Source organism: Streptomyces piniterrae, assembly GCF_005048155.1.
Taxonomy (GTDB): Bacteria; Actinomycetota; Actinomycetes; order Streptomycetales; family Streptomycetaceae; genus Streptomyces; species Streptomyces piniterrae.
On the sequence record NZ_SUMB01000002.1, the window covers coordinates 344,885 to 402,555 of the forward strand.

46 protein-coding genes and 2 pseudogenes (1 of these 48 cut by a window edge) are annotated in these 57,671 nt (G+C 69.6%); 26 read left to right on the forward strand and 22 right to left on the reverse strand.

What is annotated here, in order from left to right; genetic code table 11:
* Positions 1–121 precede the first annotated feature (121 nt).
* Positions 122–1,897: a choice-of-anchor C family protein gene (locus FCH28_RS05865; RefSeq protein ID WP_169314060.1), complete on the forward strand. Its 1,776-nt coding sequence runs from the start codon at positions 122–124 to the stop codon at positions 1,895–1,897.
* 150 nt (positions 1,898–2,047) lie between these two features.
* Here the strand turns inward: FCH28_RS05865 and FCH28_RS05870 are convergent, their stop codons facing one another.
* Complete coding sequence (locus FCH28_RS05870) at positions 2,048–3,466, reverse strand: AfsR/SARP family transcriptional regulator (protein ID WP_136738622.1); 1,419 nt, start codon at positions 3,464–3,466, stop codon at positions 2,048–2,050.
* A gap of 571 nt (positions 3,467–4,037) precedes the next feature.
* Between FCH28_RS05870 and FCH28_RS05875 the strand changes: the two genes are divergently transcribed.
* From FCH28_RS05875 to FCH28_RS05895, 5 genes are all read left to right on the forward strand, one after another.
* Positions 4,038–4,430 carry a hypothetical protein gene (locus FCH28_RS05875; protein WP_136738623.1) on the forward strand — a complete coding sequence of 131 codons (393 nt, stop codon included), beginning with the start codon at positions 4,038–4,040 and terminating at the stop codon, positions 4,428–4,430.
* Positions 4,431–4,560: 130 nt separating this feature from the next.
* Positions 4,561–6,093 carry a sodium/proline symporter PutP gene (gene putP, locus FCH28_RS05880; protein ID WP_246102444.1) on the forward strand — a complete coding sequence of 511 codons (1,533 nt, stop codon included), beginning with the start codon at positions 4,561–4,563 and terminating at the stop codon, positions 6,091–6,093.
* 102 nt (positions 6,094–6,195) lie between these two features.
* The gene (locus FCH28_RS05885) at positions 6,196–7,266 is read left to right on the forward strand and encodes an alpha-L-rhamnosidase-related protein (protein ID WP_136738624.1); all 1,071 of its coding nucleotides are present in this window, start codon (positions 6,196–6,198) and stop codon (positions 7,264–7,266) included.
* Between the two features lie 182 nt (positions 7,267–7,448).
* Complete coding sequence (locus FCH28_RS05890; RefSeq protein WP_136738625.1) at positions 7,449–8,090, forward strand: choice-of-anchor C family protein; 642 nt, start codon at positions 7,449–7,451, stop codon at positions 8,088–8,090.
* 127 nt (positions 8,091–8,217) lie between these two features.
* Entirely contained in the window at positions 8,218–8,862 is a 645-nt protein-coding gene (locus FCH28_RS05895) for a choice-of-anchor C family protein (protein WP_136738626.1), read from the forward strand.
* A 159-nt stretch (positions 8,863–9,021) separates the two neighbouring features.
* Here FCH28_RS05895 and FCH28_RS05900 read toward each other — a convergent pair whose 3' ends face one another.
* Together FCH28_RS05900 and FCH28_RS05905 are read right to left on the reverse strand one after the other, a co-directional pair.
* Positions 9,022–9,786, reverse strand: a complete 765-nt coding sequence (locus tag FCH28_RS05900) for a crotonase/enoyl-CoA hydratase family protein (RefSeq protein WP_136738627.1) — start codon at positions 9,784–9,786, stop codon at positions 9,022–9,024.
* Positions 9,786–11,456 carry an acyl-CoA dehydrogenase family protein gene (locus tag FCH28_RS05905; RefSeq protein ID WP_136738628.1) on the reverse strand — a complete coding sequence of 557 codons (1,671 nt, stop codon included), beginning with the start codon at positions 11,454–11,456 and terminating at the stop codon, positions 9,786–9,788. The genes FCH28_RS05900 and FCH28_RS05905 overlap by 1 nt, the downstream gene beginning before the upstream one ends.
* Positions 11,457–11,539: 83 nt before the next feature.
* On the opposite strand from FCH28_RS05905, the gene FCH28_RS05910 reads away from it, so the two are divergent.
* The gene (locus FCH28_RS05910) at positions 11,540–12,289 is read left to right on the forward strand and encodes a PaaX family transcriptional regulator C-terminal domain-containing protein (protein WP_136738629.1); all 750 of its coding nucleotides are present in this window, start codon (positions 11,540–11,542) and stop codon (positions 12,287–12,289) included.
* A 1,113-nt stretch (positions 12,290–13,402) separates the two neighbouring features.
* Complete coding sequence (locus FCH28_RS05915) at positions 13,403–14,092, forward strand: LysM peptidoglycan-binding domain-containing protein (RefSeq protein WP_136738630.1); 690 nt, start codon at positions 13,403–13,405, stop codon at positions 14,090–14,092.
* 592 nt (positions 14,093–14,684) lie between these two features.
* Here FCH28_RS05915 and FCH28_RS05920 read toward each other — a convergent pair.
* Both FCH28_RS05920 and FCH28_RS05925 read right to left on the reverse strand, forming a co-directional pair.
* On the reverse strand, positions 14,685–15,926 hold the full coding sequence (locus FCH28_RS05920; protein WP_187363764.1) for a lactonase family protein: 1,242 nt from the start codon (positions 15,924–15,926) through the stop codon (positions 14,685–14,687).
* A gap of 269 nt (positions 15,927–16,195) precedes the next feature.
* The gene (locus tag FCH28_RS05925) at positions 16,196–17,143 is read right to left on the reverse strand and encodes a GntR family transcriptional regulator (protein ID WP_136738631.1); all 948 of its coding nucleotides are present in this window, start codon (positions 17,141–17,143) and stop codon (positions 16,196–16,198) included.
* Positions 17,144–17,664: 521 nt separating this feature from the next.
* Here FCH28_RS05925 and FCH28_RS05930 point away from each other — a divergent pair.
* A pseudogene (locus tag FCH28_RS05930) lies at positions 17,665–18,495 on the forward strand (glycoside hydrolase family 16 protein); the annotation flags it as partial.
* Between the two features lie 148 nt (positions 18,496–18,643).
* Positions 18,644–19,732, forward strand: a complete 1,089-nt coding sequence (locus FCH28_RS05935) for a tetratricopeptide repeat protein (protein ID WP_136738633.1) — start codon at positions 18,644–18,646, stop codon at positions 19,730–19,732.
* Here FCH28_RS05935 and FCH28_RS05940 read toward each other — a convergent pair.
* On the reverse strand, positions 19,626–21,047 hold the full coding sequence (locus FCH28_RS05940; RefSeq protein WP_136738634.1) for a lipase maturation factor family protein: 1,422 nt from the start codon (positions 21,045–21,047) through the stop codon (positions 19,626–19,628). The two genes, FCH28_RS05935 and FCH28_RS05940, sit on opposite strands and share 107 nt — an antisense overlap.
* A gap of 339 nt (positions 21,048–21,386) precedes the next feature.
* Between FCH28_RS05940 and FCH28_RS37925 the strand changes: the two genes are divergently transcribed.
* The gene (locus FCH28_RS37925) at positions 21,387–21,557 is read left to right on the forward strand and encodes a hypothetical protein (protein WP_169314048.1); all 171 of its coding nucleotides are present in this window, start codon (positions 21,387–21,389) and stop codon (positions 21,555–21,557) included.
* A 29-nt stretch (positions 21,558–21,586) separates the two neighbouring features.
* On the opposite strand, the gene FCH28_RS05945 is transcribed toward FCH28_RS37925, so the two are convergent.
* Both FCH28_RS05945 and FCH28_RS05950 read right to left on the reverse strand, forming a co-directional pair.
* Positions 21,587–22,162, reverse strand: coding sequence for a TIGR03086 family metal-binding protein (locus tag FCH28_RS05945; protein ID WP_136738635.1), 576 nt, complete (start codon positions 22,160–22,162; stop codon positions 21,587–21,589).
* A gap of 255 nt (positions 22,163–22,417) precedes the next feature.
* Positions 22,418–24,247 (reverse strand): alpha-L-fucosidase, encoded by a 1,830-nt coding sequence (locus FCH28_RS05950; protein WP_136738636.1) that lies wholly within the window; start codon positions 24,245–24,247, stop codon positions 22,418–22,420.
* 330 nt (positions 24,248–24,577) lie between these two features.
* Between FCH28_RS05950 and FCH28_RS05955 the strand changes: the two genes are divergently transcribed.
* From FCH28_RS05955 to FCH28_RS05970, 4 genes are all read left to right on the forward strand, one after another.
* Entirely contained in the window at positions 24,578–25,741 is a 1,164-nt protein-coding gene (locus FCH28_RS05955; protein ID WP_136738637.1) for a glycoside hydrolase family 88 protein, read from the forward strand.
* A gap of 295 nt (positions 25,742–26,036) precedes the next feature.
* Positions 26,037–28,112, forward strand: a complete 2,076-nt coding sequence (locus tag FCH28_RS05960; protein WP_136738638.1) for a restriction endonuclease — start codon at positions 26,037–26,039, stop codon at positions 28,110–28,112.
* A gap of 197 nt (positions 28,113–28,309) precedes the next feature.
* Entirely contained in the window at positions 28,310–29,299 is a 990-nt protein-coding gene (locus tag FCH28_RS05965) for a GNAT family N-acetyltransferase (RefSeq protein ID WP_136738639.1), read from the forward strand.
* A gap of 166 nt (positions 29,300–29,465) precedes the next feature.
* Positions 29,466–29,723, forward strand: a complete 258-nt coding sequence (locus tag FCH28_RS05970; protein WP_136738640.1) for a hypothetical protein — start codon at positions 29,466–29,468, stop codon at positions 29,721–29,723.
* Positions 29,724–29,830: 107 nt separating this feature from the next.
* Here the strand turns inward: FCH28_RS05970 and FCH28_RS05975 are convergent, their stop codons facing one another.
* The 3 genes from FCH28_RS05975 to FCH28_RS05985 form a co-directional block, all read right to left on the reverse strand.
* Positions 29,831–31,555, reverse strand: a complete 1,725-nt coding sequence (locus tag FCH28_RS05975; protein ID WP_136738641.1) for an acyl-CoA dehydrogenase family protein — start codon at positions 31,553–31,555, stop codon at positions 29,831–29,833.
* 68 nt (positions 31,556–31,623) lie between these two features.
* Complete coding sequence (locus FCH28_RS05980) at positions 31,624–32,181, reverse strand: PadR family transcriptional regulator (protein WP_136738642.1); 558 nt, start codon at positions 32,179–32,181, stop codon at positions 31,624–31,626.
* Positions 32,182–32,291: 110 nt separating this feature from the next.
* Positions 32,292–33,284 (reverse strand): aminoglycoside phosphotransferase family protein, encoded by a 993-nt coding sequence (locus FCH28_RS05985; protein ID WP_187363765.1) that lies wholly within the window; start codon positions 33,282–33,284, stop codon positions 32,292–32,294.
* 234 nt (positions 33,285–33,518) lie between these two features.
* Between FCH28_RS05985 and FCH28_RS05990 the strand changes: the two genes are divergently transcribed.
* From FCH28_RS05990 to FCH28_RS06010, 5 genes are all read left to right on the forward strand, one after another.
* Complete coding sequence (locus tag FCH28_RS05990) at positions 33,519–34,709, forward strand: CapA family protein (RefSeq protein ID WP_136738643.1); 1,191 nt, start codon at positions 33,519–33,521, stop codon at positions 34,707–34,709.
* Positions 34,710–34,861: 152 nt separating this feature from the next.
* On the forward strand, positions 34,862–35,482 hold the full coding sequence (locus FCH28_RS05995) for a TetR/AcrR family transcriptional regulator (RefSeq protein ID WP_136738644.1): 621 nt from the start codon (positions 34,862–34,864) through the stop codon (positions 35,480–35,482).
* A 219-nt stretch (positions 35,483–35,701) separates the two neighbouring features.
* Positions 35,702–36,940 (forward strand): cytochrome P450, encoded by a 1,239-nt coding sequence (locus FCH28_RS06000; RefSeq protein ID WP_187363766.1) that lies wholly within the window; start codon positions 35,702–35,704, stop codon positions 36,938–36,940.
* Between the two features lie 68 nt (positions 36,941–37,008).
* Positions 37,009–37,203: a ferredoxin gene (locus tag FCH28_RS06005; protein ID WP_136738646.1), complete on the forward strand. Its 195-nt coding sequence runs from the start codon at positions 37,009–37,011 to the stop codon at positions 37,201–37,203.
* Positions 37,200–38,615 (forward strand): NAD(P)/FAD-dependent oxidoreductase, encoded by a 1,416-nt coding sequence (locus FCH28_RS06010; RefSeq protein WP_136738647.1) that lies wholly within the window; start codon positions 37,200–37,202, stop codon positions 38,613–38,615. The genes FCH28_RS06005 and FCH28_RS06010 overlap by 4 nt, the downstream gene beginning before the upstream one ends.
* A gap of 298 nt (positions 38,616–38,913) precedes the next feature.
* Here FCH28_RS06010 and FCH28_RS06020 read toward each other — a convergent pair whose 3' ends face one another.
* From FCH28_RS06020 to FCH28_RS06040, 3 genes and pseudogenes are all read right to left on the reverse strand, one after another.
* On the reverse strand, positions 38,914–39,204 hold the full coding sequence (locus FCH28_RS06020) for a hypothetical protein (RefSeq protein WP_136738649.1): 291 nt from the start codon (positions 39,202–39,204) through the stop codon (positions 38,914–38,916).
* A gap of 1,352 nt (positions 39,205–40,556) precedes the next feature.
* A pseudogene (locus tag FCH28_RS06035) lies at positions 40,557–40,853 on the reverse strand (transposase); the annotation flags it as partial.
* A 103-nt stretch (positions 40,854–40,956) separates the two neighbouring features.
* Complete coding sequence (locus FCH28_RS06040) at positions 40,957–41,526, reverse strand: hypothetical protein (RefSeq protein WP_136738651.1); 570 nt, start codon at positions 41,524–41,526, stop codon at positions 40,957–40,959.
* A 312-nt stretch (positions 41,527–41,838) separates the two neighbouring features.
* On the opposite strand from FCH28_RS06040, the gene FCH28_RS06045 reads away from it, so the two are divergent.
* Positions 41,839–42,039, forward strand: coding sequence for a hypothetical protein (locus tag FCH28_RS06045; protein ID WP_136738652.1), 201 nt, complete (start codon positions 41,839–41,841; stop codon positions 42,037–42,039).
* A gap of 116 nt (positions 42,040–42,155) precedes the next feature.
* On the opposite strand, the gene FCH28_RS37930 is transcribed toward FCH28_RS06045, so the two are convergent.
* Together FCH28_RS37930 and FCH28_RS06050 are read right to left on the reverse strand one after the other, a co-directional pair.
* Entirely contained in the window at positions 42,156–42,332 is a 177-nt protein-coding gene (locus tag FCH28_RS37930) for a hypothetical protein (RefSeq protein WP_169314061.1), read from the reverse strand.
* Positions 42,333–42,602: 270 nt separating this feature from the next.
* Positions 42,603–42,842 carry a hypothetical protein gene (locus FCH28_RS06050; protein WP_136738653.1) on the reverse strand — a complete coding sequence of 80 codons (240 nt, stop codon included), beginning with the start codon at positions 42,840–42,842 and terminating at the stop codon, positions 42,603–42,605.
* Positions 42,843–43,047: 205 nt separating this feature from the next.
* On the opposite strand from FCH28_RS06050, the gene FCH28_RS06055 reads away from it, so the two are divergent.
* Together FCH28_RS06055 and FCH28_RS06060 are read left to right on the forward strand one after the other, a co-directional pair.
* Positions 43,048–45,669 (forward strand): excinuclease ABC subunit UvrA, encoded by a 2,622-nt coding sequence (locus FCH28_RS06055; RefSeq protein WP_136738654.1) that lies wholly within the window; start codon positions 43,048–43,050, stop codon positions 45,667–45,669.
* A 129-nt stretch (positions 45,670–45,798) separates the two neighbouring features.
* A complete protein-coding gene (locus FCH28_RS06060) occupies positions 45,799–46,011 on the forward strand; it encodes an EF-hand domain-containing protein (protein ID WP_136738655.1) in 213 nt (70 codons plus the stop codon).
* A gap of 146 nt (positions 46,012–46,157) precedes the next feature.
* Here FCH28_RS06060 and FCH28_RS06065 read toward each other — a convergent pair whose 3' ends face one another.
* Together FCH28_RS06065 and FCH28_RS06070 are read right to left on the reverse strand one after the other, a co-directional pair.
* A complete protein-coding gene (locus FCH28_RS06065; RefSeq protein ID WP_136738656.1) occupies positions 46,158–46,439 on the reverse strand; it encodes a hypothetical protein in 282 nt (93 codons plus the stop codon).
* A 248-nt stretch (positions 46,440–46,687) separates the two neighbouring features.
* Positions 46,688–49,093 carry a GH92 family glycosyl hydrolase gene (locus FCH28_RS06070; protein WP_136738657.1) on the reverse strand — a complete coding sequence of 802 codons (2,406 nt, stop codon included), beginning with the start codon at positions 49,091–49,093 and terminating at the stop codon, positions 46,688–46,690.
* Positions 49,094–49,263: 170 nt separating this feature from the next.
* On the opposite strand from FCH28_RS06070, the gene FCH28_RS06075 reads away from it, so the two are divergent.
* Positions 49,264–50,121, forward strand: a complete 858-nt coding sequence (locus tag FCH28_RS06075; protein ID WP_136738658.1) for a hypothetical protein — start codon at positions 49,264–49,266, stop codon at positions 50,119–50,121.
* Positions 50,122–50,227: 106 nt separating this feature from the next.
* Here FCH28_RS06075 and FCH28_RS06080 read toward each other — a convergent pair whose 3' ends face one another.
* A complete protein-coding gene (locus tag FCH28_RS06080) occupies positions 50,228–51,349 on the reverse strand; it encodes a bifunctional class I SAM-dependent methyltransferase/NUDIX hydrolase (RefSeq protein ID WP_136738659.1) in 1,122 nt (373 codons plus the stop codon).
* Positions 51,350–51,397: 48 nt separating this feature from the next.
* Positions 51,398–53,356 carry an ABC transporter ATP-binding protein gene (locus FCH28_RS06085; protein WP_136739132.1) on the reverse strand — a complete coding sequence of 653 codons (1,959 nt, stop codon included), beginning with the start codon at positions 53,354–53,356 and terminating at the stop codon, positions 51,398–51,400.
* A gap of 749 nt (positions 53,357–54,105) precedes the next feature.
* Between FCH28_RS06085 and tuf the strand changes: the two genes are divergently transcribed.
* Together tuf and FCH28_RS06095 are read left to right on the forward strand one after the other, a co-directional pair.
* Positions 54,106–55,290, forward strand: coding sequence for an elongation factor Tu (gene tuf / locus FCH28_RS06090; RefSeq protein WP_136738660.1), 1,185 nt, complete (start codon positions 54,106–54,108; stop codon positions 55,288–55,290).
* Between the two features lie 38 nt (positions 55,291–55,328).
* Entirely contained in the window at positions 55,329–56,108 is a 780-nt protein-coding gene (locus FCH28_RS06095; RefSeq protein WP_136738661.1) for a class I SAM-dependent methyltransferase, read from the forward strand.
* A 151-nt stretch (positions 56,109–56,259) separates the two neighbouring features.
* Here FCH28_RS06095 and FCH28_RS06100 read toward each other — a convergent pair whose 3' ends face one another.
* The gene (locus tag FCH28_RS06100) at positions 56,260–56,670 is read right to left on the reverse strand and encodes a DUF7878 domain-containing protein (protein WP_246102447.1); all 411 of its coding nucleotides are present in this window, start codon (positions 56,668–56,670) and stop codon (positions 56,260–56,262) included.
* A gap of 12 nt (positions 56,671–56,682) precedes the next feature.
* Positions 56,683–57,671, reverse strand: partial view of an ALF repeat-containing protein gene (locus FCH28_RS39665; protein WP_281289680.1) — the 3' portion only. It continues 2,494 nt past the right edge of the window; the window shows 989 of its 3,483 coding nt (coding positions 2,495–3,483); its start codon lies off the right edge, out of view; the stop codon is at positions 56,683–56,685.

Here is a 57,671-nt window from a genome sequence, read left to right on the forward strand (position 1 = left end):
GCGGAACACGGCGTCAGCCATGAACCACGCGACTAGGGTCTCTCGGACAACGCTGGGCTGCTGGGACCCGCGCGCCGAGCAGCCGGAAGGCGTGTCCGGCTGGGTGCAGAGGTTGGGTGGGATGGCGGGGAAGTCGAGCCAGGGGCGAGAGCCCGGGGAGTTCACGGAGACAGGGCCCGGCGCACAGGGCGAACAGTGCGACGCGGAACTCATAGTGCGCGCCCGGGCCGGGGACGACACCGCCTTCGGTGTCCTCTACACACGCCATGTGGAATCGGCTCATCGGCTGGCCCGCCTCTACACGTCCACTCCGGCCGATGCGGAAGACATCGCGTCCGAGGGTTTCACCCAAGTGCTCAGCGCGGTTCGCGCCGGTGGCGGCCCACGGGAGGCGTTTCGGCCCTACGTACTGACCACGGTGCGTCGGATCGCGGCCAGGAGAGCCGCGGGGGCGAAGCGGGATATGCCCACGCCGGAGCTGGAGAGCTACGCGCCCCTGATCCCCTTCGAGGACCCCGTCCTGGCCGATCTGGAAGCGTCGCTGGTCGCGCGCGCTTTCGTGGCGCTGCCCGAGCGCTGGCAGGCCGTCCTGTGGCACACCGCGGTGGAGGGGCAGAGCCCGGCTCAGGTGGCGGAACACCTCGGGTTATCGGCCAACGCAGTCGCCGCGCTGGCCGTCCGCGCCCGCGAGGGACTGCGCAAGGAGTATCTGCAGGCGCATCTGTCCGCGGAGAAGATGGAGCGGGAGTGCCGCAGTTGCGCCTCGAAGCTGGCCGCCTACGTACGCGGGTCGCTCAGCGCGCGGGCTCGACGCCGCGTCGAGGAGCACCTCACCGAGTGCGACCGCTGCGCTTTGCTGCTGCCGGAGCTTCGTGAGATCTCCGGCCGGTTGCGCGGCATCCTGGCCCCGCTGATCCTGGGCCCGGTCTTCGCCGGGTACTTCACCACACTGGCCGACGGATCACCGGGCGAGACGGCGGACGGTGACGAGGAGCCGGACGACGACACCGGACTTGGCGAGGCGATGGCAGGCGGCGGCGCTTCATCGGGAGCCGCGGGCGCCGTTACCGCGCTGGCAGCCATCGTCGTCGCTCTCGCGGTGGCCGGCACGCATCTCCTGCCCGAGGGCTCCGCCTCGCATCCCCGCACGGCAGGCACAGCCCCCGCCACCGGTCCCGGTCCCGGTCCCGACCCATGGCGCACGACCGCGCCCGCATCACCGGAGCCCGACCCGTCCCACCCGAAGCCGCCCGCACCGGCGGAATCCCGGCCGGGCCACCGCGGGGTCGAGCCAGGTACGAAGCCGGCCCCGAGCACCTCCCAGGACCACACCGACGCCCCGTCCGACTCCCTGTCCAGCACCCCGTCGAACGACCCCGGCCCCGCCCCCGACCCCCCGCTGAGCGACGGCGCCTTCGAGTCGCCCTCGGTCGGCGATTCCCCTCATATCCCTTACAGCAACGGCCAGTTCATCGGCGGATGGCGGGTCGAGAACTCCGTGAACCTGACCGGATCAAAGGCGTGGCAGCCGGAGAACGGCACGCAGTCACTCGATCTGAACGGCGATCCGCCCGGCGCCGCAAACGGAGCGATCAGCCAAAGCCTGGCCACCGAGCCGGGTCAGCGATACAAGGTGAGCTTCTACCTGGCCGGCAATCTCACCTGCGGGCCCGCCGTGAAATCCCTGACCGTCCAGGTCGCCGCCGTCTCGAAGAACTTCTCCTTCGACACCACCGGGCATTCGGCCTCCGCGATGGGGTGGCGGCAGACGACCGTGGGCTTCACCGCGGCCGGTGACAGGACCACGCTGCGCCTGGCCAGTACCACCGACCCGAACAGCGCCTGCGGGCCGGCCATCGACAACATCAAGGTCACTGCCCATAAGAAAGCACACTGAGCCGGCCGAGCCGTCCTGCGGGACAGGAAGGCCCCGTGACCGGTGAAGATGCGACACATCCAGCACCCGCACGGGGCCTTGCCGCGATCAGGACCAACGAGATTCCGATCAGGCCCACGACACTCCACAACACCGATACAACGCCGATGCTCAGGACACCCGGTGCGGTCGGCCGGCGTACTGCCGCTGCATCGGGGTTCCCCTCCGGGAGGTGGGGGACGAGGTGGCGGTGACGCCGACAGCCGGTTCGTCGGTATCGAGGCCGAGTGAGGCGAGCGTGGCGGCATACCGCCGTCGGGCCTGCTCGGCGGCGGCGGGTGCGCCGATGCGGTGGTAGGTCCTGAGCAGCAGGTGCCACCCCGTGTCGTGAAAACGGTCGATGGCGAGACATTTCTCGGCCGCTGCCACGGCTTCCTGCAGATTGCCGGCCTGGAGCTCGACGGCGGCGAGTTCCGCAGCGGCGTCGGCCGCCTGGCGCCGGTAGATCTCGCGGTCCTGCTGTAGCCACTCGGCGGGGCCGTCCTCGGGGAGCAGCTCACCGTGGTACTGGGCGAGGGCGTCCCGCAGGCCCTGAACCGCCGCGGCGGTGTCCCCGCTTGCCTTGGCCTGCCTGCCGCGGGTCAGCGCGGTCTGGAACGCGAGGGTGTCGAGGTAGGCGTCGGACGGCAGGTTGAGCAGGTAGGCGTCACCGACGCGGACCACCAGTCGTGGTTTGCCCCGATCCCTGTCGGGTTCCAGGACACCGCGCAGGCTGGAGACGGCCACTTGCAGATTGGCCGTGGCCGACTTGGGGTGCACGTCCGGCCAGAGCGCCTCGATGAGGGCCTCCCGGTGCATGGGCCGGCCCGCACGCATGGTGAGCAACCTCATCGCGGCGCGGGCGCGGGGGCGGACCTTCGTCCAGTCGATCACCAGGTCACCGACGGTCATCCGGAATCCGCCGAAGCACCTGATCGCTACCCGGGGATTCCGCTCGCCCGGGTACGCGGACACCGCCGGTGGATGCCATCGGCCGGACGGTCCGTCCGGGCCGCTCTGTACGGCGGCCGGTGATGCGCCGGCGGAGCCCGGCGCGGGAGTGCACCGCGGCTCCTCGTCGGCATCGAGCAGCGCGAGGAGTTCCCGGGCCCAGGACCGGATCAGGTGGGCATCCGTCGCGCGGCGGCATCCGGCCGCCGCGGTCAGATGTTGCCCGCAGCCTTCGCAGGAGGGGTCGGTCGGGGAAGCCCCGGAGCCGGCGGGCGCCGGTCCCGTGTGGTCGTCACGACAGCCGCACCCGGCGGTGGCCGAGACGGCGTCCGGCCTCTGGGCCGCGATGCGCCAGGCGCTGCGGACCGCTTGGCTGGACCGGGGCATGCCGGTCGAGTCCAGGCGACCGGCCACCTGCTTGAGCGTTCTCGTGCCCTCGTCGCCGCCGTCGGCATCCTGAATCAGGCGCAGGGCGACCCGCAGCAGTTGCAGTCCGACATCAGCCCCCGACAGGTCGGTCGGCTGTGTGCCGGTGGTGCAGTGGCCGCCCGCGTCATGGACGAGTCGGCTCCTGGGCAAGGGCGCGTCACGCTTCCGCACGTCGGCATCCTTCTCCCTCCCTGGCTGCGCATCACAGTTTGTGTCCACACCTACACAGAGACGTCCGGTGCCGCGCTATGACGGGAAAACACCGAGAAATTTCTGACCCGACGCGCCCGGCCGTGGCCGCCCTTTCGTGCGACTCGGCCACCCCGAAGACCGCCCCGAATGCGGCTGCGGAAGGCGACCCGGACGCCAACCATGTGACGGGCGGTCGATGGGCGGTGACCGCGCAGGAGAAGCGGACCGTGCGACAACGACGCCGGACGAGGGACACCCCCCGTGCCCTGTGACGTCGGCGGTCGCCGTACGCCTTCTCCTCGCGGCGCCGTCGCGCCGCCCTGGCCCGCTCGACGCGGCCGGTCACCTGATGTGTGGGCGGGAGGAGACCGGCCGGTCGGGCGGCGCCGGGCATCTGGTGGGAGATCTCGTGACCGTCCCCGCGCGGTGCGGAACCGGACGCGAACACGTCGGTTGTCCCGCCGCTGCCGCACCCCATCGGCTGTGCGAGAACGACGAGCCGGTCCGGACATCGGTCCTGCGCGACGGACACTGTGAGGAGCCGCTACCCATGCACACCAAGGCATACAGACCACCTGCGCTGCCCACCATCGGGGGCTGCGAGTTACGGGCCGCGGGCGTCGACTGGGACGCGGTCCGCGTGCCCCGCCGCATCGGCATACACGCCCTGGCGTTCCTGGGGAACCGCAGCGGTGCCGTGATCGAGGACCCGTGCGAGCCCGTTGTCTACTGGTTCGTCCGCGAGGGTTCGACAACCGGGTGGGACGTACCGGAAACCCGGCCGCTCGGCGTGACGCAGCACCTCGTGGTTCCGCCTCCGCATCGCGTCGAAGGGCCGGGGCCGCACTGGCGGATCCGGCCCGCCGACGGCCGGCTGATCACCGACGTCCGGGCACTGCGAACGGCTGTCGAGGCCGCGGTCGCACAGTTCGCCGGCCTCTGAGACGAGGCGGCGTGAGTGCCGCCCCGGACGCCGTCCTTTCCCGAAGGACGGAACGGCCCGCCCCTCACCGGCGGGCCACCGCGGCCGAAACCGGTCGTGGCCAACCGTGTGTGCGCCGAGGGAGAAACAGGTGGAGCTGCGGACCGCCGGACCGGCAATGATCGTATTCGGGATCTTCATCATCGTGGTGATCATCGTGGGGATCTGGGCCTACTGGGAGACCCCTACCTTCCCCGACTTCGCTCTCGGCGGCCGACGAATCAACGCCCTGGTCACCGCCCTGTCGGCCGAGGCCAGCGATATGTCGGGCTGGCTTTTCCTCAGCCTTCCGGGCGCCGTGTACGCGGCGGGAATCGGGGCCGCATGGATAGCCGTCGGCCTCATCATCGGTACGTATCTCAACTGGCGATGCGTCGCCCCGCGTCTGCGTACCTACACCGAAAAGGCCGACAACTCCCTGACCCTGTCCGCATATCTCGAAGAACGATTCGAGGACCGCAGCGGGAATCTTCGCACGGTCTCGGCGACCGTCACCGTCGTGTTCTTCACTCTCTACGTGGCGAGCGGATTCGTCGCGGGTGGCCTGCTGTTCCAGCAGATCTTCGGCGTCGACTTCGCATTCGGCCTCACCGTTGTCGCCGGAGTGATGGTCGTGTACTCCGTACTCGGCGGCTTCCGCGCCGTGAGCACGACTCATGTGGTGCAGGGCGCGCTGATGGTCTTCGCGGCCTGCGCTCTTCCCGTCATCGTCTTCGGGCACCTCGGGGACCTCTGCTCAGTGCACCGTGCGATCGCGGAAAAGAGCCCGGCACTGCTCGACATGAGTGCGAAGGCCTCCTTCGCCGACGGCCGTTGGGGGGCGGGCGAGCCGCTGGGTGTCATCGCGGTCGGCTCCCTGCTCGCATGGGGGCTCGGCTATTTCGGACAGCCGCACATCCTGGCCCGCTTCATGGCCATCCGCAGCACGAAGGACATCCCACTGGCCCGGCGTATCGGGGTGAGCTGGGTCGTCGCCTCGCTGACCGGCGCGAGCCTCGTGGGACTCCTCGGCATCGCCTCGCTCCACCAACCGGTCCGCGACCAGGAGATGGTCTTCATCGAACTGGTCAAGCAGTCGGTCAACCCATGGTTCGGCGGAGTGCTGTTCGTTGCGGTGCTGGCTGCGATCAAATCGACCGCGGACAGCCAGTTGCTGGTCGCGGCGACCTCCCTCACCGAGGACTTCTTCCGCGCGTTCCACAACCGGCGTGCCTCGGACGCGACATTGGTGACGGTGACGCATGCGGCGCTGCTCGGAGTCGCGGTGGTCGCCTACGGGATCGCCCTCAGCGGGGGCGCCGTGCTGAACATCGTCGCCCATGCCTGGGCGGGCTTCGGTGCGGCCTTCGGCCCGGTGCTCCTGCTGTCGCTCTACTGGCCGCGCATGACCAGGGCGGGCGCGTTGGCCGGCATCGTCACGGGTGCGCTCACGGTCGTCCTGTGGAAGCACATCGACCCGCTCCTCGGGCCGTTCCGGACCGGCGTCTACGAGATGGTGCCCGGCGTACTCGCGGCCACCGCCGCCGCCCTGCTCTTCGGATCCTTCGCCGGCCGCCCGCCACGGCGCTCATGGGCCGGGACGATGCAGGAAGCGGGCTCCGCCACGATGACCGGACCGCGCTGAATTCCTCGCGAGCCCGCACAGTCCACAGCCGCACTTCTCACCACAGGCAACCCCTACGGGGCAGCAACCGAACACGGGCACGGCAGACTGGAGTGACGCCAGGTGATCGTTCCCTTCACCCTCTGGCAGCGGTACGGCGACGTGAAGCTGGTGCGGGACCACTACGCCGCGATGGCCGCGTGGATCGACCGTCTGGAGTCGCACGGCAGCGGTCTGATCCAGCCGGCCGGCGGATACGGCGATTGGTTGGACATCGACGACGGCACACCGCTCGACCTCGTCGGCACCGCCTACTTCGCCGAGTCCACCGCGATGATGGCTCAGATGTCCCGCGCCCTGGGCAGGAGCTACGACGCCATGCGGTACCTGGCGCTGTGGTCGGACATCCGCGATGCCTTCCATACGAGGTTCGTCGGAGCGGACGGACAGGTCGGCAACGGCAGTCAGACGTCGTACGTGCTCGCTCTCGGCTTCCGTCTGGTTCCCGACGGGCTCGTCAAGGCCGCGGCCGACAAGCTGGTCGCCGTCATCAAGGCGCACGGCGGGCAGTTGACGACCGGCTTCCTCGGTACCGGGGGGCTGCTGCCGGTACCGACCGCCACCGGGTACTCCGACGTCGCGTACCAGCTGCTGGAACAGAAGACCGTTCCTCCATGGGGCTGCCAGATCGGCAACGGCGCGGCGACGGTCTGGATGCGCTGCGACGTCATCCCAACCGCCGGAATTCCGCACGCCCCGGTACCGAACTCGCTCAACCATTTCGGGCTCGGCGCGGTGGGCGACTGGATTCACCGCACGGTAGGCGGTATCGATCCCGACCCCGAACATCCCGGATACAAACACTTCTTCCTCCGCCCCGTCCCCGGCGTGGGGACGTCCGGCTCCGGCCCCGGGTGGGCAGACGAGAGATACCTCTCGCCGTATGGACAGGTCCGCAGCTGCTGGGAGCGGTCGGAGGGCGCATTCGCCCTGCGCGCGACCGTGCCGGGGAACTCCACGGCGACCGTGTTCGTGCCGGCGTCCTCCCGTAACGCGGTCAGCGCACCGCCGGGCGCGTGTTTCGTCCGCACAAGCGGTGGCGCGGTCGTCTACGAGGTCGGCTCCGGCACGTACACGTTTACCGCCCGCTGGTCCGGGGATTCCGCGGCGAAGGTTCAGGGACGCGCCCGGTAAACCGAATTCTGTTGCACGCATGGCGCCGCCCCATCGGGCGCCGGAGAGTTCCCCAACCGCCGCCCACTCGGCCTTACCGGCACCAGTGGCACGTCACCACAATTGTGTTGCCAAAGCCGCTCCGGCGAATCAACCCGAAGAGTCGACCAAATGAAGAGTCGACCAATCGAAGAAGAGGACTCATGAAACGTCGTAGCTTAACCGCGTCAGCATTAGCGGTCTCCTCGGCCATTGCTGCCACCGGAGCATTCGTCGGAATCCAGTTCGCCTCGGCGCCGGTGGCCTCTGCGGCCGGCAGCGCCGTCAGCCGCTTCGACGACGGCAGCTTCGAGACTCCCAAGGTCGCACCGAACACGTTCCAGACCTTTACCGCAGGGGAGTTCGTCGGCCCGTGGAAGGTCACCAGCGGATCGGTGGACGTCAAGGACGCCGGATACTGGCAGGCAGCCGAGGGAGACCAGTCCCTGGACCTCAACGGCACCGAAACGGGCGCTGTGTCCCAGACCTTCGCCACGAACCGCGGGTCCACGTACACCGTTACCTACTCGCTCGCCGGTAATTCCGACGGCCAGGCCCCGACCCCGAAGACCGGCAAGGTCCTCATCGACGGCCAGAACGTCCAGGACTTCTCCTTCGACGCCACCGGCAAAACGCACCAGAACATGGGCTACGTGACACGGGAGGTGGGCTTTGTGGCCACCGGCTCGTCCACCACCCTGACGTTCGCCAGTACCACCCCCCACAGCGCCGGCGGGCCGGTGATCGACGACGTCCAGGTCGAACGCTGCAAGTCCGTCTGCTGCCCGTCCGATTGCGGCGACTGACAACGAACCCGGGCACCCCACAGCCCTGACGCAGCGATCCGCTGCGCGAGCAATCAGCCGTCAGGCCGATTAATCCCAGGCCGATTACTTCGCACATCACTTCAAGGTGATAACCCGAGAGGATCTCATGCTGGTCTCACGCACTTCCCTCACCGCCCTCACCACGGCGGCCATCCTGCTCGCCGGTGCCGGCACCGCGCTTGCCTCCCCGGCAGACGGCAGCGGCCGGACGAGCCACCCGGCTGCGTCATCCACCGCCGCCGTGAGCCGCTTCGACGACGGCAGCTTCGAAACCCCCAAGGTGAACACGAACACCTTCGACGAATTCGCGGCAGGGCAGTCCTTCGGCCCCTGGAAAGTCGCCAGTGGAACCGTTGATCTGATAGGCGCCGGATACTGGCAGGCAGCCGAGGGCGATCAGTCCCTGGACCTCAACGGCATGGACGCGGGGGCCGCGTCCCAGACCTTCAGCACGAAGCCAGGGGCCAGGTACACGGTGACGTACTCGCTCGCCGGAAACCCCGAACTCGACCAGGTCCCGCCCGTGAAGACGGGCAAGGTCCTCATCGACGGCCAGAACGTCCAGGACTTCTCCTTCGACGTCACCGGCAAGACCAAGACGAACATGGGCTACGTGAGACGGCAGGTGACCTTCGTGGCCACCGGCCCGGCCACGACCCTGACGTTCGCCAGCACCACTCTCCACAGCGCGACCGGACCGGTCGTCGACGACGTCACGGTCGAACGCTGCAAGCCCGACTGCTGCGACTGACCCTCACCGATGGTGACAGTGGCCCCGGCGAAATCGGGGCCACTGTCTCGTGGACGGGTGGCCTCGACGAGCTGGCCCAGGCCGTTCGTCCGGACGAACCCCGCCGGTGAAATCCTCGACGAAGCCGGCCCCCTACCGCCACCGAATCTCTGACTCAGGTCACCGGCGATCCGCCTCCCCATGCTGCCCCGCCCCCGCCGCGAATCGCGCCGCGCCCGCCATCGCGTCCGGCAACACCGCCTGCCCGTAACGGAGTTCCGTAGCCATCGCGGACTGTTCGTCCCTGCCCTCCTGGTCGAGCAGGGACGCGCGGTCGCTGCGCAGACACGCCTGTGGGAGGCGGGCGAGCTCCGCCGCCAGCCGTTCCGCCGCCGTGCGTGCCGTCCCGGCCGGTACCACGCGGTGGGCCAGTCCGATGTCCAGCGCCTCCGCGGCCGCCACCGGACGGCCCGTCAGCACCAGGTCCATCGCGCGGCTCGCCCCGATCAGCCGGGGCAGCCGCACCGTGCCGCCGTCGATCAGCGGCACTCCCCAGCGCCGGCAGAACACCCCGAAGACCGCGGTCTCCTCCGCCACCCGCAGATCGCACCAGAGCGCCAGCTCCAACCCGCCGGCCACCGCATGCCCGGCGACCGCGGCGATCACCGGCTTGCTCAGCCGCATCCGGGTCGGCCCCATCGGCCCGTCGCCGTCCGGCGCGACGCGGTTGCCGTGCTCGGTGCCGACCGCCTTCAGATCGGCACCGGCGCAGAACGTCCCGCCCTCGCCCCACAACACCGCGACGCTCGCCTCGTTGTCCGCCTCGAACTCCCGGAAGGCATCCGCCAGTTGGGCCGCGGTGGCGCCGTCCACGGCATTACGGGCCGCCGGCCGGGACAGCACCACCGTCGTCACCGGGCCGGCACGCTCCACCCGTACGGCCATCAGGCCCCGCCCCGCGCCACGTCCGCACCGGATGCCCTCGGCCGGGCGCGCTCCAGGACCGGTGTCAGATCGGCGCCCGAGGGCAGTGTGCCGAAGGCGTGGCCCCACTGCCCGTCCAGCCGCGAGGCGCAGAACGCGTCGGCGACCGCCGGATGGCTGTACCGCACCAGCAGCGACCCCTGGAGCACCAGCGCCAGCCGCTCCGCCAGCGACCGCGCCATCAGCTGCGCCCGCTCCGGATCGGCCAGCGAGCCGAGCATCTTCCGTACCCCGGCCACCGCCGCGTCCAATCGCCGGTCGGCGCCCGCCGCGGTCTCCACCTCGGCGAAGAACGCGTCCAGCGCGGCCGGCTCCCTGCCCAGCGCCCGCAGGACGTCGAGCGCCGCGACATTCCCCGAGCCCTCCCAGATCGACAGCAGCGGCGCCTCCCGATAGAGCCGGGGCATGCCCGACTCCTCGACATAGCCGTTGCCGCCCAGGCACTCCAGGGCCTCCGCCGCATGGGTACTGCCGCGCTTGCACACCCAGTACTTGCCGGCCGCCAGCGCCAGCCGGCGCAGTGCCGCCTCCGCGGCGTCCCCGGCCTGCGACCGGTCCACCGCCGCCGCCAGCCGCATCCCCAGCAGCGTCGCCGCCTCGGACTCGATCGCGAGATCGGCGAGGACCGAGCGCATCAGGGGCTGCCGGTCCAGCTCCCGCCCGAACGCCTTCCGGTGCTCGGTGTGGTGCAGCGCCTGGCGCAGCCCGGCCCGCATGCCGGCCGCCGAGCCGAGCACACAGTCCAGCCGGGTCATGTTGACCATCTCGACGATGGTCCGCACCCCGCGGCCCGGCTCGCCGACCGGCCACGCCACCGCCTCGTCGTACTCGATCTCGGAGGACGCGTTCGAGCGGTTGCCCAGCTTGTCCTTGAGACGCATCAGATGCATGCCGTTGCGGCTGCCGTCCGGCAGTACGCGCGGCACCAGGAAACAGCTCAGCCCCTCCTCGGTCTGCGCCAGCGCCAGGAACACATCGCTCATCGGTGCCGAGGTGAACCACTTGTGGCCGGTGATCCGGTACGTCCCGTCGCCGGCCGGCACCGCGCGGGTGGTGTTGGCCCGTACGTCGCTGCCGCCCTGCTTCTCAGTCATCGACATGCCCGCGATCAGGCCCGCCTTGGTCAGCGGCGGCCGCAGCCCGTAGTCGTACGTACGGGCGGCCAGCAGCGGCTCGTATCGCATGGCGAGGTCCGGTGCGGCCCGCAGAGCCGGGACCGCGGCATAGGTCATCGAAATCGGGCAGCCGTGCCCCGGCTCGGCCTGTGACCAGACATAGAATTTCGCGGCCCGCACCAAATGCGCGCCGGGACGGTCATCGGTCCAGGGCGCGGCATGCAGTCCGTGTTCCACTGCGACGGTCATCAGCCGGTGCCAGGCCGGATGGAATTCGACCTCGTCGACACGGTGTCCGTACCGGTCGTGAGTGTGCAGGCGGGGCGGCTGTTCCTCGGCCCAGCGGGCCTGTTCCTGGACCTCCGCGGAACCGGCCAGCGCACCCAGCTCGGATACCTCGCGCTCGCCCCATTCGGCGCCTTCCCGGCGCAGCGCCTCCAGCAGGGCCGGTTCGTCCGCCGTGCTGAATCCGGTCAGTGGCGGGGCCTGATTCACGACTTCATGGGTGACGGTCATAACATCGACATTACAGATATACGTTAACTGAGGGAAGACTGTAATGGCCGGGCCGATCACCTTGGCTAGAATTTCGGGCACATATGAACGACGACTCCCTCGCGCTGCGGCCGCTGACGGCCCGGTCCATCGTGCTGAGCACCCTTCTCGGGCACCATCCACCGCAGTTGCCGGCCCGCGCCCTGGTGCGCGTCGGCGAACTTTTCGACATTGCCGAAGGCACCATCCGCGTCGCGCTCTCCCGGATGGTGGCCGCGGGCGATCTCCAGCAGCGCGAGGGGGCGTACGGGCTTACCGACCGGCTGCTGGAACGCCAGGCACGGCAGGACGAGAGCCGGACACCCAGAACCCGCCCCTGGAACGGCGACTGGGAAATCGCCGTCGTCACCGCCGAGCGCCGCCCGGCAGCCGAGCGCACCGCCCTGCGCCAGGCCATGGCCGCCCTGCGCCTGGCCGAACTGCGCGAGGGCAGCTGGCTGCGCCCCGCCAACCTCGACCGGCCACGCCCCGCCGTCGTGACGGGGCAATGCACCCTGCTCACCGGCACCCCGGACGGCGATCCGGCCGCGCTCGCCGGGCGCCTGTGGGACCTGGACGGCTGGTCGGCGCGGGCCCGCGCGCTGCTGACCGCGCTGGACGGGGCGGCGACGCCCGCCGACCGCTTCACGGTCTCCGCGGCCGTGCTCCGCCACCTGCTCGCGGACCCGCTGCTCCCGCGCCCCCTGCTGCCGCCGAGCTGGCCGGGCACCGAACTCCGGCTCCGCTACGACGCATTCGAGGACGAACTGCGCAATCTGCTGCGGCAGTACGTGGCGCCCACCGGCGCGGGCTGAGCGCCGCCGGCCGCACCGAGAGATCACCGGCGGCGGTGACCGGGGCGGCCGGTCGGGCGGGCGTCCAGGAGGGCGCACTGCGGCGCGGTGACTCCTGCGGACACGGCGGGCGGCGGAGCGGCCGGCGCGGCGGACGGCCTCGCGGATGCCGAAACCCGTGCGCCCGCATCGTCCGACGCGCCCGCTCCGCTTACCGCATCCGATGCGACCGCCGCCCCGCACCGCGCGCACCGACGCCCCCGGCGAATGCCTCTCCGCCCCCACGGACCCCAATCGTCCCGGCGGCTCCCAACGGCATCGCTGTCAACGGCCAGGGCCCGCCGCGCCCGCATGTCACGGACTTCCACCCGCTCACCGTCCCGGCCGCCCCAGACGCCACGATGCTCGCCTCCCGCCCCCATGGCGCCGGGAAATCGATCCGGTTGCGCGCCCCGCTCGGTCTGCGCCCCGCGGGCGCACGCCGCACCGGCCCCCGGTTGGCACGAGTTCGCCGTCTCCGCCACGCCGTGCGCCCCCACCGCGCCGGCCCCGGGCCCGGCCCTGGACCGCCACCCCCGCCACGTTGACCCCACCCTCCCCCATTGCCTTAAGGGCATGGGAGGTGCCCCCACCACCGGCCTGCCGCAAACCCTCCGTTCGGCGTGGTCCGTAGCACTGCCGCGCAGGGGCCGTGCGCGGTGCGTGCGGCCCCTGCCGCGCATGTGCACCGAGTCCGGCGGATGCGCTCGGCGGACGCCCCGGGATCGGTCAAATGCTCGAAACGTTCCGGGGGGCGCGGCATCCGGGGCACGGGGGGTGCGCCCCTCCCCGCCCAGGAGTGCGCCATCCGCGGAGATCGGCCCCCGCCCCCACGGCAAGGGAGCAAGCCGGGCCGCGAAGGCGCTACCGCGCGCTCTGCCGGTGCGATCGACGGCCGTGGTTGTCTCTTACTCGTCGAATTCACGGCGTCTCTCGGAATTCGCGGCACGAAGGCAACGGGCAACGCAAAGAACCAGAAACACAAAAGCAGTAAGAGCGCCGCACGGAATCAGCACGAACGCGAATAACCCGAAAGACGTCACGTTTCCTCAATAGCCGCCAGGAAACTGAGCGGCGAGCGACGGGAGCAAGAAAATGGAATTTCCTCAGGTGCCGGAACCGACTGTCCGAAGTGAATTCCGGTCCCGCGGGGTCCGGAGCGTCACGGCGGCCACGGTCCTGCTGGCGGTCGGCGCGCTGAGCCTGGCGGCCGAGGGGACCGCCGAGGGCGCGAGCGGCGGGACGTGGGACCGCCTGGCCGGCTGCGAGAGCGGCGGCAACTGGCAGATCGACACAGGGAACGGGTTCTCGGGCGGCCTGCAGTTCGCCCACTCCACCTGGCGCTCCTTCGGCGGCGGTGCCTACGGGACACGTGCGTCGCGAGCGACCAGGGAGCAGCAGATCCGGGTCGGCGAGAGGGTGCTCGCCCGTCAGGGCTGGGGCGCCTGGCCGGCCTGCTCGGCCCGACTGGGCCTCCGCTCCGGCAGCGCGCCGAGCGCCACCACACCGCGGCGCATCGTGCCGCGCACCACCACACCGCACCGCCACACCACCGAGCGGATCCGTAGCCCGCACTTCCAGCAAAAGCAGTACAAGGCGCGGCCGCACCGGAAAACCGGTGGCGTCATCGTCGTCAATAACGGCGACACCCTGAGCGGCATCGCAACCTCCTGCGGATGGTCCTGGAAGAATCTCTACGAGCTGAACCGTGGCGTGATCGGCTCGAATCCGGACCTGATTTTCCCCGGCATGCGACTGTCCGTACGGCACTCCAGCGGCGGCTGAGAACATACGCCGGCGCCAGCCGAGCACACCCGGAATACACACGTATTCCATCGCCCACCCATGGGGAATCCCGCTGAAAACTCAGCTGATTTATCAGTCGAATTCTCAGCCCGTTCTCCGCTGAATCCCGGCAAGGCGGCTCGTCCGGAGGGGGGATGAGCCACCCTGGGGAGTGGTGGGCAGGGCAGGCCGTTCCGCGGCTCCGCGGACGGCCTGCCCGCGCAGCAGTCCGCCGTTCCGGTTTCCGCCGCATCCCGCACCCAGGGGCACATCGATCACCGGATAGACGAACAGGCAATGGATCCATAGGAGTTGAGGAGGAAGAAGGAAGGAGAAGGAAGGAGGAGGGAGGAAGGGGAGGAAGGGAGAGGGATGGGCCGGGGGAAATCCGGGGCGCGATCAACGAGGAATGGCCGGCCGAAGTCCCGCCGGCCGCGCCCGCCGCGGTACGCCCTTCGCGCTGACCTCGGCGAAAGCGCGCGCCGCATCCCGGCGGTGCAACCCGTGACGGGTCTGCGCGGACAGCAGCGAACAGTAACTGGGAGGACGTATAAGAGGACGCATAAAGCGCGGAGTTCGGACCGGGCGGCCGTCAGAGGGGCAGGACGCACACCGGGATGGGGGCGGCGAACGGCTCGCCGACCTGATTGACCGCCCCGGTCCGCGCGTCGACCGCGAACACCGTCACCGACCCCGACTTCTGGTTCGCCGCGAACAGCCAGCGCTGGTCCGGCGAGAACGCGATCTGCCGCGGGAAGTCCCCGCCCACCGGCACGGTGTCCAGCAGCCGCAGCCGCGCCCCACCGGCCTCCACCGCGTAACGGGTGAGGCTGTTGTGACCCCGGTTGGCGAGATAAGCGAAACGGCCCTCCCGGGTGACCAAGATCTGCGCGGGAAAGCTGGTCCCCTGGCCGGTCCCCGTGGACTGCGGCTCGCCGGGCGCGAGCCGACCGCTGTCCGGGTCGTAACCGCAGACCACCACCGTGTTGTCGACCTCGTTCGCCAGATAGGCGAAGGTCCCCGACGGGTGGAACGTCAGATGACGGGGGCCGGCCCCGGGGCGCAGCGTCGCATACGACACCGGGGTGAGCTTTCCGGCCGACGGGTCGAGACGGTAGCTGTAGACGGTGTCGTTGCCGAGGTCGACGGCGAGCAGATGGGCGCCGTCCGGGCTGGTGATGATCTGGTGGGCGTGCGGACCGTCCTGGCCGGGACCGGGCGGCGGGCTGGAGTGGACGAGCAGATCCGTACGCGGGCCCAGGGCGCCGCTGCCCGGGTCGATCGGATGCACGGCCACGCTGCCGGAGAGGTAGTTGGCGCTGAGCAGCCAGCGCCCACTGGGATGCACCGAGAGATGACAGGGCCCGGCGCCACCGGTGGACCGGCTGCCGAGCACCCTGGGCGGGCCGCCCGGCGGCAGCGCGAGGGCGGTCACCGCGCCCTCTTCCCGCTCATCGACCGCGTAGAGCGTGCGGCCGTTCGGGGCGAGTGCCAGGTAGGAGGGATCGGCGACGCCCGCAACGACGCCGGTGGCGGTGATCCGGCCGGTCGTCGCGTCGTACGTGCCCAGGCCGACGCCGGTGCCGCCGCCTTCCTTGGAGGTGTACGTCCCCAGGAAGAGCGGCCGGGTGGTGCGCGGGCGGTGGCGGGGGCGGTGTCCGGCCTGCACGGGGGCCGCGTCTTCGGCCGTGAACAGGGCGGTACCGACCGCCGCGGCCAGCCCGCCCGCGACCGTGCCGAGGAACCGCCGGCGGCCGATACGGGTGCCGGACCCGGGCGGCCCGGTCGGTGACGTCGTCCCGGTCCGTGCCGTCCCGTTCCGTGCTGCGCTCATGCCACACCTCGGCGTTCGGCGATCTCGTGGGGGAATTCCCTGGGTAAGTCCATGGGGCGATCTTGTGAGGGGTCTCGTGAGAAGTCTCGTGAGGGGGTCGGGTCTCGTGAGGCGCTCTCCTGCGTGCCAGCCAGGGTGGCCCGTGCCGCACGCTACGGCAAGGAGCGCAACGCGGCGGTCCGGCCCATGGAGCGCCCGTGGAATGCCCCTGCGCTGCCCCTGAACTGCACATGGGCTGCTCATGGTGCTCATCGGCTGCCCCTTGATCCCTACTGGACGTCGCCGCTGGTGGACGAGGTGAGCGGGGCGCGGCGCGCGAGGTCGCCGGGTGGGATGCCGGGGTGGTGGCTGCCGTGGCCCGCCATGGAGGCGGCAGCCGTCATCGAAGTGGCATCCGCCGTTGAGATGGAGTCCGCTGTGCTGGCATCCGTTGTCGTGGCATTCGCTGACGTGGTGGCAGCCGTCGGTGGTGACGGTCGTCCGGCGTCGTCCGGGCCGTCGAGGGTGAGGCGGGAGACGATGCGGTAGCGGTCGCCGCGGTAGAGGGAGCGGACATATTCGACCGGGCGGCCCGCGGTGTCGGTGGTCAGCCGCTCGAAGAGCAGCGCGGGGGACAGCACCGGGACGTCCAGCAGCCGTGCCTCGGCCTCGTTGGTCACCGTCGGCTCGATGGACTGGACGGCCTCGTGGACCCGGACCCCGTGCCGCTCCCGCAGATGTCCGTACAGGTGGCCCTCCTCCAGCTCCCGGGCGGACAGCTTCGGCAGCAAGGCCACCGGGAGGTGCAGATGTTCTATGGCGATGGGGGCGCCGTCGACCAGCCGGAGGCGGGAAGCGGAGTAGATCCGGTCCGCGGGGGAGAGGCGCAGCTTGCGGCCGACGCGGGCGCCGGCCTGGGTGGTGGTAAAGGCCAGCAGTCTGCTGGTCCATACGCCGGACGCCTGCGGGACGCTGCACGTCCGCTGCCCGGAGACCAGTTCCTGGGTGATCTTGCCGGGTGCCACGAACACCCCGCGGCCGTGCTCCCGTACGAGCAGACCGGTCGCGACGAGATCGTCCACGGCGGCGCGCAGGGTCGGCCGGGAGACGCCGAAACGGGTGCACAGGGTGCGTTCGGAGGGGATGGCGTCGCCTGGCTGCCGGACGTCGATCAGCTCCAGGACTCCCGCCCGTACCCGCTCCCGCTTGAGCATCGCGCCCCGCGTCTCACCGTCCATGTCCGCCGCCTTCCGCCCCCGGCCGACGGAACGCGTCGGGCCGCAACTGGTCTGCTGGTCAAGTGGAGTTTATCGATCGCGAGGCTGAGGCGGGGGAGTGGGCGGGGCGCCTGTGGATAACCCGCCTAGCCGTAAAAACCCTCCAAGTGGGGGCGCTTGACGGGTACTTGACGACCGCATTGGTCTATGCCACCTTCGCAACCACGCCGGCATCGCACCTCTATCGCCTTGTCCAGTAAGGCATAACTGGTCAGCTGGTGGGGCCTGTTAGGTGGTCAAACTGGTCAACTGGTCAGGTGTCGGCTAGCCAGTCTCAGCATCCAGCCACCCAGCCACGCAGCCACCCAGCTGTTCCCACCTGAGTCCCACTCGAAGGAGAGGTCCTCGTGTCCGGAACCCCCCACACCCCGGTTGCCATAGCCGCAGCGCTGGCCGCCGCGCTCGCCCTGACCGGCTTCGCGTCCACCGCCACCGCCACCACCACCACTGTCACCGCCGGGCCACCGCCTGCGGCCGACGAAGTGCTCTTCGACGACTTCGACTACACCGGGCACGACGACCCGGCCCTCGGCGCCCACGGCTGGACCGTACGCTCCGGATCCGGCGGCCCCGGAGTTCCGGGCGCCACCTGGGCACCGGAGAACATCACCTTCGCCAAAGAGGGAGGAGCGGGCGGCGGCAACTCGGTGATGACCCTGCGGACCGCCACATCCGGCACCGCCCAGAGCACCGAGCAGGCCGAACTCCACACCCAGCGCATGAAGTTCGGGTACGGAACGTACGCGGCACGGGTCAAGTTCAGCGACGCCCCGGCCTCCGGACCCGATGGCGACCATGTCAATCAGGCCTTCTTCGCCATCAACGAACTCAAGGCCCCGATGGACAAGGACTACGCCGAGTACGACTTCGAGTATCTGCCCAACGGCGGATGGGGCGAGAACGGCAACATCCTCTACACGACCTCCTGGGACACCTTCAATCCCGACCCCTGGGAGGTGGTCAACCAGCACACCGAGGAGCGCCGCAGCGTCGCCGGCTGGCATGACCTCGCGATCACCATCGACGCCACCGGCATCACCTACTACGTCGACGGACGGCAGTTCGCCCGGCACGACCCCGAGTACCTGCCCGAGAAGCCGATGTCGATCGACTTCAACCAGTGGCTGATCGATCTCGAAGGACAGACCGGCACCGAGGCCCGCGGCTACGACCAGCAGGTGGACTACGTGCTGCACGTCAAGGACCAGGTCCTCACACCCGCGCAGATCAAGGCGGCGGTGGAGGAGCGCCGCGCCGCGGGGACCACGTTCGAGGACACCGTCCCGGCGGCATCCCCGGCCGCCCGACCCTGACAGACCCGTACATCCCGTTGATGACCACCACCCCCGTCCGTAGAACTCAAGTCGTACGGCACAACCCATACGCGGACGGATTCGCCGCACCCCGGACGACTCGTAGCGTCTTGATCAAGCACGAGAATGATCGAGAGGCCACGGAAATATGTACGGCAAGGCATTCGCTCCCGAATACCAGGGTGAGCTGGGCTCGGCACTGGGCGTGAACTCCTCCTACGAGGAGGTACTGGCGACGGCGAACCGCGCCCGCTCCAGCGCGGGCACGGCACTGGAGCGGGCGCGCGCCGCGCTGGCCGTCGCCGAGGCCAATCGGCGGCTGGGGCGGGTGGACGACGCCGGCGCCGCCTGGCGGGAGAGCTACCGCAGCGCGCGCACCGCGGACGACGCGGCCGCCATGGCCTGGGCGCTGTGGAGCGGCGGCACCCTCGCCCGCCAGTGCGGGACGCTGCCGCTCGCCCGCCGTCTGCTCACCCACGCCGTCACGCTGGCCGACGGCAGCGGTGACCGCCTCGCCCACGGCTACGCGCTCGCCGGCCTCGCCGAGACCGGCCGCATACAGGGCGACTACGCCGCCGTCGCCGAACTCCACGAGCAGCTGCTCGAACAGGGCCGGGCGCACGGCGAGGCCCGGCACATGGTCTGGGCGATGTCCGGTATCGCCCAGATGCATCGCAACACCGGCGACTACGACAAGGCCCTGGAGCTGTTCGAGGAGTCCGTCCGAATAGCGACCGAGGCCGACGACGCCCGCGGCCGCGCCTGGTCGCTGCGTGGGATAGCCGACGTCCTCTCCGTACAGGGCCGGCCGGACCGGGCGCTGGAGCTGCTGTCCGAGGCGGAGGTCATCTGCCGCAGCATGGACCTGGCCAGTGCGCTCGCCTACAACCACAAGATGCGCGGCAATGTCCAGTACCGCGCCGGGCGCTACCAGGAGGCCCGCGAGACCTACGCCCTCTCGCTCCGGGAGTTCACCGAGATGCAGGAGCCGCGCGGCGTCGCGCTGTCCCGGCTCGGCCTGGTCAAGTCCCGCGCCCGCCTCGGCCGCGACCCGCACGAGACTCTCGCCGAACTCGCCGAACTGGAAAAGGACTTCACGCGCATCGGGCTGCGGCACGCCCGCGACATGGTCATCGCCTTTCGCGCAGAGGTGACAGCCCCACCGGCGGCAGAAACTCCCGCACCTCACTGCGATGCCACCACGCTCCGGTCTCCCGCAGTTCCCGCCAGGTCGTAAAGCGGTACCGGAAGATCCGGGCCCGCACCCGCGCGGGCGGCACCTCCGGGAACGGATTGCCGCGCAGCAGCCGCAGCGTGTCACGGTCGTTCTCCAGCAGCCGTTCCACGAACGGCAGAAACCACGAGCGCGCATAGGCGGGGGACAGCGCCGCGAACCACATCAGCCAGTCCAGCCGCAGGTGGTACGGGGCGAACTGGCGCGGCAGCCGGCCCACCGCCCCCGGCTTGCCGTGGAACTCGTACGCGATCCAGGTGGTGTCGGGCCCGGTCACCGCGTCCGCCGTGCCCTCGACCACGATCTCCCGGCGGATCCGGGTGATGGTGCCGAACGCGCCATAGGAATTGACCAGATGCAGCGACTCGTAAGAGGTGTTCATCATCTGCTGCCGGGTCAGCAGATTGCGCGCCGGCCAGTAGCTGAGGACGACGACGAGCACGGTGGCCGTGATGACCAGGACCTCGAACCACACCGGGGACGAGGGGAGGGGCGAGCGGTCGGACCAGAGGGGAGCGGCGGCCGACATGGCAAGCGCGATGGTCAGCCAGTTCAGCCAGGCGAAATTACCGGACAGGACCAGCCACAGCTGGGTGACGACCATCCCGGCCGCGGCCCAGCCGGCCACCGGCTGAGGGGTGAACAGCAGGACGGGGAGGGCGAGTTGGGCGAAATGGTTGGCGGCCACCTCGGCCTTGTGCAGCGGCTTGGGCAGATGGTGGAAGAACCAGCTCAGCGGGCCCGGCATCGGCTGGGTCTCGTGGTGGTAATACAGACAGGTCAGATCGCGCCAGCAGCTGTCGCCGCGCATCTTGATCAGTCCGGCCCCGAACTCCACCCGGAACAGCACCCAGCGCAGCAGCCACATCACCAGCACCGGGGGAGCGGTCTCGGCGTTGCCGAGGAAAACGGCGAGCCAGCCCGACTCCAGCAGCAGCGACTCCCAGCCGAAGCTGTACCACGTCTGGCCCACATTGACGATGGACAGATACAGCACCCACAGCACCGCCCACATCACCATCGACGCCCACAGCGGCACGGCATCCGCGGCCCCCGCCGCGACCGCGGCCGCCAGCAGCGCCCCGCCCCACGACCAGGCGGCGAAGAACCGGTCGGAGTAGTGCCAGTGGAACACCGACGGCGAGGAGCGGAACGCCACACGGGCCACGAACTCGGGAATCGGCAGCATTCCGCGCTCACCGATGAGCGCCCGGAACTGCCGGAGAGCCGCGATGAACGCGATCAGATAGAGGGCGGCCAGCATCCGCTGGAAGACCAGCCGGCCGAGCCAGTAGTTGCTTTCTGCGAACCATTCCACCCGCCCATGGGTAGCACTGCGGCCGTCGGCCCGGCCGAAAGACGCGCGGCGGCGAAGGCTGATCCCCGGCGGCGGACACAGCGGCGGACGGCACCCCGCTCACCGGTCCCCGACACACGGAGAGGGTGGTTTTTTCGCCATTCGTCGACATGCCTCTATCGCCGGAAAACGTCGCGCGCGCCAGGTGTGACGTCGATAGTCTGGTGGGGACGGACGACCTTTCTGGGAGACGCCAACACCATTGGCCCGTCGCGGGAACGCCACAAACCCTGGCTGACCTCCCGGTTTGTGAAGAGGCGCCACCGCGTCGGAACCAATACCTCGATCAAGGAGTGCGTGGTGGCAATGCGCAAGGCTCAGTACAAGCAGCCCCGCTCGAAGCAGGGCGACCGGCAAGGCCGCATCAAGGAAGTCCGCAACCTGGAGGTCTGGGGCCGCTGCGCCCCCGTGCGTCTCGCCGGCTGTGACGACGACCCCGCCGAGCCGTACATCATCCGCGGCATCGACTGACCCGCGCGGCGTCGGCCCTGACCCACTGATCAGGGCCGACGGCCCAGCAGACACAGCAGCCTGGTGAGATCGTCGGCATCCGCCGGAGGCTCCACCGGCGCGGCGAACAGCCCCGACATACCGAGGTCCGAGGCATACGGCTCCACCTCGCGCAGCGCCGCCGTCGCCAGCCGGCCCGGCAGCCGCTCATCGGCGCCGATCGCCCGCGAGAGATCCCAGGAGTGCACCACCGCATCGGCCATCATCTGCGTGCAGTACGCGGCGGCCGGGCTGGACCCGTAGGACAGATGCACCGTACGGTCCAGCGCGCCGGGCGCGGAGAACGCCGCGACCGCGGCCACCGCCGCCCGGTCCCAGACCGCGGCCGGGTCCACGCCGAGCTGGTCGCCGTCGAAATCCGTGCCCACCTCCGCGACCGAGGCACCGTCCCGCACCAGGCGGGGCACCCACAGCTGTTCGGCCGTCAGATGATTCACCAGGTCGCGCACGGACCACTCCGTGCACGGCGTCGGTGCCTCCCACTGGTCGTCGCGGACGGCATGGACCCGGCTCCCGAAGAGCGCGATGGCCTCGCCATGGGTGCGCAGGATCTCGTCTTTGTTCATGCCTCCCGAGGATAGGAGCGGGCACTGACAACGGCGCTCCGACGCACGGCCATCACCCGTACCCCCGCGACGACCCCGGCGACGACCCCGGCGACGACCCCCGCGACGGCTCCCCTGCCGCACTCCGATGACTCGTTCGGCCCAACCGGCAGCGCGCGTTTTCCGTGCCGGCCGCCGGCCGCCGGCCGCCAGCCCGGACGCGGTGCCGGCCGACCCCGGAACACCCCGCCGGCACCACATCGACGACGACGCCGGTCAGCCCGCGTACAGCTGACGCCGCGGCACGATCTCCTGGGCCTGGCTGGGGCTGGACCACAACAGCTTCATATGCGCCTCGCCGGTCCCCTCCGTATGGTCGATCCGGATGCGGTGCCGCTGACCGGCCTTGAGGGCGACGGTTCCCTTGTCGGCCTTCGGGCCGTGCGGCACGGCATTGTCGATCACCAGCCTGCCGTCGATCCACAGTCGCACGGTGTCGTCCGAGACGGTGGTGAAGGTGTAGGTCTCGTCGAAGCGTGGCTGGATGCCGCCGGTCCAGCGGGTGCTGAAGTGTTCGGCGGGGATCTTCGCGTCCGGTGATCCGTCGAAGCGGTACGACTCGTTCACCGTCGGGTCGACGCCGGTCACCGCGGGCGGCCCGCTGAAGGAGTCGTTCGCCCAGCTCTGCGCGGTCAGCCCTGTCCCGGTGCCGGCGGGCGCCGCCTGCGGAGGGACGATCCTGAGCCGGATGACGCTCGCTACGACACCGGTGGACGCACCCGACGGGGTGAGGTCGAAACCGTCACCGGACGGGGTGACCGCCACCCGCTGGGAGCTGCCCAGCACCCGGGCCGAGGCGATGGTGAAGGGCGCCCTGGCCGTCAGATGCAGCGGACGACCGGCCTCCGGCCAGGAGGTGACGGACGCGTACAGGTCGTCGCCCCGCCGGGAGACCGCGCCCCAGGAAGGATCCGCGACCAGCCCGGTGTGCCCGGCCCCGTACACCGCTCCGCCCCGGCCGTGCGCGCCCAGCCACTCGCCGGCCTCGCGCAGCCGGTCCACGGACGGCTGCGGAACGCGTCCCCGCTTGTCCGGGCCGACGTTCAGCAGATAGTTGCCGCCACGGCTCGCGACGTCCAGAAGGTTGCGGACGACGGTGGCCGACGACTTCCAGTTGGTGTCGTACCTGGCGTACCCCCAGTGGTCGTTGAGCGTCATACAGCTCTCCCACAACTGTCCGTCGACCGGCTCGGCGGGAATCTCCTGCTCCGGCGTGCCGAAGTCGCCGTCGACCACCTCGCGCTTGCCGACCCGGTTGTTGACGACCAGCCCGGGGTTCAACTCGTGCAGATACGCCTGAAGCTCCGCGCCGTCCCGACGTGACCAGTTGTTGGTCGGGTTGTCCGCGTCCCACTCGCCGTCGAACCACAGCAGCGCCGGATCATAGTTGTCCACCAGCTCCTTGAGCTGGCCGTACATCCGCTTCTTGTAGCGCGGGAAGGTCGACGGGTCCGCGAAGTCGGGGTCGTGCCAGTCCCAGATCGAGTAGTAGAAACCGAGATTGATCCCGGCGGCGTCGGCGGCCCGCTTCAGCTCGGCGAGGATGTCGCGCCGCTTGTCGAACGACGAGTGGTCGCGCAGGTTCCACTCGTTCTGCTTCGTCGGCCACATCGCATAGCCGTCGTGGTGCTTGGAGGTGATGACGATATAGCGCTGGCCGGCGTCCTCGGCGGCCCTGACGATCGCCTCGGCGTCGAAGTCCGCCGGATCGAAGGCGGCGGCCTGCTTCTCGTACGCGTCGTCCGGAATCCTGCACTCCCGCTTGATCCACTCCGCGTTGCGGCACACCGTGCCGTCGGGCGCGGTGTACTCGCCCTCCAGGTTCGAGTACGCGCCGAAGTGGATGAACATCCCGAACCGGTCCTGACGCCACCATGAGGTGCGCTCGGAGGTGAAGGGGTCGTCGGTCGCATGGTTGGTTCCCGGGCCCGCGGCGGACCGCGCCGGCGCCTTCGCCGCGGTCGCGGGGCCGCCGACGGCCAGCAGCAGGGCGCCCAGCAGCCCCAGAACTCCCAGTAACCGGGCGGGTCTTGTGCGGCTGTGCATCACTCGCTCCTTCGGTCGGTCGGGTGCCTTTCCGTCCCACCGGCATGGTGCAGGCGTCGCTACGCGGACGGGAAGCCCTCAGACGCGACAAACATCGGAGCACCTTCGCCAAACCATCGGCAAGTTGGGGGAGTTGGAGGCCATGAAGGTCAAATTCCTCGGACCTAAGAGGGGTACTGGCGACGACCATCGGTGTCGACGCCTTCCACCGCTCAACTCCCCTTCCCCAAGCAGGAGTTCGCTGCCAAGATGACGGTGAACTCTCACATGACGGAACTGCGTTCATCCATTTGAACTCGCTTGTGAACTCACCACCGGGGAGGCCCGGGCATGGAGCGTCGGCACATACTCGCGATCGGTGCCGCGCTGGCGGCCGGCACCGCACTGCCCGTCCGGACGGCCGGCGCCGCCACCGGGCCCCGCCCCTCCCACCGACCGCCGGACCGCGCCGAGATCGTCGCCGTACTGCGCCGGGTCGCCGACCACTGGATCGGCGCGCACTCCGACCCCGGCGACAACCAATGGGCGCGCGCCACCTTCTTCAGCGGGCTGATGGCCCTGTACCGCCTCACCCGCGAGCCCCGCTACCTCGCGTACACCCGCGGCTGGGCGGAGAAGCACGGCTACGGGCTGCACAACGGCGTCACCACCCGGCACGCCGACGACCACTGCGCCGGGCAGGTCCACCTCGACCTGTACGCGCTCGACACCTCGCCCGACCAGGCGAAAATCGCCGCCATCGAGGACTCCCTCCAGCGCATGGTCCAGTCCTCCGCCGAAAAACACGACGACTGGTGGTGGGCCGACGCGCTGCACATGGCGATGCCGCCGTTCGCACGGCTCGGGGCGCTGCGCGACGACCCCGCCTACGGGGACGCGATGCACGCGCTCTACACCCACACCAAGAACGCCGAGGGCGGACCCGGACTCCATGACCCCGACACCGGCCTCTGGTACCGGGACAAGCGGTTCCTGCCGGGCGGTATCGCCTCCCCGAGCGGCAAACCCGTCCTGTGGTCGCGCGGCAACGGCTGGGCCGCGGCCGCCCATGCCAAGGTGCTCGCCGTAGCGGACAACTCCCACGTCGATGACTCCCACGCCCCGGAATGCCGCGCCACGCTCGTCCGCCAACTGGCCGCGCTGCGGGCCGTCCAGCGGTCCGACGGGTTCTGGAATGTGAACCTGGCCGACCCCGACCACCTGCCGGGACCCGAGACCAGCGGCACCGCCTTCTTCACCTACGGGACGGCCTACGCGCTGCGCGCCGGCCTGGTCCCGCGCGAGGTCTTCCGCCCCGTCGCCGCTCGCGCCTGGAACGCGATGGTCGACACCGCGCTGCACCCCGACGGCTTCCTCGGCTACGTCCAGAACGTCGGCGACCGCCCCGAGTCCAGCCAGCCGGTCACCTACGACTCCACCGCCGACTTCGGAGTCGGCGCGTTTCTGTTGGCGGGTACGGAACTCTGCGCTGCGCTTCGCCTGGGCCGTTTTTAGCTTTCCCGCCTCGGGGACCGGGGACCAAACTCGCGCACGATGACCTGCACTCGGCAACGTTCCGTCACGCACCACCTACGTTTCCCGTCCCCACCCCAACGGGAGGGGACGGGCCGCGGGACGGAGTCGTGCGGCCCGTCACCGCACCCGACAGCCCAGCGCAGCTGCAACAGCCCGCCGCAGGCGCAACGGCGACAAACCCCCACGGCGGGAAAGCCAAAGACGGCGGGGACCAAGCCGGCAGCCCAGACCAACCCGGCAGCCCAACCCAAGCGCAGCGATAAAGTAGATCGCCATGAGCCGCCGTTCCCATGGATTAATGGCCGTCTGGGCCGAGGCACAGCGTCAGCAACAACGCCAGCAGGAGGCCCAGCAGCGCGCGCAGGCGCAGCACCAGCGAGATCTGGAACGGCAGCGGCGCGACGCCGATCGGGCCATGGCCCGGATGCACCGCGAGCGGCAGGCGGCCTACCGCCAGCAGCGCGAGGCCGACGCCATGCGGCGGACGGAGGAGCTGGACGCGCGCGTCGCCGCCCTGACGGGACTCCTCGCGGACGGCTGCCGCGCCCCCGCCTTCCAGGCGTCCGCCCTGCTGCGGCCCGAGCGCATCGAGGAGTTCGCGCCCGGCGCTCTCGCCACCCCCGTCCCGATGCCCGACCCGGCCCGCTACCAGGCGTCGATGAGCGGCTGGCACGGCGCCACCCGGCGGGCCCACGCGCAGGAGGAGGCCCGCGCCCAGTACGAGCGGGACTGGTACGCCGCGCAGGCCGCGGAGAACCAGCGGCAGGCCCAACTGGCCGCGTACCGCCACCAGTACGACCAGTGGGCGGCCGGCGCGCTGGCCGAGATCCGGCAGCACAACGCCGGCATCGAGGAGCTGCTCGCCGGCCTGCGGACCGGCGACGCGGACGCCGCCGTCGAATACTTCTCCGCCGCCCTGTACGCCTCCACCGCCTGGCCCGAGGGCTTCCCGCGCCAGGTTGCCGCCGCCTACGACCCGACCGCCAGGCAACTCGTACTGGACTGGGAACTGCCGGGATTCGACATCGTCCCCGAGACCAAGTCGGTCCGGTACATGCCCACCGCCGACCGGGAGAAGGAGACGGCCAGGCCGGTCGCCCAGCGTCGCGCGCTCTACCGCGACGTACTGGCGCAGAGCGTGCTGCTCGTCCTGCGCGACCTCTTCGCGGCCGACGCCTACGAGGCGCTGGACTCGGTCGCCCTGAACGGCTTCGTGGACGATGTGGATCCGGTGACCGGCCGCCCGGCCCAGGTCTACCTCGCCACCGTCATGGCACCCCGCACCGCCTTCGACACGTTCCACTTGGCGCAGGTCAGCGCGGTGGACTGTCTGACCGACGGGCTGCGCGGCCAACTCGCCGCGCGCCCCGACCAGCGGACCGCGGTCCGCCCGGCACGGCTGCCCGGCGATGTCGGCGGCGGGGTCGTCTCGCACGGCGGCGAGGGCGAGCCCGATCTCTACGAGATGGATCCGATCGCCTTCGAGAACCTGATCGCCGAGCTGTTCCGCGGCATGGGCATGCAGGCGGTGACGACCCAGCGGTCCGGTGACGGCGGAGTGGACGTGGACGCGCTGGACCCCGACCCGATCCGCGGCGGCAAGATCATCGTGCAGGTCAAGCGGTACCGTAACACCGTCCCACCCACCGCCGTCCGCGATCTCTACGGCACCGTTCAGTCCGAAGGCGCCAACAAGGGCGTCCTGGTGACGACCTCCCGCTTCGGCCCCGGCGCCCACACCTTCGCCAACGGCAAGCCCCTCACTTTGATCGCCGGCCCCGAACTCGTCGACCTGCTCGGCCGATACGGGCTGCGCGGGCGCCTGGGCGGCGGCGACCAGACGGGCCCCGCCACCGACGAGACGCCCGACCACAACATCCTCGGCATGAACTGGTCAGGAGACGTCGCCCTGGACGTCTGCGCGCTGGTGTGCAAGGGCACCCGCGTCCTCAGCGACGACCACTTCGTCTTCTACAACAACCCACGCACCCCGGACGGCTCGGTACGCATGCTGCCCGGCTTCGGCCCCGACCGCGCCGCGATGCAGGTACGGTTCGAGTCCCTGCCCGCCGACGCCGACCGCCTCGTCCTCGTCGCCGCCATCGACCCCGAGGCCAACCCCGGCGCCGACCTCGCCGGTTTCACCGACGCCCGGATCCGCCTCCTCGACGCATCGGGCACGGAACTCGGCGAACTGGAGGTCTCGGACGGCCGCCGCGGCGAAACCGCCCTGGTCCTCGGCTCCTTCCGCCAACGCGCAAGCGGGGACTGGGACTTCGTCATCGGCGGCAAGGGCTTCGAGGGGGGGCTGGAGGCGCTGGTGCACGATTACGGGATCGAGGTGGCCTAGGCGGTGTTCGACGGGCCGGCACCAACCCACATCCCCACATCTGGGATCGTTCATGACCGCGTGGGCCCACAGCGCCAGGACGCCAAGGTCGCGCCCCTGAGGGGAGACCCGCCCGTTGGCGCGAGCCAAGTCGCCTCCCCCGCAGGTAGATTGGGGCGGTTGTCGCCCAGCGGGGGGCGCCTGGCGGAGGGGACGGAATGGCCGTGGACACGAGCAAGATCGAGATCATCCGAGCGGACGAGTCACATCTGCCGGAGGTCGTGGCACTCGCCGGGGCCCGCAGCCTGGACCCGTCCGACCTCGCCGCGGCCGGCCGTGACGGCTTCCTCGTCTCCGACTACACGCTGGACGACTACCGGTCCCGGCTCACCCATGCCGAGCACTTCTGGGTGGCGGTCAGGGACAACGAAGTGCTCGGCTTCCTCCTCGCGTACACCGACGAGCAACTGGAGCCGGAGGAGTGGCTCAACCACCGCATCAAGACATCACTCGGGTCGTTCCTGGTCATCAAGCAGGTCTGCGTCTCGCGCAACGCCGCCCGGCGGGGCGTCGCCTCGCGGCTCTACCACCACGTACTGGAGCAGTGGCCGGCCAGCCCGGTGATAGCCGCTGTGGTGAGCGAACCGTACAACCACGCGTCGGCGCGGTTCCACCGCAAACTCGGCTTCGAGGAACTCACCCGGCTCACCCCGCCCGACGGGCGGCCCCGCACCGTGTGGGTCTGGCGCAAGCCACGCGAATCCATGCTCCAGGTGCAGTACTCGGTGGCGGTCGACCTCTACAAACACGAGGACACCACCAACTGGCACAAGCTGAACAACTTCTTCTACATCACGGCCGCGATGGCCGCCGCGGTGGCGGTGACGCTGGGCAAGGACGGCGCCGCGTCGAAGGAGGTGGCACGGAGCCTCGCACTGATCATCGCGGCGATCGGATTCGGCTGTTCGCTGGCCTTCTCGCAGATGCTGCGGTTCGGCCGGCGCTACCTGCTCGCCCGCAAGAGCGCGGTCATGGAGCTGGAGGAGCACATGGCCTGGCACGGCGGCCAACGGATCGTCGGCAGGGACACAGGGAGCGCGGGCAACAGCTGGCTCAGATCCTCGCCGACGGGTCTGATCATGATTGTGCTGCCACTGCTGGTGGCGGTGTGCTGGGTGGCGATGGGCGTGGTGATCGCCGCGATGTGATGCGGTTCGTCCCACCAACACCGCGCCGCTCCACCGGCTCCCGCGCCTCCCCGCGCGATCAGCAGAAGCAACCCTTCCGGGCGTGCGGCGGTCCTACCGGGCGTCGTGCCCAGAGGTCAGCCTCGCGCGACTCGTACCGGTGAACCGACTGGAAGGGACGTAGTCCATGGAGCACGATCCCGGCCTCTGCCTGGACGTTCCGGAGGGTTTCGACGATTCGGATGCCGACTCTCAGGTCCATCCCATGGCCAGGAAGCTGTTCTCCGCCTCAACTGCCGCGGGAGCTTTCGGGAAAGCCCAGGAGTGGGTGGGGGAACAAAGCCTCTTGGTGGTGGACGTGTCATGGGACTACGCGTGGGGCGAGGACGAGCCCTACACGCTGAGCGTCTATTTCACGTTCGAGCTGGATCCCGACGACGCCTGAGCACGGCTGTGCGACGCGGTCGAGCGGCCGCCCGCGGTGTTCCTGCGGGCGGCCGCTCGACAACTTCTACGGTTCGGCAGGGCGCTCCTACGGCTCCCTACGCCTCCCTACGGCGCCATCTCGTACGCCCCGGACAGTGCCTCGACACGCTCCCAGACGCGTGCCGAGCGGGCGGTGTCGATGACCGGGCGGCGGACCGCGCCGAGTGCCCACTGCTGCTGTTCGGCGGTGGCGGAGTCCTTGCCGTGGAGCTCGACGGCGTGCGCGGAGAAGTCGCGTACGAGGACCGCGAACAGTTCGTCGAGCACGTCCTGCTCCAGGCCGGTCAGGCGGGCCTGTTCCAGGATCAGCTGACCGTGTACGACCAGCGCGAAGAGCTGGCCGACGGCGAGCAGCAGGTCGAGGTCACGGCTCTGGGCCTCGTCGGGAGCGGCGGTGGTGACGAACTCGCAGAGGGCGTCGGCCTGTTCGCGGAAGCGGGCGACGTTCGGCACCTCGGCGTAGGCGTCGAAGGCGGTGCGCCAGTCGTGGAAGCGGATGGAGCCCAGGCCGCGGGCCGGTCCCTGCCGGAAGAGGAACGCGTCGTCGGCGGCGTCGAGGCGGGTCGGGACGGGCGCGTACTCGGCCGGGGCCAGCAGGTGGTTGCCCATGAACTTCAGGATCAGCGCGAGGTTCACATGGACCGTGCCCTCCAGCTTCGGCAGGCCGCGGATCTCGGTGGCGGCCTGGGCGAAGTAGGTGTCCTTCTCGAAGCCCTTGGCGGCGATCACGTCCCACATCAGGTCGATGACCTTCTCGCCCTCGGTGGTCACCTTCATCTTCGTCATCGGGTTGAAGAGCAGGTAGCGGCGGTCGTCGGGACCTGCGGACCGGAAGTAGTCCACGGCGCGGTCGCTGAACAGCTTCATCCCGACGAGACGCACGTAGGCGTCGGTCAGCTCGCGGCGCACATGCGGGAAGGCGGTGACGGGACGGCCGTAGAGGATGCGGTTCTGCGCATGGGTGACCGCCTCGTACATCGCGTGCTCGCAGATGCCGATGGCGCCGGTGCAGAGGTTGAACTTGCCGACGTTGACGGTGTTGAGGGCGGCGTCGAAGGCGGCGCGGCCGGTGTGCAGCACGTCCTCCGGGGCGACCGGGTAGTTCTCCAGGCGGAACTCGCTGACGTACTTCGAGGAGTCGACGACGTTCTTGACCAGGTGGTACGCCTCGTGGCGGCTGTCGGCGGCGAAGAAGACATAGCCGTCCGGGCCCTCGATGTCGGTGCGGCGGCCGAAGACGGAGACGAGTCCGGCGGCGTTGCCGTTGCCGATGTAGTACTTGGAGCCGCTGGCCCGGAAGCCGCCGTCACCGTCCGGCTCCAGCAGCATGTCGGTGGAGTAGATGTCGGCGCCATGGGCCTTCTCGGACAGACCGAAGGCGAACACCTCGCCCTGGGCGAGGAGTTCGGCCGCGAGGGCACGGGCGGCGGCGTTGTCGCTCTGCCAGACCGGGCCGAGACCGAGGATGGTGACCTGCCACGCGTACCAGTAGTCGAGCCCGTAGAAGCCGAAGATCTCGTTGAGGGCGGCGATGCGGGCGGTGTCCCAGCGCTTGTCCGCCTGCCCCTCCTCAGCCGCGGAGGCCGGGGTGAGGAAGGTCGCGAACAGCCCTTCCTTGGCGGAGAACGCGAGGAAGTCCGACAGCCAGGCGCGGGAGCGGTAGTCCTCGATCAGCTTGCGCTTGCCGCGGTCCTCGAACCAGTCGACGGTGGCGCGCAGCAGCCTGCGGGTCTCGGGGTCGAAGTGCGCCGGGTCGTAGGTGCGCGGGTTGAAGAGCAGCGGGTCGGCCATGGAGGTCGCCTTCCAGGGGAGGGGTTCGGGTGGGTGAGTGGGTGGAAAGAGGCTCAGTCGAGTGGAGTTCAGTGGTCGGAGGCCAGCCGGCGGAGGGTGGCGAGTACGTCGTCGAGCCAGTCGAGCGTCATCCGCTCGTACGCGATGCCGCCGCGCAGCACGACGTGCTGGAGCTCCTGCCCGGCGTCCGGCGCCGAGGGGGCCTCGGGCCCGGTGAAGTCGCGCAGCTCACCGGCGAGATAGTGCGCGAGCCGGTCGGAGTGCGCCTGATGGTGCCGCTCGACCTCGCGGATCAGCGCGGCCGGGTCGTCGAACGCCGCGCCGCGGATCTTCACGGCGAGGTCGTGCCGGACGCTCTCGGGCTCGATCGGCTCGTGCAGCCATTGGGAGAGGGCGGCCCGGCCGAGGTCGGCGACGGAGTACTCCTTCTTGTCCGGCCGGGCCTGCTGCGGCACCTCGCGGACGTCGATCCAGCCGTCGCTCTCCATGCGCTTGAGGACGCGGTAGATCTGCTGATGGGTGGCGGTCCAGAAGTAGCCGATGGACCGGTCGAACCGCCGGGCCAGCTCATAGCCTGAGCCCGGCTGCTCCAGCAGGGAGACGAGGATCGCGTGGTCGAGCGCCATACCCCGATCCTTCTATGCAACTCGTTGCATAGACAAGCGGCGCCACGCCGGTGAGACACGGCTCACGCCCCGGAGCCGCGGGTGATCGATGACGGCCACCCGGGCCCCCGTCACAACCCGGCGAGCTCCGCCAACACCCGCGCCTCCGCCAACAGCTCCGCCCCGTCCTCCACTTCGTCATGGTCCGCGTACCACAGCGCGCTCTCCACGCCGCGCGCCACCGCCCACGCCATCAGCCGCGCCGGATCCTCGCCCAGCACCTCCGCGACCAGGGCGTACCGCTCGCGGAGCAGCGGTCGCGGATCCGGGTGCTCGAAGGGGTCGTCGATCTGCGTCAGCAGCGGCCATGGGTCGTACGCCGGGTCGCCGACCATCGGCTTGGGATCGATGGCGAGCCACGGCCGGCGCTCCGAGGCCAGCACATTGCCGGGGTTGAAGTCACCGTGCACCACGACCTCGCGGGTGGCCGTCGCCGGCAGCTTGCGCAGCAGATCGGCGCCCAGCGCGACCAGTCCGGGGTCGTAGCCGGGTTGCAGCCGGATCATCCGTTCCTGCACCAGGTCGGCCCACTCGGCGCAGACCATGCCGACGTGTTCCAGCCGGCCGTCGGGCGGCGTGGGCGCGGCCCACAGGTCCCGCAGCAGCCCGGCGGCGATGGTGAGCCGCTCGGTGGGCGGCAGCGGGGAGTCGTCGAGCCGGGTGCCCGGGTCGCAGCGTTCGATCAGCAGCGCGCCGCGCTCGCGGTCCCAGCGGTGCAGCCGTACGGCACCGTGGCTGCCCCAGGCGTGCAGCGCCGGCGCCTCGCCGTCGGCCTCGCGATGCGGCCAGGTCACCTTGAGCACAGCCGGCTCGCCGTCCGGCCCCGCCGCGGGCGCCACCCAGGAGCAACTGCCGCCGTGGAACGGGGCGCCGAGCCGCAGCTCCCACCGCTCCTCGATCTCCCGGACGATCCCCGGCAGCCGGTCGAGCCAGGCCCGCCCGGACGGGGTCCGGCGCATGGCACCGACCACGGGCAGCGCGTCGGGGAAGCGGTCGGGGAACAGGTCGGGGCAGCGCGGCTCGTCGTACGGCTCGTCGTACGGCTCGTGCGAGGTGTGGGCCATCCGGGCAGCCTAGGCGTCGGTCCATGACGAGGCGGTTCCATTTCGCCACGAGGCCGGGGTCCGGATGCCTGGCAGCACGCCGTGGCTCCGCACGAGGACAGCGCTCCCTGGCTGCCTACGAGGACAACGCTCCGTGGCTCCGTATGAATGCTCCGTGGCTCCGTATGAGGGACAGCGTCGAACACCACCCCATTTAGCCAATTTCATACATAAGACAGTTGATATGTGTCGTGGATGAGCGCGTACAAGCACAACCGCTGTGCGGCGATCGTCCTGCTCGCCGCACTGGCCGCGGGCTGCGGCGGTGGGTCCCACGAGGCCCCGCACGGCACTCCGCACGGCGCCCCGCCTCCGCAGCCGGAATCCACGCCACACGGCCACGCCGGCGCCCCCATGATCAAGAGCTCCCCCCAGCGACCGTTCACCCTCGTCGCCTCCGGGGAGATCATCCCGTCCGTCCCCGAAGTCCTCGGCACGGCACAGCGGGACGCCAGGGGCGTCGGATACGACTTCCGGCCGATACTGGCCGGCGTCAAGCCGGTCGTCTCCTCCGCTGACCTGGCGGTATGCCATCTCGGCGCGCCGCTCGGCCTGCTCTCCGGACCGTTCACCGGCTATCCCGTCTTCCAGTCCCCGCCACAGCTCGCGAGCGCACTGAAGGCGACCGGATACGACTCCTGCTCCACCGCCTCCAATCACGTCCTGGACCGCGGCATGCCGGGCGTGCACCGCACACTGCGCGCGATGGAAACGGTCGGGCTGCGGCACGTCGGCTCGGCCCGCAGCGCCACCGAAGCCGCCCGCTCGGCACGGGTGCTGGCCCGCACCGGCGCCAAGGTGGCCCACCTCTCGTACACCTACGGCACCAACGGCGCCCAGCGCCCGGTGTCCGCCCCATGGACGGTGAACCTCCTCGACGAGGAGAAGATCATCGCGGATGCGCGGGCCGCCCGCCGGGCCGGCGCCGACATCGTGATCGTCAGCGCGCACTGGGGCACGGAGTACCGGACCGTCCCCAATCAGCAGCAGATCAGGCTCGCCCAGGCGCTCACCGCCGCGCGCACCGGGGACCGCCCGGACATCGACCTGGTCCTCGGCACCCATGCGCACACCCCGCAGCCGTACGAGAAGGTCAACGGCACGTGGGTCGTCTACGGGCTCGGCGATCAGGTCTCCGGACGCATGAAGCGGCCGCAGGGCAACTGGGGCACCCTCGCCCGGTTCCGGTTCAAGCCACCGGACCGGCCCGGCGAGCGCTGGAAGGTCACCAAGGCCGAGTACATCCCGCAGCTCGCCGTGCAGGGGCCGCCGTTGCGGATGGTCAACCTTGCCCGGACCCCCGGTTACGCGAGCATCCGCAAGGCGATCAGCAGGGCGGTGCTCAGCCGGGGCGCCGCGGACGAGGGGCTGAAAATGGGGAGATGAGGACGGGACGCAGGGATCGGGACGTAGGGATCGGGACGTAGGGATCGGGACGTAGGGACGGGGACGCGCGGACGGGGGAGTACGTCCCGTCCTCCCGGTGTGAAACGCTGGTGCGCGACGACATCGGCCAGGTCAGGGAAGGACCGGAGGCAGTGAGCGACAGTGCGGCCGTCCGGCCCCGCAATCCGCGTGGACAGGGCGAGCGCCTGCGGGAGGAACTCCTGCGGGCCACCGAACGCCTCCTGGAGGAGGTCGGCAGCGAGGACGCGCTGTCGCTGCGCGCCGTGGCCCGTGCCGCCGGCGTCGCCGCCCCGAGCATCTACCGCCACTTCGCCGACAAGACCGAGCTGGTCTGGGCGACCCTGGAGGTCAGCTACGAGCGGCTGGGGCAGGCGATGACGGCCGCCGCGGCGAAGGCGGACGACGGTGACCCGGTGGCACGGCTGCGCGCCCAGCTGCGCGCGTACTGCCGCTACGCGGTCGGGCATCCCGCCACCTACCGCCTGCTCTACGAGACCCGGCAGACCCCGGTCGGCCCCGAGCGGCTGGCCGGACACCCGGCCGGGCTGCTGGTGCGCAGCTGGGACGAGGCGCTGACGGCCTGTGAAGAGGCCGGCTGGCAGGTGCGCGGCTCGCGTTCCGAGGCGCCGTATGTGCTGTGGTCGTCGGTGCACGGCCGGGTCATGCTCTGGCAGGTCATGCCGAGTCAGAAGGACACCCGCCGGCTGGACCGGTTCGTGGACGAGATTCTGCGGCTGCTGCTGGAGCGGTGAGGCGGCCCCGCCCCCCGCCTTCTCGCCCCGCATCCACCACACCCGCCAAACCCACCCCTCACCCCTCCTCCGGGCCCCGTTCCCCTGAGGCTCCGTCATTTCCGCCATCTCCGGTACCCCGCCGCACACGTCCGTGTATTACGCATGTAAGTTTACGCGTGTAAGGCGAACGTTCGACTCAGGCGCACGCCGTGATCCGGTGTGCGCGCGAGAAGCGAGATGAGCGAAATGAGCGAGACCACACTTTCCGCCGCCCCGGCGCCCCTGCCCGTGCAGCCGCCTCCCGGCTGCCCCTTCGAGCCCCCGGCCGAGTTCGCCGCCCTCCGCACCGCCGAGCCGATCTCCAGGATCTCGCTCCCGGACGGCGGTTGGGCCTGGCTGGCCACCCGCTACGCCGACATCAGGGCGATCTTCGGCGACACCCGCTTCAGCTCCGACACCACCATCCCCGGCTACCCGCTCGGCGGCATGACCGGCGGCCACACCACCGACCACCGTGGCTTCATCCGCCGGGACCCGCCCGAGCACACCCGGCTGCGCCGGATGGTCACCCGGGAGTTCATGGTCAAGCGCGTCGAGGCGCTGCGCCCGGAGATCCAGCGGCTCACCGACGAGCTGTGCGACGCGATGGAGCAGGCCCACGGACGCGAGGACGGCGCCATCGACCTCGTCGAGGCACTCGCGCTGCCGGTGCCCTCGCTGGTCATCAGCCTGCTGCTCGGCGTCCCGTACGACGACCACGACATCTTCCAGCGGCTCACCGGCAAGCTGCTCTCACGCACCATTCCCGACGACGAGCGCGAGACGGCACGCGGCGAACTGCGCGGCTATCTCCACCAGTTGGTCAGCTCGAAGGAAGCCGAACCCGGCGACGACATCCTCGGGCGGCTCATCGTCGAGCAGCAGCGAACCGGCGAGATCACCCACGACGATGTGGTCGCCTTCGCCGCCCTGCTGCTGATCGCGGGGCATGAGACCACCGCCAACATGATCGGCCTCAGCGCCCTCACCCTGATGCGCGACCCGGAGTCCGCCGACCGGCTGCGCCGGGATCCCGGCCTCATCCGCGGCGCCGTCGAGGAACTCCTGCGCTTCCACAGCATCATCCGCAACGGACCGCGCCGGGTCGCCACCACCGACGTCGAGATCGACGGGCACCTCATCCGGGCCGGCGAGGGCGTTGTGGTGGCCGTACCGTCCGCCAACCGCGACGAGACCGTCTTCCCCGACGCCGACCGCCTCGACGTCCGCCGCCCCAACGCCCAGCACCATGTCGCCTTCGGCTACGGCATTCACCAGTGCCTCGGGCAGGCACTGGCCCGAGTCGAACTCCAGGTCGTCATCGGTACGCTGCTGCGCCGGTTCCCCACGATGCGGCCCGCCGTACCCGACGAGGAGATTCCGTTCCGCACCGACATGGCGATCTACGGGTGCCACGCCCTGCCCGTCACTTGGTGACGCCCCGCGCTTGGCACCGCTGAGCCCAGCCCCAACCCAGTCCACCCCCCAACCCACGGAGCTTTGCCATGAAGATCACCCTCGACGCCGACAAGTGCTGCGCGGCGGGTCAGTGCGTGCTGATAGCCCCCGAGGTCTTCGACCAGCGCGATGAGGACGGCATCGTCGTACTCCTCGACGACGCCCCGCCCGCCGAGCAGCACGAAGCGGTCCGCGAAGCCGCCGCCATCTGCCCGGCCGCCGTGATCGAGATCCACGCATGACCGCCCCGGATGACGACGCCAGGCCCATCGCCGTCGTCGGCGCCTCGGCGGCCGGCCTCGCCGCCGCCGAGGCGCTGCGCCGCTTCGGCTGGGCCGGCCCGCTGATCCTCATCGGTGACGAGCCTCATCTGCCGTACGACCGGCCGCCGTTGTCCAAGCAACTGCTGCACGGTGCCTGGGAACCGGACCGCCTGCTGCTGCGCACCAAGGACCAGCTCGAACCACTCGGCCTCGACCTGCGGCTCGGCACCCGGGCCACCGGCCTCGACGCGGCCACCCGCACCCTCACCCTCGACGGGGGCGAGCGCCTCGACTGTGCCGGCGTCATCATCGCCACCGGCGTCGCCGCCCGTACGCTCCCCGGCGCCGACCGTATCGCCGGCATACACACCCTGCGCACCCTGGACGACGCGCTGGCGCTCCGAGGCGAACTGACTGGTACTACCGGTAGCACCGGTACTACCGGCACTACCGGTAGTACCGATGTCACTGGTCAGGTCGGTACTTCCGGCACCGACCGGCGCCTCGTCATCGTCGGCAATGGGGTGCTGGGTTGTGAAGCCGCCGCGGTGGCACGGGAGTTGGGCCACACGGTCACCCTCGTCGGCCGTACGGCGATACCGATGGCCGAAGCCGTCGGCACCGAGATCGGTGAACTGCTCGCCGAGGAACACCGAGCCCGCGGCGTGGAACTGCGAACGGGAGAGGCCGATGGCTTCGAGACGACCGGGGAAGGGGCCACGGAAGGAGAAGGAACCGGGGGAGCGAACCCCGTCCGGGTCACCGCCGTACGCCTGACCGACGGCACCCGGCTGCCCGCCGACCTCGTCCTGCTCGCCATCGGCTCCGAGCCAGCCGTCCAGTGGCTGGCGGACCCGGCCCTGGACACCACCGACGGGCTGCGCTGCGACGCGTACTGCGCCGCCGCGCCCGGCGTCTACGCCGCGGGCGACGTGGCCCGCTGGGACCACCCGGCCCACGATCGTCCGCTCCGCTTCGAGCACCGGATGAACGCCACCGAACAGGGCATGGCCGCCGCCCGCAACCTGCTGGCCGAGCTGGCCGAGGCATCCGAGTTGTCCGAGCCGTCCCAGTCGGTTGGCGCCGGCACTGACCACCCCGCCCAGGAGCGCCGCCCGTTCGCCCCCGTCCCCTACTTCTGGTCCGACCAGTACGCCATCAAGATCCAGGCGTACGGCGTCACCGGGGGCGCCGACCGGGTCGAGACCACCGTCCTGCACCGGGACGAGCGCCGCGCCGTCGCCCTCTACGGCCGGGACGGCACAGCCACCGGCGTCCTGGCCGCCGGCCTCCCGCCCCGCCAGGTCCGGGCGCTGCGTGCGGTGATCGCCACGCCCCTCCCCTGGGAGGAGGCGCGCGACCGGCTCCGGGCCGCCACGGCCGGCGCCTGAAGGTGCCCGAGGACGGAGTCCTGACCAACTCGTACGTGGGGGTCCGCGGCGCCCGTGGGCACAACCTCCGCACCATCGATGGGGACACCCCGAGGGACGCGCTGGCCGCGTTCACCGGGGTGTCCCGATCGGGCAAGTCCTCGCTCGCCCCCCAAGGCGCGCCCCCACCTAGGACCCGTCGCGGATTGCCTCAAAACCGGGTGAGTGGAAGAACACCCGATCGGCGATCGGAAAGCCACCCGTTCGATGCCGGCCGGGGTCGCTTACGCAACGTCCACCACGCCAGTCCCGGACCGACTCAAGGTACGTAGACGCTGCTCCCGAATTCGGAAACCGTGCTGGCGCCCGGAGCAACGAATTCGATGGGCGTGCCCCCGCAGTTCGGCTCGGCGAAAACGAGCGCGGGCCTGTCTGTGTAGTTGTCCACGGTCAGCGGCCAGCTGTCCGTGTCATAGCAGCCGCTAGGGTCCACGTATTCCACGCCACCGACGACCAGCGAGCCCTCCGCCGCGTAAGCGGAACCTGGACCGCTGACCACCAGCGTGACCGCAGCTGCAACGACTCCCAGCGTCATGACAATGCGTCGCATTGATATCCCTCCCCATTTGGGCCAGTTGGGCCGTTTTGCATACTGCCCGTGGCCTAGCTCGGCACACACCGAGTCACCCGCACGTGGACGAGGAAACGATCCTTCGACCCTTCAAGGCGCCGGCGTGCGACCTGTGGATTCTCCGGGGGACAACGTCAGGCCGACCGGCAACGCGGAGCGGAGCTCTCTTGGCTTGGCACAGCAGCAGCAGGCATTCGCGCCTACCGGCGGATCTGCCGTTCCGTCACCTGTCCTGTCCGTCCTGAAGGCGGGAAGGCTTCCAGCGCGTGGCTGTCCTGCGGGACGGCGGAGGTGAGTGTCCAGGCGGAGGCCGGAGCGTCCCCACCCTGGCAAGTTGTGACACGCCCGTTGGACCCGGCTGACGCCGGCCCCAACGGGCGGTAGTTCGGGTTTCGAGTTCCCCCGTCATGGTTGCGCTATCTCAGTGCCGTCCAGATCAAGGAGCGAGACAGCTGGCGCCCGGGATTTCGGCGGGGATACCGGGGTTGGCAGGGTCTACCAGGGCCGTGACGTCACCCACGGATTGAGTGAGACAGGTGACAGTTCCCACCGGGTCCGGCACGGCGCTGGCTGGTGACGCGAGGACCCCGAGAAACGCGAGGGTGCCAAGCAGGACGGTGATGGCTCGACGCATGAACTGCCTTCCGCTGCAGGGGTGTTGACACACTCTGGTTGCCCCTGCCGCGGGCGCTGATGCGTGGTGTCACTCATGTGGGTTCAGCCGGAACGCCTCAGTACACCGCTGTCATGGGCGAGAGGCCAGCGCCTGTCAGGCCTGGGGGCTTCCGGCAGTGCGTGGAGACCGAAGTGTGATCCAGGCGGAGACAGCACTAGCGGACGCCTTCGCCGCCATGCGGACGGCACACCGCCACACCGGGGCCTGGCCCCCGAGGTCAAAGTGATGTTCTTCGGTCCGAATCGTCAGCCGAGGCTCGTCCTCCGCTGATGTACGCATCTGGAGCTCTCCCGTCACCAGACACCTACTTAGACCGTGTCTCAGTTGGTGGGGTAGGGACTGTCACCTGAGACGCGTTGAGCCATTTGGTGCAGCCGATGCCACCTTTGAGGGGCGTCTGCCTCGGTGAGCTGTGGCAGGACCTGCTCAAGCTCGCGGATGCGCCGGTTTAGGGTCCTGCGGCGCCGTGGGTCTAGGTAGCCACCGTTGTTCAACCAAGAGTGCACGCACCCGGCGAGGTCGGCATCGAGAGTCACGAGTTCGATGCCGACCAGCTCGGCACCGTTCAGCCGGGCGGGCCACGGCTCACTCCTGAATTCCTGCCACAAGCGGGCCACCACGGCCTCGGACTCATCAGGTGGGTTCACAGCACTGATTATCGTGTAGCCGTCTCGGGGGCGTCACGCGGTTTGGGGCACCGTCGATAGCAGATCAGCGCGCTGGCGATGCCGACGAAGGCGAGGAAGTGCGCGGCCTTGCGCTCGTAGCGGCGATGGAGACGGCGGCAGCCGGTGAGCCACGACAGGGTGCGTTCGACCACCCAGCGGTGCCCACCCAGCCGGTCGGAGGCATTGGTACCGCGGCGAGCGATGCGCGGCACGATCTGCCGCTGCCGCAGCCAGGCGCGCAGGTGCTCGACGTACTCCGCCCTGCGGCCGTACCGGCGCCTCCGGCGCCACATGCTGGAACAGCTCCCACAGTTCGTCCGGCACCAGCCGCTCAACTATCCCCATGCCTCGACAGCGACCAACCACCAATCAAGGTACCGCCATTATTTAATGGAAGGCCTCGCCGGACATCTCATAGGCTCGATTGAAGGCCACCATCAGGTCCTTGACTACCTCCGCCCACGCATAGCAGATCTGTACTTGCAGATGTGTCGCCATTCCATCGATCTCGGGTGGCCGGAAGGGACTGTGCTCCAGGGCTTCAATCACCTTCACGCACTCACGCAGTTCGAGAATATTGACGGTCTCGGTAGTCAAAGCAAGCGCAAACTCTGCGCTTGTGAGCTGGGTGCCGAGGGCGAGCGCAACAGGGCTGGCGTCGGGAAAGCCCTCCGCGAGGCGTTTTAGTTGCGCCTTGAACTCCCTCTTTGCCGCCTCCTCTTGGTGCATCAGTTCACGGATGTCGATCTGGCGGTATCTGGAGTGTCGTGCGAGTTGCAGATTCAAGCGGTAATCCGGGCCGCTGTTCAGCCTGTTTTCCAGGATGAATTCGTCTGTGAGGGGGGCGTCCCCCGCCTGGAGCGCCTGCTCAAACTCCGCCAGTGACTCCTCGGCCTCTTGCCTACGCGCAAGCCACAACGCAGCCTCCCCGCCCCACGCCTTGGCCAGTTTCGCCACGGTATGCCTACTGGGGATGCGCGCGCCGCCCAGTGCCGCGTAGTACGTGGATCTACTTATCCCGGTGGTCCTGCATGTCGCCTTCTCGTCCCTGGCGTCGGCTGCGCTGTTTCGCAGCGCTCGAAGCTCCCTGGCGAAGGCTTCTCGGGGGTCTTCTGAATCTCGCGATGCGCGAGGTCGTCCCATGCCCGCCCCCCCCGTAGTCCCGAGTAGTCCAAGCGGCGTCTTGAGTAGTCCAAAATCCTAGACCAACCGCGCCACCTGCGCAGACGCTGAGGTAAGTCAACTCGCATTGATCTACCGGAGGTTGAAGTGGAACTGTCGTTCGGCGTCAGGCTGCTGCTCGTCCTGGCGGCTGCGCTGGTCGCGGTCATCGTCGGCATGGTGGCCGGGCTGCTGGCACGATGGGACGGTGCGCGCGTCCCTGCCTGCATCATGCGCGGATCAGCGGCCTTCGGTGTCTCCATGACGCTTTTCGTCCTGGTGCTGACGAGCCTCGGCGCCTTCGTTTAGGTCGTCTCTTGGCGGCCGGCTATAAGGCAGTGGTGGGCCGACAAAAGGTATGGCATATGGCATCGTCCATGCCCCTTCCCGAAGGTGGGGGAGGGGCCACCGTTATGCCCAGAGTTTCAGGCTGCGGACTCTTCCAAGAGCGCGGCCACTTCACGCACGTCCCCAAGCCGCTTCAGTTTCTGTATGGCGACCCGCGACCCGCGACCCGCGACCCGCGACAGTTCGGCGGTCAGCAGCATGCTGATCGGCGAGCGCGCCGTGCGCGCCTCGGTGGGAGGCAGGCAAACGAACACCGCGCCATGGCAAGCGAACCGGGCACGGACGCGGAAGCACCGGAAGGCAACGGCTTGACGCCGTTGGAGAGAACCATCCTCCGCTGGGAATTGCGGCGGGTGCGTCCCGACTCGCGGATCCGGCCCGTAGCCCCTATCCCGCATCCCGTATGCCATATCCCGCACGGGAAGCCGAACCGTGCCCTCGTGGAGCGCACGCAGGCCTGGGGCTTCTATCCGCGCACTCGTTATGCCCCCGAGACTCGCAGGCGTCGCCACAGGCCACCACCCTCACGGCCCGCCGATGTCCCTCCGGCTGGACATCGCATACCGCGCGATCGTCGACAAGGTCAGTTCCCGGTCCTTCTCGATGACAAGCCAGCCCTTGTCAAGGAGGGACTGCAGGAGTGGGCGGACTTCGTCGCCCAGTTCGTCCGCCAGGTCATCATCCGTGGGGGAGGCGCCGGTCCGAAGGAGGGCGGCCACGTGGCGGACGACCGCTTCCTCCTCCGTGGTGATGTTGAAGTCCATGAGGCGAAGGTATGTCCATGAGGCGAAGGCATGCGCGTCCTCGGTCCGCGGCACGCCGACGCCGCCGCGTCGCATGCGCGGGGCTTCGCGCGGTGGCTGCCACGCCCCTCCCCTGGGAGGAAGCCGGCCGGCGGCCACCAACCGGTTCGCGCGACCGGCTCCGGGCCGTCACAGCCGGCGCCCGAGGGTGGCCGAAGATGGAGGCATGACCGACTCGTACGTGCGGGTGCGCGGCGCCCGTGAGCACAATCTCCGCAGCATCGATGTGGACATCCCGAGGGACGCGCTCGTCGCGTTCACCGGGGTGTCCGGATCGGGCAAGTCCTCGCTCGCCTTTGGCACCATCTACGCCGAGGCACAGCGCCGCTACTTCGAGTCGGTCGCCCCCTACGCCCGGCGCCTGATCCACCAGGTCGGCGCCCCGAAGGTCGAGGACATCACCGGTCTGCCGCCCGCCGTGGCCCTGGAGCAGCGGCGTTCCGCGCCCACCTCCCGCTCCTCGGTCGGCACCGTCACCACCCTTTCCAACACCCTGCGCATGTTGTTCTCGCGCGCCGGCGACTACCCGGAGGACGCGACCGAACGGCTGGACTCGGACGCCTTCTCGCCCAACACCGCCACCGGCGCCTGCCCGGAATGCCACGGCCTGGGCACCGTCCACCGCGTCACGGAGAGCTCCCTCGTCCCCGACCCGGCCCTGTCCATCAGAGAGGGCGCCATCGCCGCCTGGCCTGGTGCCTGGCAGGGCAAGAACCTCCGCGACATCCTCGCCACCCTCGGCCATGACATCGACCGCCCATGGCGCGAGCTTCCGGAGGCCGACCGCGACTGGATCCTGTTCACCGACGAACAGCCCGTCGTCACCGTCCACCCGGTCCGTGAGGCCGGCCGCATCCAACGCCCTTACAAGGGCCAGTACATGAGCGCCAAGCGCTATGTCCTGCACACCTTCGCCGACTCCAAGAGCGACACCCTGCGCAAGCGCGTCCAGGGATTCATGGTCGCCGAGCCCTGCCCGGTGTGCGCCGGACGACGGCTCCGCCCCGAGGCCCTGGCCGTCACCTTCGAGGGCAATGACATCGCCGTCCTCGCCGGCCTGCCGCTGAGCGCCCTCGCCGACCTGCTGCGTCCCACGGCGGCGCGGCCGGACGACGGCGTCGCGCCGACGCTCGCCCGCGACCTCGTCGCCCGTATCGAGGTACTCACCGAACTCGGCCTCGGCTATCTGAGCATGGACCGGCCCGCGCCCACCCTCTCCGCGGGCGAACTCCAGCGGCTGCGGCTGGCCACCCAGCTGCGGTCCGGCCTCTTCGGTGTCGTCTACGTCCTGGACGAGCCGTCGGCCGGACTCCACCCGGCCGATACGGAGTCCCTGCTGACCGTGCTGGGCCGGCTCAAGGAGGCCGGCAACTCGCTGTTCGTCGTCGAGCACGACATGGACGTGGTTCGGCGCGCGGACTGGATCGTGGACGTCGGCCCGCGCGCCGGGGAGCACGGCGGGCAGGTGCTGCACAGCGGGCCGGTCGCCGGGCTCGCGGACGTCGAAGCGTCCGCCACCCGCCGGTTCCTGTTCGACGGTCCCGTCGCCGTCGACGCGCTCGCTGGCTCCTCCTCAGACCTTCACCCCAGCCCTCCCTCCGGCCTCCCCTCAGACTTCCACCCCGGTCCTCCCTCCGGCGCCCCCGCCCCCGCCGCCACCGAGTCGTTCAGGGATGGGGGCCGTCGTACGGCCCGCAGGCCAACGGGAGAGCTGACTCTGCACGGCGTCACCCTGCACAATCTGCACGGTCTGGACACTGCCTTCCCGCTGGGCGTCTTCACCGCGGTCACCGGCGTCTCGGGATCCGGGAAATCGACGCTGGTCAGCCGAGTCCTCGCGGAGGCCGTACGGGAGCACCTCGGCGTGGACCGGGCCGATGCCGGTGACGTCTCCGACACCCCCGAAGCGGAGACGGGCACGGGCTCGGGCTCGGGCGCCGGCCCGATGGCGCGCGTGCAACTCGCCGGCGCCAAGGGGCTGGAGGCCATCGACCGCCTCGTACGCGTCGACCAGAAGCCGATCGGCCGGACCCCGCGCTCCAACCTCGCCACCTACACCGGGCTGTTCGACGCCGTCCGCAAGGTCTTCGCCGCCACCGACGAGGCCCGTGCCCGCCGCTACACCGCCGGACGGTTCTCGTTCAACGTCGCCGCCGGCCGCTGCGAAACCTGCCAGGGCGAGGGCTTCGTCGCCGTGGAGCTGCTGTTCCTCCCCGGGACGTACGCGCCCTGTACCGCTTGCGGCGGCGCCCGCTACAACCCCGAGACGCTACAGATCACCTACCGGGACCGCAGCGTCGCCGACGTTCTGGCGATGACCGTCGACACCGCCGCCGGCTTCCTCGACGACATCCCGGCCGCCGCCCGCAGCCTGTGCACCCTCCAGGACGTCGGCCTGGGCTATCTGCGGCTCGGACAGCCCGCGACCGAGCTGTCCGGTGGCGAGGCGCAGCGCATCAAACTCGCCGCCGAACTCCAGCGGGCCCGCCGCGGTCACACCCTCTACCTCCTCGACGAGCCCACCACCGGACTCCACCCCGCCGACACCGAAGTCCTGCTTCGCCAGCTGCACGGGCTCGTCGACGCGGGCAACACCGTCGTGGTCGTCGAACACGACATGGGGGTGGTCGCGGGCGCCGACCATGTCATCGACCTGGGGCCGGGCGGTGGCGCCGAGGGGGGCCGGATCGTGGCGGCAGGAACGCCCGGCGAGGTCGCGGCCGCACCGGGGAGCCGTACGGGGCCCTACCTGGCCGCCCGGCGGAGGGGGCGGCGGGGCCCCTCATGACGTTCGGTTAATGTACGCAGGTCACATCACCACCGGACCACATCACCACTTACCAAGTGATCGCCTACCACCTGATCACTTACCACTTCACCAAGCAACGACGTGCAGTACGACGAAGGGGGCACTCTCGTGGCAGACATCGAGCAGGCCAGGGCGGCATTCGACCGGTTCGACGCGGACAAGGACGGCCAGGTCACGCCGGAGGAGTTCAAGCGGGCGATGGCCGAGATGGGCGACCCGTTCGTCACCGGCCCGGTCGCCGAGGCCGTCATCAAGGCCAAGGACAGCGACAGCGACGGCCTGATGTCGTTCGACGAGTTCTGGCAGGCACTTCAGGACTAGGCAGGACTGGGCAGGTCCAGGGCAGGTCTAGGGCAGGGCTAGGCAGGACCAGGGGTTTGGCCGGCGGGTCATGGCGAGGGTCAAGGGCCAAGGGCTTGTCCGCGGGTTGTCCGGGCCGGTTTCCGGGCCGCCGGTTTCCGGGCCGGTCAGGCCTCCATCGCGGTAGCGCAGGCGGCGCAGACCCGGTCGCTGTAGTCAGGGTCGTACCACTCGGGGCCCGGATGCTCGGACGGCCGCCATCCGGCGGCTTCCATGGCGAAGGTGTCCTTGCCGCAGAGGGTCCGCGGGCCGGGGACTTCGGGCGCCCCCGGGGCGGCGGGCGCCGCATGCACGCGGCGGACCGGCCGCTCCCCGTCCCGCGGCCTGCCGCCGGGATCGAGCGCCGTCACCGGAGCGCCGAGCTCGTGGACCACGATGATCTCGCCCATATCCCGACAGTAGGCCGCTTCGCTTAGATCCGCCGGGTGGAGCTCCGCCGGGTGGAGCTCCGCCGGTCGGCTTCGGCCGGCGGTGCGCGGCCGGCACCGCGGCGGGCGGATGGCTGGGCGGGCGGGCGGATGGATGGACGACGGGACGTCCTCGGACGCTCGGACGGGACGCCCTGGGACGCTCGGATGCCCAGCCGCCCGGACGCCCCATCACCGGGACGCCCGGCCCCCGGACGCCCCGTCCGGGCTCACCCGCCTGACGTACCCACCGGCGACATGTCCTCCCGGGATGCGCCGGCCGACGGCGTACCCACCGGTGGTGGCGCGGCCTGGTCACCGGTGCCCCAGGCGGACGGCTCAGCGCCCACGGAGAAGACCAGTTCACGGCCCGACCGCAGCTCGTCGGTGGTCAGGTAGGTCCGGTCCCAACCGGTACCGTCCAGGCCTACCGACTGGATGTACCGGTTGGTGCCCGACGTCCCAGGTGCCTTGATCGTGAAGCGCCCGGCCGGGTAGTAGCGCTGGTCAAGTGTCAGGTCGACCCGGTCGAAGACCGGTGTGCTCAGCCCCCAGCTGTCGGTGCCCGGCTGCACCGGGAACACTCCGATGGACGACAGCACCATCCATGCAGACATGGTCCCCAGGTCATCATTGCCGGTCATGCCCGAGGGCGTGTCCGTGAACAGGGTCAACGCCGCATGCACCACATCCGTGGTCTTCCAGGGCCGGCCGGTGGAGAGATAGGTGTACGGCGCGATCAGGTCGGGCTCGTTCTGCGGGTTGTACTTGTCCGCGTTGTAGTAGTCGTACGGACCGTTGACCCACACCTCACGCGCCGTCTTCTCCGGATCCTTCAGCAGCTCCCGGTAGGCGAAGAACGAATCAAGACGCTCGTCGGCCTTGTCCTTACCACCGATCAGCTTCAGCATCCCCGGCAGATCCTGTGGTACCAACCACTGGTACTGCCAGGAAGTACCCTCGTGGAAACCCTCGCTCTTGGCCGGATCGGCCGGGCCGGTGAAGGCGCCTTTCGCGTTCCGGGCCCGGAAGAACCCCGTCGAACTGTCAAAGATATTCCGGTAGTTCTGTGCCCGGGCCGCATACCGGTCGGCGTCCGCGGTATGTCCCAGATCACCGGCCATCTTCGCCAGCATCGCGTCCGACAGGGCGTATTCGAGGGTCGCCGAACCCCCGTGGTCGAAATCCGAGTCACCGGGCTTGGTGTGCTCACGGCCCTTGATGTAGGGGACGTAACCACCCTTCAGATACTCGACATTGGCCTCCCGCCCCAGAGCCGGCGAATTGCCCGGCGGCACACCGTCGGCATTCTTCTTCAGCGCCGCGTACGCAGCCTCTGCCTCATCCCCGCGCAACAACCCCTGCTGGTAGGCATTGGTAAGGAACGGCGTGACCGGATCACCCGTCATGATGTTGGTCTCGACCGTTCCGTAGCCCCACTTGGGCAGCCAGCCACCCTCCTTGTCGATCCGCAGCACCGACAGTGCCATGTCGTGGGACTCGCGCGGCGCGAGCAGGGCCAGCAGCTGCGCCTGCGTCCGGTAGGTGTCCCACAGCGACCAGTTCTGGTAGTAGGTGAACCCACTCGCCCTGTGAGCCTTCTGATCCCATCCGGTATAGCGCCCGTCGACATCACTGCCGATATTCGGCGCGAGGAAGGACCGATAGAGCGAGGAGTAGAAGGTCCGCCGCAGTGTCCGGTCGCCGCCCTGTACTTTCACCAGCGACAGCCGCCGCTCCCAGGCGGCATTCGCGGCTTCCTTCGTACGATCGAAGGAACTGCCGCCCTCGGCATGCAGATTGCGAGCCGCCCCGGCCGCGTCCACATAACTGATGGCGGTGGTCGCCTCGACCGTACGGTCCTCACGGGTATCGAACCGCGCATAGGCGCCATGCCGCCCGCCGGCCGTGGAGTCCTTCGCCCCGGCCGTCACCTTTTCGCCGACCCACGTCCCGTACGACGCGAACGGCCGGTCGAAGCGGGTGATCGTGTAGACCGTGTACGGCTTGGTGTCCTGACAGAAACCACGCCCCGTAATGGCGGTACGGATGGTGCGCGAATCCAGCACCTCGACCCGCGTGGAGACCGTCCTGTGCAACGACTGACCAGTGTTCAGCAGCACATTGGCCTTACCAGTGGCCGGGAAGGTATACCGCTGCTTACCAGTACGGGCGGTCGCGGTCAGCTCGGCCGTGATACCGCCATACGACTTCAGGCCGACACGGTAGTAGCCCGGCCGGGCCGACTCGTCATCATGCCCGTAGGACGCCGCGTACTTCGCGTAGTCGGTCTCGGTGATGTCTCCTGTGGTGGGCAGCACCGGCAGATCCCCGCCGAGCCCGCAGCCGACACCGGAAATATGCACCGAGCCGAAGCCCCGGATGCGGTCGTCGTCGTAGCCGTACCCGGTGGTGTGCCCGGTGTCGGGGGAGAGCTGCACCATGCCGAACGGAACGGCGGCCCCCGGGTAGGTGTTGCCGTCTTTCTGGCTGCCGATGAACGGATTGACCAGGTCGGTGAGCGGGCCGCCGGGCGACTCCGCATGCGCGGCGGGTACCGCGAGCGCGCCCCCGATGAGCGCGGCCGCCAGCACCGCGCCCGCGGTGCGCGACCGGCTGCGTCTGAACCATGGCATGGGCGGGGACCTCCCCATTCGACAACGTTGTCAGAGCGCGCTCATTCTTGGTGCCGGCCAAGTACACGTCAAGGGTTCGCACTTGGCCACGCCGGGGCGCGTAGGCCCCCAGACCTCTCGCTCAACCTCTCGATCAACCAGTCGCTCGACCTCTCGCTTAACCTCGCCTCATGCAGCAGCATCAGCAGAAGAAGGAGTACGACGCGGCGACGGCGAAGGAGGCCGACGTAGCCCCGTCCCGCATCCCGGCCGAGTTCATTCGGTACGCCGTCGCTTTGGAGGCGCCCGAACTCGCCTGGGGCTACCTCCACTCCCGGCTGACCGCCGAGGCCACCGTCGAACTCGCCTTCCTGCGACGCTGCGACCTCGGGGAGCGCGGCGAGGTGTTCGCCCGGATCCACGCACGGGGACGGGACGCGACGCCGGCGCTCCACGCCCTCTGCCAGGAACTCGTCGACGACGCGGCCGAGCCCCACCGCATCTGGCACCACCTGGCACTCGCCTGGCGCTACGCCCGCCCCGAAGCCGGCGCCCCCAGCCCCCGCGACGCACTCCAACTGGCCGCAGGGCGGGACGAATTCCTGCTCGCCCGCGCCGCGTCCGGCCGAGCCATGAACTGGCAGAACAGCTCCGCCCTGCTGGGCACCGACCGCCCCGAAGAAGTGGACGCCGCCTTCGACCGGGGTGAGGAATTGCTCGGCGTCGCCCTCATCGGCCTCGCCCTCACCCATCCCGACGCCGCCGCGATCCTCCCCAGGGTGGCCCGAACGCTGGAACACGCCCTGACGTCGGACGATGCCCGCCTCCGCCACCAGTCCATCGTCGCCCTGGCCCACACCGCCCGGCTGCACCGCACCATCGACCAGCGCTGCCTGGCCTTGCTGCGCCGCTGCCCCCGAGGCAGCGAGGCAGACATGGATGTGTGGGGCTATGTGCCGCATCGCCGCCTGCCCCTGTGGCTGTGGCGGCATCAGTTCGGGGAACGTGCGCGGTGGCTGCTGCGCGACAGGTGGCGCCGCCGCCCGTAGAGCTGACTTCGGACGGCGGCGGGAGCGACCCTCGGCGGCGGAGCGACCTGGCGGCGGAGCGACCCGGCGGCGCAGTTGCCCGGTTCGCCCGCTCCCTGGGGCCCGTTCAGCAGCCCCCGGGCTGGGGAGGCTGCGCGATCGGGTGACGGTGGACGGGAGGCAGGTCGGGGAGGAGTCCGGGCCAGACCGTGTCCAGCACATGGGCGCTGGGGACGAAGATCTCCGCACCCAGGGTCGGCAGGTCGGCGACCTCGTGCCACTCCCACCGGCGGATCAGTTCCGGCTCCCGCACGGTCGGATTCCCCGAGAAGGCCGTGACACCTACGGCGGCGGTCACGCGTGGGACGCCGTGGCTGGCGTCCATCAGGATGGCGAGCAGCGCGGTGTCGGCCACCTCAGCCCTCAGCCCGGTCTCTTCATGCAGTTCCCGCAGCGCAGCCTGCACGAAGGACTCGTCGCCGTCGTTTTTGCCACCGGGCAGCTCCCACACTCCGCGCACCGATCTGCCCAGCAGCACTCGGCCCGCCTCGTCCGTCACCACCACGCCGGCGCCGGTGAGCGCATGCGGGGTAGCGCGACGCTTGTTTCCGAATGCCACGGGGCTCGGCGCGGCGTCGCGCAGCACGAGGACGGCCAGCCCCTCCGCGTCGCGCCGTTCGACCGAGTGCCATGGGGCGGACAGCAGGCCGATCTCCTCCTCGTCAAGGGCTATGTCCCGCTTGCCGGCGGGTACGGCGTCCGCCACCGGGGTGATCACGCACACCGCGCCGCCGGGGCGCAGCCGTTCGCGCAGCCGGTTCATGACTCTGGTGCGGTCGCGGATGAACGCGAAACTCAGGCGGAACGTGATCAGGTCGTACGCGGCGTGGGGCAGGCCGGCAAGCGGGTCACGCTCGATGTCGAAGTGCACGAAGGCCACTTCGCCGGTGTCGGGCGGTTCCGTGGTGGCTGAGGTGGCTGAAGTGGCTGAGGCGACGGCAGAGGCGACGGCGGAGTGCGCGTAGTCGATCGCGTCGACGCGGTAGCCGGTGGTCGCGAGGTGCCGGGCGAGTTCACCCTGGCCGCAGCCCACATCCAGAGCGAGGCCGCCGGGCGGGGCGGGTACGAGTTCGTCGAGCACGTCGTCGAGCACGGTGCGTTCGGCGTCGCCGAGCGGCCTGAACGGCGGGCTCTCGCCGTCATGGGCGTCGTAATGGGCGTTCCATTCTTCCTGCGTGGTGTCTCCCACCGTGAAAAGCTCCTCGAAGTCGGGGTGATGCACGGGTTTCCCGGGCGACTAGGAATTCTCCGGCTCATTCGACGAAGACGGAGACGGAGACGGAGACGGAGACGAAGAGACCGACGTCCGTTCCGCGCTGCTCCCCGCCGACGCGGTGGGGTCGGCGTTCGATGCCTGCTGCGACGTCTCGCGCGTGTGCTGGTAAGTCCACAAGTCCCGGAAGAGTCCTCGTTGTTTGACCAGTTCGGCGAAACCGCCGTGCTGGACGATGCGGCCCTTGTCCAGTACCAGGATGCGGTCCGCGCAGGCGACATTGGTAAGCCGGTGGGTGATCAGGACGACGGCCCGATTCGCGGCCAGCTCGCGCAGGCCGGCGAAGATACGGTGCTCGCCGAGCGGGTCGAGGGCGGACGTGGGCTCGTCCAGGACCAGGAGGCCCGCGGGCCGGTAAAACGCCCTCGTCAGCGCGATGCGCTGCCACTGGCCCCCGGAGAGTTCCTGACCACCCAACCAGTCCCTTGCCAGCACCGTGTCCAGCCCGGACCGCAGCTCGGTGACCACTTCGTCGGCGCCGGACCGGGCACATGCGGCATGGATGTCGGCGTCACCACCTTCCGTGGGCTGGCCCAGGGTGATGTTGTCCCGGGCGGTGAGTGGCCAGCGCGCGTAGTCCTGGGGCACCAGGGCGACATGCGACCACATGGCGTGCGCATCGAGGTCGCCGGTCGGGACGCCGTCCCAGGTGACCGACCCGCTGGTGGGCAGGTACAGACCGCTCAGGAGCTTGCCCAAGGTGGTCTTCCCGCTGCCGTTGTAGCCGACCAGTGCGACGACCTCGCTACGCCGCAGGCTGAAGGAGACGCCCCGTAGAGCGTCGGCTGTCGCCTCCTCGTAGCGGAAGACGAGATCCTCCACGGCGATCTCCTCCGGCGGCTTGGGCACGGTGGTGCCGCGGGTCAGGCGATAGCCGCCGGCTTCCTGGAGGAATTCGGCCCAGTCGTCCATGTACAGGCCGGTGCGCATGATGCGGGCACCGCCGACGATCAGACCACGCAGCGCCGTACCGACCGCCTGGAGGGCGAAAACGGCGGTGCCGGCGTGGCCGACGCTCATGCGGCCGGTGGCCAGCAGCCACACCAACGCGGCCCACACGACCGCCGAGGCGATGCCTCCGCAGACCGCGCCGACCACGGACATCCGCGCCCCGGTGTCCGCCGCGCGCCGGTCGGCGCGGTTGATGCGTTCGGTGACGTGGCGGTAGCGGTCGATCAGGAAGTCGGCCATGGTGCAGGCGCGGATCTGGTCGGCCGCGTAACGGTCGGCCACATGCCAGCGCAGGATCGACAGCAGCCGGTAGTCGCCGCCGGCCCGCAGCCTCGCCAGGTAGCGCACGCGAGCGGCGCTGACCTGTGCCACTGCCTGAGGGAAGCTGGCCAGGGCCAGCAGCGGCAGCAGCGCCGGATGCAGTGCCGTAAGCACGCCGGCGCTGGCGATCAGGGAGGCGAGCGAGGCGATCAGGTCCTGTCCTTCGCTGACCAGACCCTGGGCGACCGAGGCACCGCGGTCCGCGGCCTCCTTGCGGTGGTTGAAGCCGGGTGCGTCGTACGCGGACAACTCAACTTCGGTGGCGGCCCTCAGCAGTTGACGCTCGGCCTCCCGGGACATCTGCGGACCCAGCCGGGAGGACAGCCAGGCCACGGTGATGCCTAACATGGCCCGCACCGCGGCCGCGCCGGCCAGCATGACCAGCGAGGGCCAGGCGGTCAGCAGACGGGCGTAGATGTCGCCGCTGGACAGGAGAGCAGCGATCGTCCCGCTGACCGCCAGGAGCCCCAGCGCCTGCATCGCGCCGGCTGCGGCCTGGCAGAGCAGCAGCCCCAGAGCGGCCCAGCGGTCGATGCTCCAGGCCAGGGCGATGGAACGGCGCACCAGTTGGGGCAGCCGCCGTGCCATGTCCACCAGCCGGATCCGACGCCCGGCCGCCTCCCGGCTACCGGTCTGGTCGACGAATTGCAGCTCCTCGCGACTGGTCTGCTCCTGACCGGCCTTCGTCTTACTGGTCTGGTCCCTACCGGTCTGGTCCCTACCGGTCTGGTCCCTACCGGTCTGCCGCTCCTCCCCGGTGCTCACCTCCTTACTCGTCTCGTCCCTGCTCGTTTCCACCCTGCTCGTCTCGTCCCTGGTCTGCCCCTCCCTGGTCTTCTCCTCGTCAAGGGACAGCTGTCGTTTGAGGCGTCGTCGGGCATTACGAAGTCGCGTCCATGACACTGCTGTTGCTCTCCTACTCGGTCGATCGGCCGTACCAACGCGTACGTCAACTGCATGCCGGGGCCGGGGCCGACGCGCTGGGAAGAATTCGAACGAAACAGGGGTGTCGGCAGCGGCGTCCCGTGATTCCTGATTCCTTCGGGAAGGCATGCGGTGGGTACAGGTGCTCTAAAGAACGGTCTGATTTGCCCCCCGTAACGGGTGGCCGAGGAGCAGATAGTGGATACATGTTCTAGTAATCGCCGGAGGCTATGGGAGTCCTGCCATCCAGCCGCCGACGGATACTCGAACAACTCGCGTCACTCTTTCGAGGTATTGCGGCGCGCTGATCTCGGCGGTCCCCTTCGTGCTGGTCCGGCGGGAATGGCTGATTCGCGTCCTATTTCCGAAGCCGTTCGCATACCTAGAGTGATCTTCGGTCTTCCAGGGTGCACGGATGGCCTGGGAACCGATGCGTCACAGCAGGTCCGAGGAATTCGACCGGGAGGGGAGAGCCTGTGGCCAAGGAGAAGTTCGAGCGCACCAAGCCCCATGTGAATGTGGGCACGATCGGTCATGTCGACCACGGCAAGACGACATTGACCGCGGCCATCACCACCGTGCTCGCGAAGACGTACGGCGGCAGCGCCCGGGCTTTCGATCAGATCGACAACGCCCCGGAGGAGAAAGCGCGCGGGGTCACGATCAACACCAGCCACGTCGAATACGACACTCCGGCCCGCCATTACGCCCATGTCGACTGCCCCGGCCACGCCGACTACGTCAAGAACATGATCACCGGCGCGGCGCAGATGGACGGCGCGATCCTCGTGGTCGCCGCGACCGACGGCCCGATGCCGCAGACCCGCGAGCACATCCTGCTCGCCCGCCAGGTCGGCGTGCCCCACATCGTTGTCTTCCTCAACAAGTGCGACATGGTCGACGACGAGGAACTGCTGGAGCTCGTGGAAATGGAGGTCCGCGAACTCCTCTCCCAGTACGACTTCCCTGGTGACGATGTCCCCGTCATCCGTGGCTCCGCCCTCAAGGCCCTGGAGGGCGAAGCCGAGTGGGAAGCCAAAATCGTCGAACTGGCAAGTTCTCTGGACTCCTACATTCCCGAGCCCGAGCGCGCGGTGGACCAGCCATTCCTCCTGCCGATCGAGGACGTCTTCTCCATCTCGGGCCGCGGCACCGTCGTCACCGGCCGGGTCGAACGCGGCGTCATCAAGGTCGGAGAGGAAGTCGCAATCGTCGGCATCAAGGACACCGTCAAGAGCACGTGCACCGGCGTCGAGATGTTCCGCAAACTGCTCGACGAGGGCCGGGCCGGTGAGAACGTCGGGGTACTGCTGCGTGGCATCAAACGCGATGACATCGAGCGGGGCCAAGTGCTGGCCAAACCCGGATCGATCCAACCACACACCAAGTTCGAGTCCGAGGTCTACATCCTGAGCAAGGACGAGGGCGGCCGCCACACGCCGTTCTTCAAGGGATACCGGCCGCAGTTCTACTTCCGCACCACCGATATTACGGGGACCATCGAACTGCCCGAAGGCGTGGAAATGGTGATGCCCGGCGACAATATCCAGATGGTCGTCACCCTCATCCACCCGATCGCCATGGAAGACGGACTGCGCTTCGCGATCCGCGAAGGCGGCCGAACGGTCGGCGCCGGCGTTGTCGCCAAAGCCATCGCTTAGACGGGAAAAGTGTCGCCTCGAACGTGAAAGGGAGCCGGATGGACCGGCACATACGCACGGTCGACGATGTGCTGAAGCTCATGGACGACCTGTTCGCCCCGGAGGCCGACCGGTGGACGACCGATGCGGCCACCTGGTGGGACCGCTTCTACACCGACCGCTCCAGGCCCGTGCCCTTCTTCGTGGCGAAGCCGGACGAGAGCCTGGCCTCGTACCTCGACCGACGTCTGATCACCCCGGGCCGGGCTCTCGACCTGGGGTGCGGTCCGGGCCGGAACGCGCTCTATCTGGCCTCCCTGGGGTTCCGGGTGGACGCCGTCGACCTCTCCCCGACGGCCGTCGACTGGGCCGAGGAGCGCGCCCGCGAGGCTGGAGCGGACATCCGGTTCCACCGCGGCGACGCCTTCAGCCTGGGCGTCGGCGCGGCCGAATTCCGCGGGCCCTACGACCTGATCTGCGACTCGGGCTGCTTCCACCACCTTCCACCGCACCGCCGCATCAGCTACCTCGCCCTACTCGACCGAGCCCTCGCCCCCGGCGGTCACCTCGCCCTCACCTGCTTCGCGGCCGGGGGAAGGGGCTCCGAACTTCCCGACGCGGATTTCTACCGCGAATCCGGCCTTCATGGCGGACTCGCGTACACACCGGAGTCCCTACGCTGGATCTTCTCCGATCTCACGGAAGTGGAACTGCGCCGTATGCACGACGAGCCGGCCAATTCCCCGTACTTCGGTGAGCCCTTCCTGTGGACGGGGCTGTTCCGCCGCGACGCCCAAGCGCTGGCCGGCGGAAGCCATCCGCAAAATACGGGGTGCTGAAGTACGCGAAGAGGTAGGGAAGTCGCCCGTCCCATAACGGCGCCCCCTCCCGAGCGAAACCCGGAAGGGGGCGGGGGACAAGCACTCATCTCCGCAGTGAACCGGCGCTACTCCGGCGCTACTCCGGCGCTACTTCGGTGCCACTTCGGTGCTACTTCGGTTCGGGGATGAAGTGCGGGTCGATTCCGATCGTGCTCAGCCCCATCCGTACGCTCTTCACGAAGTTTCCGACTTCGGCCTCAAGCGTCTGCCGGTCGACGGGGCGGGTCCAGGAATCGGGTTCGAAGATGGAGCCCACGACCCACCCGTCCTGATGCTTGACGATGCGGACCAATCCGGGGTCGGCCGACATGGAGTCGAGTTCGAAATCGTCGGATTCGCCTGCCGTGTTGAGCCATGTGCTCAAGTGGAAGGCGAGTTCGGCCACGGGGAAGTCCGACTCGGAGAAGATCTCGTGGTCGTCGTCGGAGATGGTCAGGTCGGCCTCAAGGCTGAGGAGGAGTTCGGCCAGGGTGGGGCCGCTCGGTTCCTCGGCGTGGAGGTTCTTGTAGGTGATCTGCACGGTTACTCCTGGTCAGGGGTTGAAGGGAAGGGTGTTGAACACCCGGCCATCCCCGGTGACGATGATCCTGATGCCCTTCTGGCCCTTTGTCCCGATGGGGCGCCCGAGGTTGACCTCAACCTTGAACGTGTCTTCCAAGTTGTTCGGCTTGAAGACCGCGTCCTTGGACTTGAGTCCCTCGACGACCCATTCCTTGACCTGATCCTTGGACGTGGTGTCGAACTTGGCCCATTTGCCGCCCGCACTTGAGAGGTGCTTGTCCTTGACCGTCATCTTGGACAGGTCCTTGGCCGCATTGAACGCCGTTTCCGAGACCGATGCGAGCTTACCGACACGCGTCGCCTTGGCCAGCTCGTCGACGCCCTGGATGACCTTCCCGAACTTCTTGACCTTGCCGACGGGCGTGACGGAAACGGCGAAGGCGGCGCACCTTCCCACGGTCGGGTCCTTGATGCATTCCTCAAGGTCCGTGAGGCCACTGAAATCCTTCAGTACCTTGAGCTGCTGCTCGGGGTCGGCCTCGATCAGGTAGGCGCCGTCCAGCTGGAGACACCAACCGACACCCGGCCCCGGGGCACACGGAATGCCCTTCTTCTCCTTCGCCTTTTCCTTCTCCTCCTGGAGACGTCGCGCGTCCTCGGCCGCTTCGGCGGCTTCCGCGCGCCGCATTTCCTCGACCTCGCTCCAGGCGTTCGAGGCGGCCTTCTTGGCTTCCTTGGAATCCTTGCCGGCCTGCTTGGCGGAGCTGCGGGCCGCGTCCGCCGCGCTGTGCGCCTCCCTTGCGGAATCCCGCGCATATCCGGCGGAGAACTCCGCGCGGGCGGCGGACGCTTCGGCGTTGCCGGCGTCCCGGGCCGCGTCCGCCGCGGCGTTACGTGCGGTCACCGCGGACTTGGCGGCCCGCGCGGCGGACGCCTCGGCGCTCGTGGCCGACTGGTCGGCCTCCTCGGCGTACCCGCTGGCCCGGTCGGCGGACTTCCGGGCCTCGGCCGCGGCCTTGG

Bases quoted from the DNA above. Each gene is read 5' to 3' on its own strand.
- FCH28_RS06020 (WP_136738649.1), bottom strand. From the start codon at position 39,204: ATGCGACGCATTGTCATGACGCTGGGAGTCGTTGCAGCTGCGGTCACG.
- FCH28_RS05980 (WP_136738642.1), bottom strand. From the start codon at position 32,181: ATGGCGCTCGACCACGCGATCCTCGTCTCCCTGCTGGAGCAGCCGGGC.
- FCH28_RS06095 (WP_136738661.1), top strand. From the start codon at position 55,329: ATGGACCGGCACATACGCACGGTCGACGATGTGCTGAAGCTCATGGAC.
- FCH28_RS05945 (WP_136738635.1), bottom strand. From the start codon at position 22,162: ATGAACAAAGACGAGATCCTGCGCACCCATGGCGAGGCCATCGCGCTC.
- FCH28_RS05890 (WP_136738625.1), top strand. From the start codon at position 7,449: ATGAAACGTCGTAGCTTAACCGCGTCAGCATTAGCGGTCTCCTCGGCC.
- FCH28_RS05865 (WP_169314060.1), top strand. From the start codon at position 122: ATGGCGGGGAAGTCGAGCCAGGGGCGAGAGCCCGGGGAGTTCACGGAG.
- FCH28_RS06050 (WP_136738653.1), bottom strand. From the start codon at position 42,842: ATGGACTTCAACATCACCACGGAGGAGGAAGCGGTCGTCCGCCACGTG.
- FCH28_RS06005 (WP_136738646.1), top strand. From the start codon at position 37,009: ATGAAGATCACCCTCGACGCCGACAAGTGCTGCGCGGCGGGTCAGTGC.
- FCH28_RS05955 (WP_136738637.1), top strand. From the start codon at position 24,578: ATGGAGCGTCGGCACATACTCGCGATCGGTGCCGCGCTGGCGGCCGGC.
- FCH28_RS05975 (WP_136738641.1), bottom strand. From the start codon at position 31,555: ATGGCCGACCCGCTGCTCTTCAACCCGCGCACCTACGACCCGGCGCAC.
- FCH28_RS05875 (WP_136738623.1), top strand. From the start codon at position 4,038: ATGCACACCAAGGCATACAGACCACCTGCGCTGCCCACCATCGGGGGC.
- FCH28_RS05900 (WP_136738627.1), bottom strand. From the start codon at position 9,786: ATGGCCGTACGGGTGGAGCGTGCCGGCCCGGTGACGACGGTGGTGCTG.
- FCH28_RS05915 (WP_136738630.1), top strand. From the start codon at position 13,403: ATGGAATTTCCTCAGGTGCCGGAACCGACTGTCCGAAGTGAATTCCGG.
- FCH28_RS05895 (WP_136738626.1), top strand. From the start codon at position 8,218: ATGCTGGTCTCACGCACTTCCCTCACCGCCCTCACCACGGCGGCCATC.
- FCH28_RS05965 (WP_136738639.1), top strand. From the start codon at position 28,310: ATGGCCGTGGACACGAGCAAGATCGAGATCATCCGAGCGGACGAGTCA.
- FCH28_RS05960 (WP_136738638.1), top strand. From the start codon at position 26,037: ATGAGCCGCCGTTCCCATGGATTAATGGCCGTCTGGGCCGAGGCACAG.
- FCH28_RS05925 (WP_136738631.1), bottom strand. From the start codon at position 17,143: ATGGACGGTGAGACGCGGGGCGCGATGCTCAAGCGGGAGCGGGTACGG.
- FCH28_RS05950 (WP_136738636.1), bottom strand. From the start codon at position 24,247: ATGCACAGCCGCACAAGACCCGCCCGGTTACTGGGAGTTCTGGGGCTG.
- FCH28_RS05970 (WP_136738640.1), top strand. From the start codon at position 29,466: ATGGAGCACGATCCCGGCCTCTGCCTGGACGTTCCGGAGGGTTTCGAC.
- FCH28_RS06070 (WP_136738657.1), bottom strand. From the start codon at position 49,093: ATGCCATGGTTCAGACGCAGCCGGTCGCGCACCGCGGGCGCGGTGCTG.
- FCH28_RS05935 (WP_136738633.1), top strand. From the start codon at position 18,644: ATGTACGGCAAGGCATTCGCTCCCGAATACCAGGGTGAGCTGGGCTCG.
- FCH28_RS05910 (WP_136738629.1), top strand. From the start codon at position 11,540: ATGAACGACGACTCCCTCGCGCTGCGGCCGCTGACGGCCCGGTCCATC.
- FCH28_RS06055 (WP_136738654.1), top strand. From the start codon at position 43,048: ATGACCGACTCGTACGTGCGGGTGCGCGGCGCCCGTGAGCACAATCTC.
- FCH28_RS06010 (WP_136738647.1), top strand. From the start codon at position 37,200: ATGACCGCCCCGGATGACGACGCCAGGCCCATCGCCGTCGTCGGCGCC.
- FCH28_RS05905 (WP_136738628.1), bottom strand. From the start codon at position 11,456: ATGACCGTCACCCATGAAGTCGTGAATCAGGCCCCGCCACTGACCGGA.
- FCH28_RS05985 (WP_187363765.1), bottom strand. From the start codon at position 33,284: ATGGCCCACACCTCGCACGAGCCGTACGACGAGCCGTACGACGAGCCG.
- FCH28_RS06075 (WP_136738658.1), top strand. From the start codon at position 49,264: ATGCAGCAGCATCAGCAGAAGAAGGAGTACGACGCGGCGACGGCGAAG.
- FCH28_RS05920 (WP_187363764.1), bottom strand. From the start codon at position 15,926: ATGAGCGCAGCACGGAACGGGACGGCACGGACCGGGACGACGTCACCG.
- FCH28_RS06065 (WP_136738656.1), bottom strand. From the start codon at position 46,439: ATGGGCGAGATCATCGTGGTCCACGAGCTCGGCGCTCCGGTGACGGCG.
- FCH28_RS05990 (WP_136738643.1), top strand. From the start codon at position 33,519: ATGAGCGCGTACAAGCACAACCGCTGTGCGGCGATCGTCCTGCTCGCC.
- FCH28_RS06000 (WP_187363766.1), top strand. From the start codon at position 35,702: ATGAGCGAAATGAGCGAGACCACACTTTCCGCCGCCCCGGCGCCCCTG.